We start from the raw sequence: 57,671 nt of genomic DNA, 5'->3' as shown, positions 1-57,671 counted from the left end.
TCGGTGACCAGGAAGTTGGAGCGGAAGAAGGCGGATTTATTGACCAAAAAGTCGATTTTGGCGTCCATGATGGCGCACTGCACATCGATGGCCCGGGGCAGGCGGTTCTGGAAGAAGTCCTCCTTGCCCTCGGAGTGGAAGGCGATGTTGTTGAGGAGCAGCCGGGCTAGGGTGTAGGAGCCGCCGCCCAGCAGCAGCCCGTTGTAGCAGCTGGCGATGCCGTACTCGTTTTCGCCCAGGTCGGCGGAGAACATCTTGTGATTGGCAAAGGAGGGCTTGGCGCAGTCCAGCGCCGCCTGCACACAGAGGCAGGCAAAGTCGTCCGGCGTCTTGTCGGGGTCGTAGAGGAGGGTGATGTTGGGGGTGGAGTCCTGCAGCTCCCGCTCCGCCTCCAGAATGAGCCGGCCGGCGGTGGTGGCCTCGGGGCCCAGGTCGCCGTGGCAGAAAGAGTCGGAGATGGTGCGGTCGATAAAGCGCATGAAGTCCTTGATCAGGACCTTGGCCTCCGCCTCATCCTCGATGAAGGGGTCCAGCAGGCGGTCCAGCTTGCCGATGAAGACGGGGAAGTGGGTGGTGGAGGGGACGTGGTGATAGAAGATCTCCAGGGTGTTGATGGCCTCCCGCAGGTTGGTGGGGGGATCGAGGCGGAGGAACTGGCAGCCCTCTCTCATCAGCTTGTCGTAGTCGGGGAGGATGTAGCGGGGGACGTAGGGGACAAAGCCCTCCCCCATGGCGCTCATCTCGTTCAGCTCGTCCTGCAGCTCCAAAAAGCCCTCCGGCATGGGGAAGCCCTCGGTGTAGCTCTCGGCCAGGCGGGAGAGCTGCATCATGGCCTGTTCATGAGTCAGGTGGGGGTCGCTGACCACCCGCAGAACGGCCTCTTGAAACTGTCTGTACTTGGCGTTTTCTTCCACGGCAATATCCTCCTTATGGCGGGGGCGGCCCGATTCGGCGGGAACGGCGCCCCTTCGCAGTTTGTCTATGGCCTTATTGTAGCGCCGGGTGTATACTAAAAACAATGACAGTTGTCACTGTTTGGGGGAGGTTTTGCAGAGATGGCCCTGGGGTACAGCGAAGGGGAGAAGAGGAAGGTCGCCGCCATTGTGGCGGGGGGGATGGCGCGCCAGCACACAGACGGGTCGGTCCGGCGGGAGCTGGCGCCGCTCTGCGAACATACCGCCTTTTTGAGGCGGGCCAAGAAGGGGGAGGTGCTGCTGCTGAATGGCGACCCGGCAGACCGGGTGGTGCTCTTTCTCTGCGGGCGGTGTGCAGTCAGCCGGTACAGCGCGGAGGGGGACAACCTCTCCTACGCAGTCCATGAAGAGGCCATCCTGCTGGGGTTGCTGGAGTACCTGGGAGGACAGCCGGCTGTGCTGGCCACCGTATCGGCATTGGACGAATGCTGGTATCTCACCTTTCCGGGGGAGTTGTTTTTGGAGGCGGTGCTGTCAGACCAGGAGCTGACGCTGAAGATCCTTCGCTTTTTGGCCTCCTTCGCCGGGGGCAGCATCGATCGGGTCAACGAACTGGCGCAGTACACCAACCGGGAGAATGTGCTGCTTTGCCTCTACCGGTACAGCCGGGGACAACCCCTCCCCTTTGTGTTTCAAAAGAGCAAACGGGCTTTGGCGGAGGAGCTGGCGATGAACCTGCGCACCCTCTACCGGCAGCTCGACGCGATAGAGGGGGAGGGACTCATCCAGCGGGTGGGGGGAAAGATATGGATCGGGGAGCGAGAGAGCAGGCGGCTGGAGGAGGCGGTCAAGCGATTACTGTAAAAGGGACTGTCATGTGACAGTCCCTTTTAGGGTTAAAAAGAATGGTAAATCGTACCATTTCATGCATTTGGTTTTTCTATATAACCTTATGTATTTCACCTAAAATTTCTATCTTATTATAAGCGGTATTGCGAAAAATGTAAATTATCTTTTAACTTTTTTAAAAAAACAGTCCGACCGAAATGGTACACAATTCTAGGAGGGCTGTTGTGAGCGCACAGACGGAAGTCGCCGTTGTCATACCGTCGCTGGATCCCGATGAAAAGATGACAACTTTAATTGAGAGATTGAAAGAAGCTGGATTTGAGAAAATCTTAGTGGTCAACGATGGAAGCAGTTCTCAGTACGACTGCTTTTATGAGGGGGCCCAAGAGTTGGGGTGCACGGTTTTAAAGCACGCCGTCAACTGGGGAAAGGGAAGAGCGCTAAAAACGGCATTCAACTATTTTCTAAATGAGCTTCCCCAGTATGTCGGCATGGTGGCTGTGGACTCAGACGGACAGCACAGCGTAGAGGATACCATCCGCTGTGCGCAAGTGCTTTTGGAACATCCAGATGCCCTAGTGCTTGGATGCCGGGACTTCAAAAAAGAGAACATTCCCTTTCGCAGCCGGTTTGGAAATGTGCTGACCTGTAAGGTGCTCAAGGCGCTCTGTGGTGTCGGTGTTTCCGACTCTCAAACAGGGCTGCGGGGATTTTCCCGCCAGATGATGAAGCAATTTATGGACACCAAGGGGGAGCGCTTCGAATTTGAGACCAACATGCTTATTGAGACAAAGGAAAAAGACATTCCCATCCTAGAGGTGCCGATCGAAACCATCTACATTGAAAACAATGCGACATCCCATTTTAATCCACTGAAAGACTCTCTGAAAATCTATGCGGTTTTTGGAAAATTTCTGTTCGCGTCTCTTTCGTCATTTATCATCGATATTCTCCTCTTCACTTTTTTTGTCTCACTCACCAAGTCCTATTTTTCCAACAGTTATATTTTGGTGAGCACCATTGGCGCCAGGATTATTTCATCGACCTTTAATTTTCTCATTAACAAAAATAAGGTGTTCCAAAATAAGTCGGGAGGTTTTTCTACCTATATCAAATATGCGGTGCTGTGCGTTGGACAGATGTTGTTGTCTGCCAGGGGTGTCTTCTTGTTCCACGCCTATTTGAGAATGGGGGAGTCGATTGCAAAAATTTTGGTCGACAGCATTTTGTTTATAATCAGTTTTCAGATTCAAAGGGAATGGGTATTTGGAAAGGATAAAAATTAATGGCATATTTTATTGGTAATGCAGTGGTTATAGTAATGTCGTTTTGCTTGGCCTCTTTATTAAATAGAAAAATTGAAGAGCTATTGTCTTTTTCTTGCGGAATTGTGATCTTGACTTTATACTGTTTTGGCCTTATGGGACAGTTAAAAGTGGGTCTATATGTTGTTTTTATTGAGGCAATATTGTTGGTTGTAATATTTTTGTTTATGAAAGTCCACACTAAAAAATTAATAGTTTGGAAGCTTGTTTTAACGCCTGGTTTTACCTTTTTTTTGCTTTTTTCGGGATTCTTTTTTGTGGCTTTAAAAGGCAGAATGCTATATGAATGGGACGAATTTACACATTGGGGATTAGTGGTAAAAAATATGGACTACTTTGATGTGCTTGGGAGCTCAAGTGTGACGACAACTTGGTTTCGGGGATATCCTCCTGCGACTGCGTTGTTTCAGTATTTTTTTGTCAAGTTGGGCAGACCATTTACAGAATCATACTTGTTTAGAGCTATTGATTTTTGGATTGTTGCGCTTCTAGCTTCAAGTTTTAAAAACACAAGTTGGGAACATAAGGCTCTAATCCCAATTCGATTTGTGGCATTGCTGTTTATCCCGACGATATTTAGCGATAGGGTGTATTCTAGTATTTACGTTGATGCGCTTTTAGGAATTGTTTTTGCTCATATGTTGTATTCTTACTATTTAGAGAAAAAAGTGGACAAGTTTACTTTTGTTAATATTGGTATGAGTGCAGGGCTTCTCTCCCTTATCAAAGCATCAGGAGTGGGGTTGGCTTTTATTGGACTACTTATTATAGGGATTGATATAGTTTTTTGTAGACGCACTCGTCTTAAAGATTTCTTGCAGATAAAAAGAAATGTGATTGTTACGCTTGTCCCGATATTTATGCTCGCTTTTTGTAAAATTTCTTGGTCTGTAAATTTAAAACAAAACATGACAGGAGAGGCATGGAATACTTCGAATGTGACATTGCAAAATATATTTAGCCTTTTTGGAAATAGTATACCTGCTTATAGAAGGAAGACAATTAATGTTTTTTGGGCAAATTTTTTTGGAGTAAAAGACTTTGGATCGTTTCGCATTTCGCCTTTTATGATTTCTCTGATTTTTTTATCACTTGGCTTTATATGTCTATGGGGATTCTCTGATCTGATATCAAAGAGACAAATGCTGGTATTACAGGGAGGCCTTTTTGGAGGGTATATAATATACACAGCTAGCTTGCTAATTCTCTATTTGTTTACGTATAGTGAATATGAAGCACAGCAAGTTGCATCTTTTGACCGGTATATCGGAACGTATTTATTAGGATTAGCGCTAACTATGACTACGATTTTTTTAGATTATAATCAGTCAAGAGTTGATGGAAAAAAAGAACTGGTTTCTGTAATCGTTCTATATGGTATTCTTCTATTTGCTCCAATTAAGGTATTTGTAAATTCCTCAGTTTTAAAAGCTAGTAATTTGGAGACGGTAGAATATCGGAGCCAATTTCAAACGTCGCAAAATTTAGGGGTGTATTTTTATAATAAAAACTCAAAGATTTATTTTATTTCTCAAAATTCAAATGGCAGGGACTACTGGGTTAATTATTATAACTTAACGCCCGCAAAAATATCATCTTCAGTCGGATGGAGCCTAGGAGAACCCTATTCTGAAAAGGATGTGTGGACAAAAGACATATCTTTTGCCGAGTGGGAAAGTGCTCTTCTAGAAGGGGGCTATACAACAGTCTATTTATATAAAGTTGATTCTAAGTTTAAAGAAAGATATGGTAGTATGTTTGTCTCGGAGGATCAAATTAAGAGTGATTCCTTCTATAAGGTGAAAAAGCTGACCAACGGAAACGTACAACTGGAACTGGATTTTTTAACATGAATTCTTCAAAAATAAATTGGCGTTTTTGCCATTGCTTTTTTTGAAAAAATTGCATACACTACAAGACAAAGGTTCTATTGCTTGTTTAAGGTGTATAAATGTTATTTTGACCATATTTTAGACTTATTACAAAAGGGGAAAAAGATGAGTGAGACCACCAAGACCGATATTGTCATCATTGGCGCCGGCGCTGCGGGGATGACCGCCGCCGTCTACGCCGCGCGGGGAGGCAACAGCGCCATTGTGCTGGAACAGAATGTCCACGGCGGGCAGATCGTCAACACCGGCGAGGTGGAGAACTACCCCGCCATCCTCAGCATCTCCGGGGTGGAGTTTGCCGGCAACCTCTACGAGCAGGCCACCTCCCACGGGGCGGACATCCGCTACGAAAAGGTCACCGGCTTTGATTTTTCCGGCCCGGTGAAGGTGGTGGAGACCGACGAGGGCCGCTACGAGTGCAAGGCGGTCATCCTGGCCAACGGGGTAGTCAAGCGCAAGCTCGGGGTGCCCGGGGAGGAGAAGTTCCAGGGCCGGGGCGTATCCTACTGCGCCACCTGTGACGGTGGCTTCTTCCGCGGCAAAAAGACGGCAGTGGTTGGCGGGGGGAACACCGCGCTGGAAGATGCCCTCTTCCTGGCCAACCTCTGCGAGGAGGTGACCCTCATCCACCGGCGGGATGAGTTCCGGGGCGACGCCCACAACGTCAAGGCGGTGCTGGCGCGGGAGAACATCCGCATCCTCTACGACACCGTCCCCCTGGAGGTGCTCGGCGACCAGCAGGTCACCGGCCTCAAGGTGCAGAACAAAAAGACGGGCGAAGAGAGCGAACTGGCGGTGGACGGGGTCTTTGTGGCGGTGGGCCAGATCCCGCAAAACGAGCTCTTTCGCGGGGCGGTCGAGATGGACGAGAGCGGCTTTGTCGCCGCCGGCGAGGACACCAAGACCAACATCCCCGGCGTCTTTGCCGCGGGGGACACCCGCCAGAAGCTGGTGCGGCAGCTGGTGACAGCGGCGGCCGACGGCGCGGTGGCGGCTGTCATGGCCGGCAGTTATATCTTCTCTCTCTAGCTCATAGAATCAATACTGGGACAAGCGGGCTGCCCGGTCCCCTGGGGACTGGGCGGCCCCTTTCTATTCCGCAGAGAGAAAGGGGTGGCAAGCGGTGGCGAGACCTCCTTATCGCCGGCCGTACCGGGATGGCCGGAGCAGAAAGGTGGGTGGTGGCGGCACCCGCTTTTTGGCGGTGTTGCTGGCCGCTGCCCTGATGACGGGCGCCTTTTGGCTGCTGCCTCGCCTCTCGGGCAGGGGGGAGGGGGGACCGTCCTCTGCCGCCCCCTCTGTCTCCGGTGGCAGCGGCGGCTTGAGCGCCCTGGAGAGCAGCGAGGCCCCGGACGGCGAGTACCGGGCCGTCTGGTTTTCCTACCTGGATCTGGCAGACATCCTCACCGGAAAGGGTGAAATGGAATTTACTAACAGTATAAATGACGAGTTTCAAAACTGTACGGAGATGGGGCTCAACACCGTCATCGTCCAGGTGCGGCCCTACAGCGACGCACTCTACCCCTCCAAGCTGTTCCCCTACTCCAAATACGCGGCGGGGAAGCAGGGGCAGGATCCGGGGTTTGACCCGCTCAAGATCATGGTGGAGGCGGCCCACCAGAAGGGGCTGAAGATCGAGGCCTGGATCAACCCCTACCGCATCAGTTCGGCGGCCGACTCGGCCCCCTGCGCCGAGAACCCCGGCGCCAAGTGGTTTGTCGACAGCGCCACCAAGGGCGACTGGGTGGTGCAGGTAGGCGAGGGGCTCTACTACAACCCGGCCATCCCCCAGGTGCAGGACCTGATCGTCTCCGGCGTGGAGGAGATCTTGCAGAACTACGCCGTTGACGGCATCCACTTTGACGACTACTTCTACCCCTCCGGCGCCGACGACAGCTTTGACGCGGCGGCCTACCGGCGCTACCGGGACGGGGGCGGCCAGCTCTCCCTGGGCGACTTTCGCCGCGCCAATGTGGACGCGCTGGTGCAGCGGGTCTACCAGGCGGTGAAGGCCAAAAACCCCGCCCTGGTCTTCGGCATCAGCCCCCAGGGAAACGTGGACAACTGCTACCGCTCCATGTATGCCGACGTGAAGAAGTGGGCCTCGCAGCCGGGGTATGTGGACTACATAGCCCCCCAGATCTACTGGGGGTACAGCCACCCCCAGGCATCGGCCCGCTATGATGTGAAAATCAGCGAGTGGAACAGCTACTGCAAAGAGCCGTCGGTCAAACTCTACATCGGGCTGGCGGCCTACCGAATGGGCGACGAGGCCACCGGCTTCTCCCAAAACGGTGACGACATGGCGCGGATGGTGGCCGACGCCCGCAAAAAATCGGCCTATCAGGGGTTCATCCTCTTTCGCTATCAAAACCTGACGGACGGCGGTGAGGTCGCGCAAAAAGAGGTGGGCAACCTGAAGGCCCTGTTGAAAAAATAGAGGGCGCTTTTGGCGGGGACGGGGTCCCCGCCCTTTTTATGGGGCGGAAAGGGGAAGCTTTTCCGCCGGGGGCGGTAGGCAACGGGGCCCGGCCGTGCTATACTGGAAAAAAACAGCCCGGCAGCAGGTGCTTTTGCCGGGCGAGTCTGCAAAAAAACGGGGGAATTTGTCGTGGCCAATCTACTGCTGAAAAACGCCCTGATCCTCACCATGGACCAGGCGCTGACGACGGTGCAGAGGGGATACCTGCAGATCCGCGGCGACCGCATCGCCGCCCTGGGCGAGGGGGAACCGCCCTTTTCCGAAGAGGGGTACCAGGTGCTGGACTGCAGCGGAAAGATCGTCATCCCGGGGATGATCAACACCCACAACCACCTGCCCATGATCCTCTTTCGCAGCCTGGGCGACGACGTGGCCGACCGGCTCAAGCGCTACCTCTTCCCGCTGGAAAACGAGTCGCTGGACGCCCCCATGGTCCGCGCCGGGGCCGACTACGCCTTTGCCGAGCTGCTCTTCGGCGGGGTGACCACCTGTTACGACGCCTACTACTTTGAGGACGAGGTGGCCCAGGCGGCCGAGGCCTGCGGCATCCGCGCGGTGCTGGCCGAGACCATTTTAGAGGGGCCCAGCCCCAGCGCCAAGGAGCCCTATGGCGAGTGGGCGTACACCAAGTGGTTTGTGGAGAAGTGGAAGGGCCACCCCCGCATCACCCCTTCGGTCAACTGCCACGCCCCCTATTCCAACGACACCGAGCACCTGGTGGCCGCCCACGACCTGGCCCGGCGGGAGGGGCTGCTGATGAGCATGCACGTGGCGGAGATGGCCTACGAGCACACCGGCTGTGTCGAGCGCTACGGCCTGAGCCCGGTGGCCTACCTGGATTCCATCGGCATCCTGGACGAGCACTTCCTGGCCGCCCACTCCATCCTGATGGACGAGGCCGACCTGGACATCTACCAGCGCCGGGGGGTCAAGGTCTCCTACAACGCCGGCTCCAACGCCAAGTCCGCCAAGGGGGTGGCCAAGATCCGGCAGATGCTGGACCGGGGCATCCCCGTCTCCCTGGGGACCGACGGGGCCATGAGCGGCAACACCATCGACATTGTGACCCAGCTCTCCCTGGTGGGGAAGATCCAAAAGCTCTTTAACGGCGACCGCACCCTCTTCCCCGCGCGGGAGATTTTGCAGCTGGCCACCATCGGCGGGGCCCGCGCCCTGGGGATGGAGGGGGAGATCGGCTCCCTCGAGGTGGGGAAGAAGGCGGACATCGCCATCTTCGAGACCGACAGCGTCAACATGAGCCCGCTCTACGACCCCTACTCGGTCATTGTTTACAGCGCCAACCCGGGCAACGTGGAGAGCACCATTGTCGACGGCGAGCTGGTGATGCACCGCCGCCAACTGCGCAGCATGGACTTTGGCGCCGTCAAGGCCCGGCTGCTGGCCTACCAGGAGCAGATCCGGCAGACGGCGGCGGAGCTGGACCGGGCGCTGGCAGAGGGATGACGGTATTGACGGGGAAAGAGGGGGGAGAGCGGATGAAGCGGGTCTTGGTCGTCGTCGGCGGGGGGCGGCCCAGCGGGAACACCGCCCAGCTGGTGGACGCCTTCGTGCGGGGGGCCCGGGAGGCCGGGTGTCAGGTGGAGCGGGTCTCCCTGCTGCAAACCGAGGTGAAGGGCTGCCTCGGCTGCAACGCCTGCCGCCGCGGCCGCCCCTGCGTGATGCGGGACGGGTTTGCCGACCTGGTCCCCAAAATAGAGGGGGCCGACCTGATCGTCTTTGCCTCGCCCCTCTATTTTTGGACCCTCTCCTCCCGCATCAAGGCCTTGATCGAGCGGTTTTACTCCCTTGCGCAGGCCGACGAAAACCCGCCCCTGGGCCGGTACGAGCGGTACCCGGACAAGGAGTGCGCCCTGCTGATGACGGCGGCGGACAACCTTTTCTGGACCTTTGAGCAGGCGGTGTCCTACTACCGCTTTGCCCTGGTCAACTACATCGGCTTTCGCGACCGGGGGATGGTGCTGGCGGGCGGGTGCGGCCCCACCGAAGGGGCGCCGCAGATCGCGCAGACCGGCCACCTGGAAGAGGCCTATGCCTTTGGCAGGTCGCTCTGACCGGGGAAGGCGAAGGGCGAAGGGAAAAGGCCGAAAAAATAGAAAGGGGAGCGCTTTATGCAGCGTCCCATAAGGAAGTAAAAAGAAATTTGGCAGGAACCGGTGTGTTAAATCACGCCGGTTCCGATTCGTTTAGGGACTCCCTTCCGATCTTTAAAGGGATGCGGATTTGCCCCACATAGGTAAAGTATAAATCTATCTGCACATGCTTCCTCCCGTTCTCCCTTACCGGGCTGTGCACCACGATCTTGCTCACAAGCTCATTGAGAATGGCAGCGTCAAGTTCTGGAATATCCAGGTACTTGTCCACCAGCTTCAGAAACTCGTTCACATTGGAAACCTGCCCGGCCTGTGTTTCAATTTCCCGTTCCAGTACAGCGGCAAGCTGCTCAATCTCCGCCTGCTCCTTCTCGTATTGGCGGGATAATTTTAAGTACCGGCTATCAGACAGCTTGCCCAGCACATTGTCCTCATAGATGTGCTGGATAATCCGGTCCAAATCCTCCATCCGTTTTTTCGCCCCGGAGAGGGCTTTCTGCTTTTCCGCCAGTTCTGCCTTGCGGCTTTCCTCGTCCTGCGCCAGCATTTCCAGTTTGAAATCCTTCCGGAACATACGGACATAACTCAATGTCTGCCGTATGGTTTCCAGCACGATCCGGTAAAGCACCTGTTCCCGGATATAATGGATTTTGCAGGAGCCGGTGTTGCTCTTGTAATTGGAGCAGACGAAATGGTTCTGGCTGTCGTCCCTGTAAGTGTTGCAGGTGCAGAAGTACAGCTTGGCCCCGCAGTCGGCGCAGTAGAGCAGGCCGGAGAACATGCTGGTTCTTCCTGTTTTTGTCGGCCTGCGTTTGTTTTTCCGCAGTTCCTGTACCCGTTCCCACTGTCCCTTCTCAATGATGGCGGGCTGGGTATCCTCAAAAATGCGCTGGTTCTCAACCGGGTTTTCCATCCGCTTTTTGAATTTCAGGGACTTGGTATAGGTCTTGAAGTTCACGGTACAGCCCGTGTACTCCCGCCGCTCCAATATCCCGGCGACAGATTTGGAGCACCACTGATAGAGATTCTCCGGCATGGCCCAGCCTTTTTGCCTGGCGTGATAGGCGGTAACGGTCAGCACCCTGTCGGCTGTGAGGATTTTTGCAATCTGCATAGGGCCTTTCCCCGCAATGCAGAGGTTGAAGATGCGCCGCACCACCTTTGCCGCTTCTTCGTCCACGATCCATTTCTTTTTATCCTGCGGGTCTTTTATGTACCCATAGGGAGGGTTGCTGGCGATATGTTCTCCGGCTTCACCCCTCATCTTTACCACTGCCCGGATTTTCTTGCTGGTATCCTTGGCGTAGTAGTCGTTGAATACATTTTTGAACACCGCAAAATCATTTTCCCCTTTGGCGCTGTCCACATCGTCGTTGATAGCGATAAAGCGGACGTCATAGGCAGGAAAGATGAAATCCTGCAGCCGCCCCATGTAGGAATACTCCCTGCCCAGCCGGGACAGGTCTTTGACAATCACAGCGGATACGCTGTAATCCTCCACATATCGCATCATCTCCTGAAACCCCGGCCTTTGAAAGCTGGTCCCTGAGAATCCATCGTCCACGAAGAACCGGGTGTTCCGGAATCCATGGTCGGCGGCGTATTTGCTCAGCAGGGCTTTCTGGAAAGAGATTTGTCAAGGGTGTTTTACCATTCAGCAACGAATTAAGGCATAAACAATATCACATTTTTATAATGCTTTTTGACCACAATCAGTCCGGCACTGATTGTGGTCTTTATTTTGGAAATGACATTTTCCCCTTAAATAAAGGAATCAATCGTCGTTGCGTTTTTCGTCAATATCTGCCATAATAAAAAGAAGTGTAAATAAAAGAAAAAGGGGGGAATTGCCATGCCGCAAACACCGTTTCATGCCTATTACAAGGCCCGACTTTTGGAACAACTGCCGGAAGCAGAACAGTTCCTTCCGGTCTTTGCATCATCGGATATTGAAATCTATCCGTTTCAGATTGCAGCGGCCAGCTTTGCCCTGCGTTCCCCCTATCAGAAAGGTGCCGTTCTGTGCGATGAAGCAGGTATGGGCAAGAGCCACGAGGCCATGCTGGTCATCAATCAAAAGTGGCTGGAGGGATACAGCCGGATTCTGTTGGTCATTCCCAATGCCGACCTGCTGCACCAGTGGACGGAAATGCTGGAGCGATTCTATACCGTCCCATATGTGGTGCTGACCAATCGGGACCAATGGCGGCAGAACACCAGTGAGGACAACTCCAACGCTTTTATCCAAGATGCCATTGTTATTACTACCTACGACTTCGCCGCCGACAATGAGGAGGCCGCAAAGGTAGTTAACTGGGATCTGACGGTATTCGAGGAAGCCAATGCCCTCTCTCCAGTCTACCGGGAGGACAACAAGCAGGCCAAGGCCCTCAAGCGGATCGCCGGAGACTCCTTCAAGCTGCTGCTGACCGGCACTCCCATTGAAAAGAACATCATGGACTTATACGGTCTGATCTGGTTCATCGACGAAACGCTGCTGCCGGGAGAAAAAGAGTTTCTGGCCCGGTATCTGCGCCGACCAGAGAACTACCCGGAACTCAGCGAACAGGTCAGCCGCTATTGTTTCCGTACCCTCCGTTCCCAGGCCAAGCACTACGCCAAGGTGACGGAACGTGTGCTGCTGACCGTGGAGTACACCCCCGGCAAGGCAGAGCGGCAGCTCTATGAGCTGCTGTACGCCTACATCAACCAGCCGGAAAAGCGAGCCTTTCCCGAAATGAACCAATATGACCTGGCTCTGCGGCTGCTGGGCCTGTTGGGTTCCTCTACGGCGGCAATTTTGCAAACCATCAAAGGTATCGTCAAGCGGCTCCAGGGGCTGGAAAACGCAGCGGACGAACTAAGCCAATGGCAAGAGATTCAAACCGCAGCCGAAAGCATTCCCCAGGATGCCAAGGCCGGTGAGCTGCTGACCGTTCTCAAACAGGGATTTTCCCTGATGAAGAAAACGGGAGCCAAACAGAAAGCGGTTATCTTCACCGAGAGCGTGGAAACCCAGAAGATGCTCCAGAATCTTCTTTCTGACCGGTACCGCACTCTGGCCTACAACGGCAGCGCCGATTACTCCGTGATCCGCCAGTTCAAGGAGGATGGCGAGGTGCTGATTTCCACCGATAACGGTGCCAAGGGCTTCAATCTGGAGGAGGCTGCTTTCATCATCCACTACGACCTGCCGTACAACACCTTAAAGCTGGAGCAGCGTATCGACCGCTGCCACCGGCTGGGTCAGGAAAACGATGTGCTGTCAGTGGCCTTCATCGACAAGAACAACTTTGCCGATGTTCGCAAGCTGGAGCTGGTCAACAAGCGGATGTTGGTGACAGACGGTGTCTTTGGTATTACCGATGACGTGCTGGGCGGTTTTACAGATGATGTAAAAGCAGCCTTTCCGGTCATTGCCCAGCGGTTGCGGCCCAGGGCACAGATTGAGCAGGCATACCGCCAGACCCTGAGTACCCACGAGGAAGATAACCGGCAGACCGTCTCCGCAGCGGAGGATATTCTGTTTACCACCTTCACCAAGGAACTGGCCGACAAGGTGAAGATCAATCCCAAGTATGTGAATCGCCGTGGACAGGAGCTGAACAACGACCTCTGGGAAATTACCAAATGGTTTTTTACTCGTTATAATGAAAAGAACGATGATTGCCGTTTTGTGATTGACGAATTCAACCGTACGATCACGGCCACGGAGTACCGGGAACTGCCGGTGCTGTTCTACTACTGGACGGGGAGCCGGAACCGGCCCTATCGCAGCCAGAAGATGTACGGCATGGCAAAAGACTTCAAACCCAAGGCCGGACAGATTACCCTGTCCAGTATCATAGGCCGTGGGATTCTCCACGAGCTGGAGTGTGCCAACGAGGGAGTGCTGACCATCCCGACGGTGCAGGCGCCGTGCCAGATAGCCCTTTATACTGTCACCCTGGTTTCAGGCTCCAGCCGCACAGAACACGCCGTACTGTGCGGTTTGACGGATAGCGGCAAGGCCCTGGACGATGCAGCTTGCCGCAGCATCTTTGACTTGCCGGTGGAGAGCAGCACGGAGGATGAGCGGAGATCCCCCCACTGGTTAAAAGGAACCAGCCGCCCCCACCCGCTGGATCGGCTGGTGCCGAGTGATAAGATGATGGCGGAGCAACTGGAGCGCCTTTCGCCTGCCCAGGCCGAGGAAATGGAGCGGATGAAGCAGCAAGTGTCCGCTGATAAGGCGGCATTGAGCCGAGAACTGAACACCCTGGACAGCCAGGTACAGCAGGCGCAAGCGGAGCTGGAGGCCGTCACCGGCGACCGGCTGAAACGTCTGGCTGCACAGAAGAAAATCAACCAGCTTCGGCAGGAATATATGAAGCACCAGGAGAGCCAGTTCTTTGACGCCATGCGGCTGGATATGGAGCTGGAAGAAAAAATGAAAAGATAATCGAAACATTACCGGTGTTTCAATAGACCACGAGTATGTAGTGTGTTATACAAAGCAATTCGGACACCGGGTATTCCGTGGAACCGACAGAAAAACAGAACAATATAAGAATCCTGACAATGACCCCCGTGGCCCTTGGACAAGTGCTAACATGGTATCATACTCCGGATAGGCATAATGAAGCCTTTCCGCCACCTCACCGGATACCGCCCTGAACAATTGATGGCATAGAAATAATGCTTCCCATATGTTTTCATAGGAATCCATCCGGTAGGTGGACAAAAGTTTCTCCCACAAATCCTCGGATATATACCTTTCAATAAACTTATAGTTCTTGCCTACACTTAATTTAAAGCCTGTTTCGATGCCGACCTTCCATGATATCATTCTCAGCAGCTCATGGCGAACAATCTGATTAAAATGATCAATAGCAAATAAAATTTCCTTACGGCACAATCCTTTAATAACATAAGGTGTTACATTCCAAAATTCATTGCAGCAATCATCATACTCCCTTGCGCTTGGCTTTCTTACATGATAATCTATATCAGTCGGAACTATGTCCCTTTTAATTCTACAATCTTTATCAATTAGAACCTTTATTAATTTATCGCCCTTTAGGTAATTATCTAACTCTTCCAAGGGCAATAAGGTATCTTTATCTTCCTCTCTAAGATACTTAACTAGCCCCGGATAATTGCTTATCCTTACAGTTCGGATCAATTAGAATTAGCCGAAAACGGCGGCGAAGAAACGAACCACCGAGAAGCACCGCCGCATTGCCGAGCTTGATACCCTCATTGAACGACTGTATGCGGACCGGAAAAGGCGCGGTTGACCGCCTTGCCCTCAAAGGCTTAGGGGCATATCAACTATATATTGGGGCCGAGTGCCGTTACTTTAACACCGCCGCTAGCCATGAGCTTATGCTTCCTTTAGGACACTGTCCCAACAGACACTTTTTAAAGTATGCTGCACTAATCCTTATTTTTCACAGCATAGCGCAATGACAGACAGCCATGTTCTGCATTCTCTGTTCCCTGCAATTCCAAATTAACTTTTTCAGATAACAGAAGGTTATCAAATAGTTAGATGTCTAAAAAGCTTGTAGTTAAAGCTTTTTAGACATCTAAATCTAGGTACTAAAACAATTCATCCAGTAAAATATAATATTTTATTTTCTCCCAATCAGGCTTGATCCCCAGTAAGTCAAAAAATAGCTCGACATACTGTTCTTCCCCGATATCCTCCCTGATCGACCGGACGCAGAAGGCAATGTCATACCACTTGTCCGCCCTGCCGCTTCTCCCAAGATCAATAAAGCCACTTACTTTGCCATCTTTCACAAAGATGTTGCTGTCTCCCAGGTCGCCGTGGGAAAAGACAAGTTCCTCTTCGGGCTTTTCCGTCTTTAAAAAATCATACAGCTCGCGCGGATCTTTAAATGGAGTGTCTTCTTCCCAGTTTTCGCAATCCACATCGGCCAGATCGTTATTCAGTAAGTAATCCAATTCGGCTAAGCGGCTGTCTAAGCTATTCGTATAGGGACAATCCGATATGTCGATGGAGTGAAAGAGCCTGATGCACTCCGCATACAGCTCGATAATCTTTTCAGGGCTTTGTTCATCTTCATACTCTTCCGAGCAAAGGACGCCATCGGCCTCACTCATGAGCAGATTGCTCCAGCCATCATGCCGTTCAAAGTGCAGGACCTTTGGAACAGGCAGCTTTCCTTCCAGCCATAGCATCATGTCCTTTTCCCGTTCCACATCATAGGTGGTCCCTTTATACCGGCTGTCCGTCATTTTTAAATATAGGTTTTCATTTTCTCCCACCAGCTTATATACCTTAGCAGGAGACATTCCTTCCGTATCTTTTACGCAGCGGTATTTTTCGATCAGTTTTTTCAATTCCGGTGATATTCTCATTTTAGCCATTTATTATTTCCTTCCTCTTTTCTACAGTATTTAAAGATACCCCAAGAAGCTAATTATAACAAGACGAACTCCAATTCACTGTTCCTTGCATTCTAAAACCTTAAATACCAGAAAACAGCTTTTTCAAAGTTGTTTTCAAAGTTGGCGTATAACATAGTATCGACGGAGCCGATTTTGAAACCACAATTATGATAGAATTTACAAGCTATAAGGTTATTGTCCTGGGTTTCAAGCATTAGTCCATGCAAGTTTTTATGCTTTGCCCATTCTATAGATATATTGATAAGCGCGCTGCCTATGCCTTGCCCCCTGAAATCCTTACATACGGCGATATCTTCTATATAAGCGTACCGGTTCCAATTTTTTCGCAGTTTAACTTTTCCGACGCATTTATCGTCTTGGTAGTAAAGATATATTATCTTATCAGTATTGTCAATATATTCAAGGCAATCTGCCTCCTCATCCTCTTCATCCTCTTCGTCTTGGTAGGACTTGCTACTGCCGATGCTCGTCCAAATTTGCACTATGATTTAATCAATCCGGCAGATGGAAGAAACTACGGATGCCCCGAAAAAGGCTGGCGATATGATCGAAATACCATGAATCGGCTCATTCAAGAGGGCAGGATTATTTGGCCCGACAACCCAGATGGGCGGCCGCGCAAAAAATCATTTTTGAACGAGCTGTCAGACAATCTTCCTGGTTTTTCATCTGTTTTCAGCACTGGCGTTTATACAAATACTGCAACCAAGGAAATTGGAGGATTGTTTAATAAGTATTTATTTGATTTTCCAAAGCCAGTCGAGGTTATTAAGCAATTAGTTTCCCAAGTGTCTAACACGGATGACATCATCCTTGACTTCTTCTCCGGTTCTGCTACTACCGCCCATGCAGTGATGCAGCTCAACGCTGAGGACGGTGGAAATCGGCGCTTTATTCTGGTACAGCTTCCCGAACTGTGCGACGAAAAGAGCGAGGCATACAAGACCGGGTACAAGAATATCTGCGAGATCGGTAAGGAGCGAATCCGGCGGGCTGGTAAAATGCTAAAAGATGCGCTTGAAAGTTCCGGTTTGTTTGTTCGTGCAATGAAACGCCATCAAGATCAGCATGATTCACTTGAAGGATTTGCTTATGCGGAGTGGGAAGAAAGTCCAGAGGTAATCAATGCAAAAAAAGAAATGGCAGCAAAACTGGATGTGGGCTTCCGTGTTTTCAAGCTGGACACCTCCAATCTGGAAACCTGGGACGCCACCCCCATTGAGGACGAGCAGCTCGACCTGCTGTATCGGCGGATGAACAGCATGATTCATCGGGTGAAGCCGGAGCGCACCGACCTGGATATGATTTATGAAATCATGCTCAAACTGGGTGTGCCGCTGACCTACTCCGTGACACCGTTCTCCATCAATAACAAGACTGTCTATGGCGTGGGCGATGACTGCCTGCTGCTGGTCTGTCTGGCCGAGGATGTGCAGCCCGAGGACGTGGAGCAGATGACCGAATATGCCCCGGCAAAAATCATCATCTCCCGTGACAGCTTTGCTGACGATACCGCTATGGCTAATGCCTACTATATCCTGCGGGATCATGGGATTGAGCTGAAACTGGTGTGAGAAAGATATGAATAACACTCTAAAATGGTTTCATGTAATCACAAAAACCATTGTACATTGCTTACTTGGAACAATCGAATACATTGGTATTCCATTTTTACTTGCTTGTCTTTCTACATTCATTTCCCCTATCTCCAGCGGTAATACTTTGTGGCTTTGGATTGAGCGGATTGCTTTTTGCTTTACGATATACGAAGTAATTATTGTTGGTGTGCGAAAAATGCAGATTGACATACGCAAAGATGCACTATTAGCACTAAAAACCGCCTACGAACGAGCAGCCCTGTATTGTGAAACAGGAAATCAAGACATATATCGGAACTTAACTTCAAAAATAGATCAGGTGCTTGACAATGGGATACTAAATCAACTTGATGTTGTGCAGAGCTATAAAAATCTCAAGCTCTACATGGACAGCAAAAATATTGTTGGAATCAAATATGAGATTATCAATATTCAGCACTCCATTGAAGCAGATAATCTCTTATGGAACTATACCCTGTTCCTGCGGTTATTTAAGAGGTGAACAGGCATGAAACTGAAATTCAAGAATCAAGCCTTCCAAATGGATGCAGTCAACGCTGTGGTGGATTTGTTTGCCGGCCAGGAGAAAACACGGAGCACCTTCTCCGTCATGGAGGAAGCCCAGACCAATTTCTTAAATGAGCTGGGCCAGGGCAATGCTCTCTACATTGACCAGGAAACATTGACCGCCAATATGCACACCGTCCAGAAGCGGAATAACCTGCCCCTGACCCCCACAGCGGAAGGCTGCCAGTTCTGTATTGAGATGGAAACTGGCACCGGCAAGACCTACGTCTACACCAAGACCATCTTTGAGCTGAACCGCAAGTACGGATTCACCAAGTTTGTTATCGTGGTGCCGTCGGTGGCCATCCGGGAGGGCGTCTACAAATCCTTTCAGGTCACGCAGGAGCATTTCGGCCTGCAATACGACAACGTGCCATGCCGGTACTTCATCTACAACTCTGCCAAGCTGTCCGACGTGCGGCAATTTGCCACCAGTTCCAATATCGAAGTGATGATTATTAACATCGACGCTTTCAAGAAAGCGGAGAACATCATCAATCAAGCGCAGGATCGGCTCAACGGTGAAACGGCTATGGGCTTTATTCAGAACACACACCCTATCGTTATCATCGATGAACCCCAGAGCGTGGACAACACCCCCAAGGCCAAGGAAGCCATTGCCACGCTCAATCCCCTGTGTGTGCTGCGGTACTCCGCCACCCACCGAGAAAAAATCAATCTGCTTTACCGCCTGACTCCGGTAGACGCCTACCAGATGGGGCTGGTCAAGCAGATCGCCGTATCCTCCAATCAGGTTGCCGGTGGCTTCAATCAAGCCTATGTGCGGCTGCTTTCCGTCAGCAACGACAAGGGCTTTAAGGCCAGAGTGGAACTGGATGTGAAGGGCAAGACCGGAGCCGTGACCCGCAAGGCCATGACTGTCAAGCCGGGCGACGATTTATTCCTGCTGTCCGGCGGGCGGGAACTGTACGAAGGCTACACCGTTACCGGAATTGACTGCACTCCCGATTTTGAACATATCGAGTTTGGCAATACCCAGGAGGTCAAGCTGGGCAAGGCCATTGGAGACGTGGACGAGAACATCGTCAAGAAGGCGCAAATCCGGCGCACCATCGAAACCCACCTTGACAAAGAGCTGCGGTATCTGGACAAGGGGATCAAGGTACTGTCCCTGTTCTTCATCGATAAGGTGGACAAGTACCGCCACGAGGACGGCACACCCGGCATCTACGCCACTATGTTTGAGGAGTGCTATCAGGAGCTGATCGCAAAGCCCAAGTATGCGCTCCTCCGAGAGCGATTCACCACAGATGTGAGCAAGGTACATAACGGCTACTTCTCTCAGGACAAGAAAGGACGCCTGAAGGACACCAAGGGCGACACCCAGGCCGACGATGACACCTACAACACCATCATGCGGGACAAGGAGTGGCTTCTCAGCTTTGAGTGTCCGCTGCGGTTTATTTTCTCCCACTCGGCGCTGCGGGAAGGCTGGGACAACCCCAACGTGTTTCAGGTCTGCACCCTGATCGAGCAGAAGTCCACCTTTACCTGCCGCCAGAAGGTGGGCCGTGGCCTGCGCCTGTGCGTGAACCAGGACGGTGAACGCATCGAGGACAAGAATATCAATGTCCTTCACGTCATGGCCAACGAGAGCTTTTCCGAGTTTGCTTCCACCCTCCAGAAAGAGATCGAGGACGAAACTGGCGTCAAGTTTGGTGTACTCCAGCTCAGTTTGTTTGCTGGGATGACCTATCAGGAAGAAGTTACCCGTGAGCATACGATTGACAGAGAAGAGGCCCACGAGCTGGTAAAAACCTGGATGGACGACGGCTCCATTGACAAATGGATGGCCGACCCCGAAATGACGGCAGCGGAAGAAAAAATTACAGCGGAATTGGAATCAGGGAAAATCACCGAACCGCCCAGCCCCGTAACGGAAGTCATGCGCCAAATTAAAAACGGTGCGACCGCTGAACAGGCAGCAGAGGCAATTATTGGAATCACCAGTACAATCACTACCGTAGAGGAACATACCGTCACCCACGAGGAAGCTACGGAGCTGCTGGAGCATTTTGAGCAGAAGGGGTATATCACCAGCACCGGTAAGGTCAAGGATACCATGAAGAACGCTTTGAAGAACGGAACCCTTGACCTGCCGAAAAAATATGAAGCTGCCAGAGAGCGTTTTGAGCAGATTATCGCCAATGCCGACCGGAAGCCCCCGGTGCGGGATGCCTCCCGTGATGTGGTGGTACGGCTCAACAAACAGGTCATGCTCTCCCCGGAGTTCCTGGAGCTGTGGAGCAAGATCAAGCAGAAAACCGCCTACCGGGTGAGCATTGACACAGAGCAGCTGGTGAAGAACTGCGTCAAAGCCTTTCAGGAAATGCCCCATATCCCCAAAACCCGTCTGGTGTCCCAGACTGCCGATATTCACATCCAGCAGTCCGGGATCAGCCACATGGAACGGGAAATGCGGACGATGGAGATTGCCAACGATTATCAGGCCCTGCCGGACATCATCACCGCCATCAGCGATGAAACGCTGTTGACCCCGGCTACCGTCAATCGGATTCTGGTAGAGAGCGGACGGTGTGGCGATTTCCTCAACAATCCGGAGGCATTTCTGGAGCAAGCCGTAGAGCTAATCCGCAGCCACCGCCACGCCTTGGCTATCGACGGTATCCGTTATGTGAAGCTGGATGGCCAGGAATATTATGTGCAGGAAATCTTCGACACCACGGAGTTGCTTGCTAACCTGGATCGAAACGCCGTAAAGGTGGAACACAGCGTCTATGACTATGTGGTTTACGACAGCTCCACGGTAGAGAAGCCGGTGGCGGTGGCCCTGGACAACGACCCGGATGTGAAGATGTTCTTCAAGATTCCCAGCCGCTTCAAAATTGAAACCCCCATTGGCACGTACAACCCCGACTGGGCTGTGTATCTGAATAAGAACGGTGAGGAAAAGCTGTACTTCGTCCTGGAAACCAAGGGTGACACCAGCTTTATGCACCTGAAAACCAGTGAGCAGCTAAAAATCCACTGCGGCAAGGAGCATTTCAAAGCACTGGACGCAGGTGTGGAGCTGGAGACTGCAACCAGTTGGACGGAGCTGCGCAAGCGCATTTGACAGAGATAGAAAGAGCTTTTTATCTCACATCTCGTCCTTGATTCTTGCGCTTTCCCTTGTTGGAAATCTGCTGCTCCTTCTGCGTCTGGCGCACCATTCTCCGCACGGCCAGCCGCTCTGCATCCTCGTCCAGCATCCGGGACACCGCCTTTTTACTGTCAAACATCAGAAGTGGGCTGTACTTCTCAACGTAAACCTGCTGTGCCTGGTTCTCCGCTTCCTGTTCTTTGCCGGGGCGGATGGCCTGTCTTGCTTCATACAGCTGCACTGGGTCGAAGCCCTGGGCCTGCTCCCGAAGCCCGGCATACTCGTTCAGGGCAGCGTCCAACTCGGCGGAATATTTCTGTTCCTGTTCTTCCAGCCGTTTCAGGCTCTGCTCCATGGCGGCGATGTCTTTGGGAAATTTATCGGCGGCATCTTCCTCGGAATATGCCAGCGACGCCAGAAGCAGATTTTTCTCCGAACGCAGTTCCTCCAAATCCTCTGTCAGTGCCGCAATCTTAGCCGCCAGTTCCCGGTGCCAGAATACATGAACCGCAGAGAGCGCCTTTTTCTCGGAAAGCAGACTGCGGCGCTCCTTCGTCTTATCCCGAATGTCCTTTGCAAGCTGATTGTACTGTGTGAGGGCAGGGCGCAGCGTATTCAGCGAAGCATTCAGGCGTTCCTTGCCCTTGCGGAGATACCCCAGCTGATAGCAGAACAGAAGCAAATTTTTTCGCAGATTCTCCATGGTCTCGGCGAGCGCCGGGATGGTATTTTTAACTGCCTGCGCCAGCTTTTTGACCTGTCCTCTCAGCTCCCGGAGCAGGGCATTGTCCGCCTTGATCTGCCGGTTTAGTTCGCACCGGTCAGAGATAATGCCCTTTTTCTCCATGGCTCTGGCAACCACACCCTCATGGACCGTGGGCCGCTCCAGCAGAGCACGCTCGGCATGGCTGCGGTGGTCGATGCGTTCTTCGTGCCCGGTGCGCTCCAGATGGCGGTTTGCCACATCCGCCCATGCAGCCCGCCACAAAACAAGCTGCTCGTCGCTGTTCCAGTGTTCCGTGATGGGATTTTGCCTGCCATATTTGGTGCTTTTAGGATATTTGGATACCCGTTCATAGCCCTGCGCCTGCGCTGCGGACGGGGCCATATACACCTTCTTTTTGCCCACTTTGTACTGGTACTGTTTCTCCCAGCCGTCGGCCTGTGCCTGTTTGAACTCAGCGGCGGTAAAGCCCTGTTCTTCGCCGTCTTTGACGCAGAGATATTCTTTCTCGGTCTTGTACTGCCATTTTCCCTTTTCATCCAGCGGGCGCACTGTCAGCAGGATATGGGCATGGGGATTGTGTCCGGGGGGATACGGGTCATGGATAGCAGCATCAGCGCACATTCCGTCTGCCACAAACTGCTCCTTGATGAAATCTTGCAGGAGCTGAATCTGTTCCTCCCGGCTTAACTCTATGGGCAGCGCCGCCACAAATTCACGGGCAAGGCGACTGTCCTTTGCGGTTTCGGTTTCCTCCACAGCGTTCCACAGGATTTCTCGATCCTGCCACTCTGCGGGGGCGGTGGCTGGCAGAAAAACCTGCCGCCACCCAAGGCCCTGTTTGCGGGTGTAGTCGTGCTGCACCCCGTCATACTCGTTGAGCATCCGGGAACAGCTCAGATAGGCCGCAGCAGCTACGGCGGAGCGTCCAGCTCCACGGCTGACTATTTTGGCCTCCAAATGATAAATCGCCATTGTCTATCGTCCTTTCCGAAGGGCTACTGTGAAACGCAGCAGCCCTTCTTCCGTACTCGATTACAACAGGTACGTCGTGAAATGCGACGTACCACCAGCAGGGGTGGAGCGAATCGTTCCACCCCTGTATCTGTGTCAAGCTGCCGGTGGCAGGTTGACGCAGGCAGGCGGCGGGATGGGGTGGCAATATACCACCCCATGAACAGGGGATTCCAAAACGAAAACCCCTGCGCCGACTGCATGGGCAAGGCTGGCAGTTTGGCAGAAATGCAGCCTTGTCCAGCGGCTCCCGCAGGAGTCGCAATCCCTCTCGGAGAGCGCACGTGCCCGACCAACGGGAGGGCTACCACCGCCTGCTTTAGCAGGTGGTGAGTAAGTGCGCCCTTCGGGATGAAAAAGAGGAAGGCCCCCGGTTTCCCGGAGACCTCCCAGCCATTTTCAATCGTGCGCTGCCAGCTTTCGCCGCAGGTATTCTTCCAGATTATCAAGCCCTACCGCCTGTACTTCCGGCAGCACTTTTTCCAGCACAGCGCCCTCCTGAATGAGCCGCCTTGTCCGGGCTTTTCGTGCCTTCACCCGGTCCCGTGCCTGGGCTTCCTCCAAGCGGTGCTTTGCCTGTAACAGTTTCTTTTCTTCACTTGTCATAGGTTTACCTCCGTTTCTGCCAGATCAGGTCATAGCCCAGCACATCGGCCAGCTCCACGACCTCTTTATAGCGAATAGATTCTCGCTGGAGCTTGGCGGACAGGTTGGAAACACTGTCCGACCAGCCGTATTCCTCATGAAGCCGGTCAACCAGCTCCTGCATGGTGTATCCCGCCCGGACGATCTGTGCCTTAATTTCGTTGCGTACCGTCATCATCAAAAATCCTCCTAAATTTACTTGATAAAAAAGCGAAGCCGGTACGCCCTCTGGCATAGCCGCTTCGCTGTGTCGTGAAAAATTCTCTTATCAATAAATCCGTTCAGAATTGCCGGTGTGATGTCCCGTCCATAGGTCGCACCTTCCGACTTTCCCGTTCCGTGTGACTTGGTTTGAAACCGTGCATTTTCCCATGGTTCCATGCACTCGGTTCACCGGGGTGAGAAGCACGGTTTCGCAAAATGATTTCTTCCAACCGTCAAATACTTTTCGATTCCCACTTGCCTTGATTTACCCCTCCGATTTTGCCAGCGATTTTTGATATACAACCGCTGAATTGCTATAAAAGGGAGAACAACTGTCAATCAAAGCGTACGTACGTACACGATTCAGCGCCGCCATTCCTCCGGCACATCTTCCGGTACGTACGTACGCATCGAATCGCCGGAAAACACTGATATATGATTTCTCACCAATACTTCAACCCCCAGAAAACCACGCACCCGCCGTCCGGCTGCGTTGGTCACATTGTTGCAGTATTCCAGATTGTAGCGGCTCTGGCAGGCGATCAGAGCTTCGCTGAAGCTGCGTGGTTTCAGGGCAGGCAGGTTGTTCTCGGTGCAGTAAATCTGGTATGCTTCGTACAGTTCTTTGGAGCTGGCAGATAGATCGGCTTTCAGGCGAACATACCCGTCAGAATCCAGAAAATCATAGACATTGTTGTTGTCCCGTTTGACTGCCTCCCGGTTTTCTCTGGTGCGGTCACTTTCGGTGAACTTGAAGTTGTTGGCGGCCAGCCGCTGCAATCCCTCAAAAGCCCACAGCAGAATACCCTCCACCTCGGCTTTCATCTTCTCGGCCAGGTCGGGATCATCCACACGGCCAGCCGGTTTTTCTTTTGTGGTCAGCACCAGCTGACGGCGGTAAAATCCGTCGCTCCGGTCAAACAGCGCCTGCAAATCTCCGTTGGAGAAAGCCAGCAGCCGGGCGCACATCCATCCCTGATAGCTCTGCTTGCCCTTGCGCTCCAAATCCATTTTGCCCTGGGCGGTGACGATGGATTTTACATAGTTGGTCTGGCGCAGAGCCTCCATCCGCATATCGTCATCCACGCACAGGAGGATATGCTCCAGATCAGCACGGGCAAACCGGTTCTCGGATATTTTCCCGATGCTGCCGTCCTTCATGTTGGAACCGAACAAAGTTCCCAGCACAGCGCCGATCTGCGACTTTCCTTCGCCGCCGCTGCCCTTAATCACCATCATCCGCTGTCCCTTATTGCTGGGGATCAGGCAGTAGCCGATATATTCCTGCAAGGTGGGAATATCCTCCGGGTAGAGCAGACCATCCAGAAATTGCAGCCAGAGAACAGGCTTTGGGGCGTTGGGGTTGTAGGCCACGGGGAAACGGTTGCGGACGTTTTCCGGCTTTCCCTCCGCAAAGGTTCCATCCAGAAAAAGCGTCCCGTTGGAAAGGTGAATCCGGTCCGGCTCCGGGGGAAAATCCTCCACCAGCGCCGCCAGCTTCATCAGCTCCACAATGTTGCTGATTTTGCGGGGAATGTTGCTGACCGCACAGCATTTCAGCTCCTCAAAAATCTCTCCCCGCAGGGGCAGTTCGTCTGTCACACGGCCTTCGGGCGTGAAAAAAGCCCCGTTTGTGAAGATGATCTTGTGCGTCTGCAAGAACTCCTCACAAAACAGGGCTTCGTTGATGCTTTTTCCATCAAACCAGACGGGCATCCCGTCAAGCTGCGCTTTGTTTTTCATGGGCATCGTCCTCCTTTTTCAGCCTGTCCAGCCGTTCCTCCAAACCGGCGATCAGACCATCCTTGTTCAGCATTTCTACGATTTTTACCCGTTGTTCCAGCTCGGCGGCAATGAGCAAATCTGCCAGATACTCCACATAGTCCAGCATCTGGCAGGCTTCCACAAACCGGTCATCCAGAACATCTTCCGGTGTCTTGGGTGTGTGCTGCACCTTCCAGCGTTCCAGAAGATGCAGATAATCGCACAATACCCGCAGGCAGCGCACTTGCTCCTGCCGGTATGCTTTCAGCAGGGGACGCTCCGGTTTGGGCAGGGCAGCTGCCGCAGGCGGCTTGTCCGGGCCAATCCCAAAATCCTGGGCCAGCTTCTGTGCTGCCTCGTAGCTGCTCAGGTCAAACAGCTTCGCCACAAGGTCGATCACATCGCCGGTGGCTCCGCAGCCGAAACAGTAAAAATAACGCTCGTTCAGCTTCATGCTGGGGTGCCGGTCCTCATGGAACGGACAGCTGCACATCCCGTTTCGGCTGACTTGCAGCCCATAGTGTTCAGCCGCATCGGGCACACAAATATTCTGTTTTACCAGTTCAAAGAGTGTCATAAAAAATCCCTCCGTTTCAGGGCATAAAAAATGCGGCCTGCCCGGTTTATTTGGGCAGGCCGCAATCCTTATGCAGTTTGTGATGCTTCCGTTTCTTTGGCTTTCCGCTTTTCCTGCCGGTAGAACTTCTCCCGGCAGGCGGGTTTGCAGAATTTAGCGTTGGGGCGGATAGACTGGAACGACTCTCCGCAGCACTGGCACACCAGCTGGTACGGTTCACCCGGAACGATCAGCCCTTCGGCAATCTTCTGTTTGCGCTCCTTCTGGCGCAGATATTTTTCATGGTCACGGATGCGCTTCTGGCGGCGCTTTTCCTCCGCAGCCAGTTCTTCCTCGGTGGGTTCGGGCATGGGCACTTCAAATTTCCCGATAAAGTTCAGGTAAATCTCGATTTCCTGAACCCGTTCCCCGGTGCTTCTGTCCGGGGCATGGACCAGAATCTTCTCCACAAATTCATGGATCATAGGGGCGGTCAGCTCGGTGAAATCTGTATATTTCTGTGCCAGCGCCAGAAAGTGACTGGCACGGTCCGTGTCCTCATGGAACTGGTTCAGCTGCGCCTGCTCGGAGGCAAGCAGCTGTTCCAGCTCGGCCTGTTCCTTCTCATATTCGGCACACAGCAGCTCGAACCGTTTTTCCTCCAACTTGCCCATGGCATAGGTTTCATACAGCTTTTTAATCAGCACGTCCAGCTCGGCGCTGCGCCTGCGCTCCTTGGCGACCTTGCGTTTCAGCTCCTTGGCTGCTTCCTGCTGGCGAACCTGTGAAATGCTGCGAACCTTCTGAATAAATTCCTCCCTGTTCTGGATGGCATAGCTGGCGGTAGTGCGGATGGTTTCCAGAATCAGGGCGTTCAGAGCCTTGGTGCTGACGCTGTGGGAAAAACACATCTGGGTTTCTCGTTCGATGGTCAAGCAGTAGGTGGAACAGTTATAGGTGTCGTTTCTGTACTCCTTGCCATCTGCCCGTGTGTGTTTGCCCCGGTGGTTATACATCTTTGCTCCGCAGTCGGCACAGAACACAAGGCCGGTCAGGGGATTGGCGACGCCAGTGGTATCTGTCCGGCGCACCGTCCGCTTCACCTGCTGGGCCAGCTGCCAGGTTTCCGGGTCAACAATGGCCTCGTGGGTATTCTCAAAAATCAGCCAGTCGGACGGGTCATTTTTTACCCGCTTATCCCGGTAGGACTTTTTGGAGGAACGGAAATTCACGGTATGCCCCATATATTCCGGTTTCTCCAACATGGAGCTGACCGTAAAGCCGTACCAGTCATAGGGGCGGCTGGTGTCCACGGTATTCTTCCGGCTGCCCCTGCCGTTGCGGGCCAGATAATAGGCGGGGCACTCCACCTTCTCGGCTGTGAGCATTTTGGAAATCTCATAGGGGCCGTGTCCCTCCACCGCAAGCCGGAAAATTCGCCGCACCACAGTGGCAGCTTCCTCGTCCACCAGCCAGTGGTCCTTGTCCTCCGGGTCTTTTTTGTAGCCATAGATGGCGTTGTTGGTGGTGGGCTTGCCCGCCTTGCCCTTGACACGGTATGCTGCCGAAACCTTTTTGGACTGGTCACGCAGATACCATTCGTTCATGATATTGAGAAAGGGTGCAAACTCGCCGCTGTCCTGTTCCTCGCTGTCAATGTTATTGGCGACAGCAACAAAATGAACCCCATTCTGCCGGAACATTACCTCGGTGTAAAAGCCGGTTTGCAGGTAGTTTCTGCCGATCCGACTTAGGTCCTTACACAGCAGATGGGCCACCTTGCCCGCCTCAATGTCCGCCACAAGGCGCTTCCATGCGGGACGGTCAAAGTTGCCGCCGGACCACCCATCGTCTGTGTAGTGGACGATATTGGTGTAGCCCCGCTGTGCTGCATAGCTTTCGAGATAACGTTTCTGGTTCAGAATGGAGTTCGAGTCGCCCGTGAGGTCATCGTCACGGGACAGGCGCTCATAGAGCGCAGTGATTTTTTCTTCCGTCTGTCTGTTTGCCATATCAGGCGCTCCTTTCAGACGGACGGCTCATTTGTGGCAGTTCCATTATACCACATTCCGGCTGATTTGCCAGCCCGTCGTTGCGGATCAGCCGCAGAATTTTATCTTCCATCGTTTCCTCGGCGGTTTCGCTGAGGTAGACACGAACTTTATAGGTGGTCTTGCCAATGTGCCGGGTCAGAAACACGGCGTTTTTATCTGCCATAGAACCTCTCTTTCTTGCGCTTTCGGCGCATCCGGTGTATACTGTTGTTATAGTTCCGATGTTTGTAACCTGCGATTATGTTACTTTTTTGTGTCAAGCCTGAACATGGCGAAAGCCCCCTTTCTCCTGTGTGAATGAGCGAATGTAACCCAAGTAACTTGTTTTTAGATTACTCTTTCACTAATAGGAGAAATCCGGGGTGCAAAACGGAACCATTTTTGAAAAATCGCAAAATATTTTTTTGAAAAGAGGTGGGGTCATGGCGTATCTGTCTGATGACGAGCTTCTGGATACCGAGGGTGGCTTCACCGGATGGGACGATGAGACAGGCGCTGGTGCAACGGAGGAAACGCTGGAACAGGCGCTTGCGGAAGAACGTCTGGCCGAGCTGGAAAGTGAGCTGGAGCAGGACGAGCATCCCATCGACTATGAAGCGGAGCTGGAGGACGAGGAAGAAGAAGCCGCCCCGGTCAACGAAAAGCGGCTGAAACGGGAGATTCGAGCGGAAGCTGTGCGGCGGCTGGAGGAAGCAGCACGCACGGAGAAGGATTTCCGGGCCGTGGTGGAGGAATGGAACAAGCTGGACCGGAACCGGGAGCGCCGGGAACGAGACCACGAAAACCTTCGTGGGGATGTGCCGCTGGAATATCAGGCGGTGCCGGAACCCAAGCTCATTCCCCGCTGGATGAACAATCCCGCATACCGGCAGCTGATGGCCGGGAACTTTCTGGACATCCTGTTTGACTGCCCCTATGAGATGCACAACCTGACCGCTGACGCCTTTATATCCCGCATGGTGGAGGAATTAAGCGAGGAACATAAGGAAGTCCTGTATTTCCTCTCTTTGCGGCTGTACAGCACCACCCGGCTTGCCGCTGTTCGTGGGCAGTCTGACCGCAACATTCGCAAACTGCGGAAAACCATCCACAAGAAATTGCAGCGCCAGATGTATGACCATCTGTGCGGCAAGCAGGAGCATGGCGGCAGCCTGACCTTGCGGGAACGCCAATTTTTGGAGGAATACTCGAAAATCGCAAGAAAACAGGGCAAGGACGCCGTGATCCGGCGGGAAAACAAGACCAAGCGCAGAAAAAAGAAAAACCGCCCCTGATAATTGGGACGATTAAGGAGAAAGGGCGTGTATGATGAAAAATTTGTTTGAACAGTCCCGTTCCCATTGGGTGCGGTACGATCACTACGAGCTGAAAACAGCGGAAGATGGCAAGCGGTACATCACCCCCGGCAAGAGTGCAAAGCCGGATGTCTACAATCCGCTGAAAGAGGTCCCCAACATTGTGCTGGATGCCCTGAATGTAGGGATGTTGATGATGGGACGCAAGCCGGAAGCAGAAGTGGAAAAGGCAGTGATGGAGTTTGTCACCCGGTACGGCCTGCTGGGGCTGATGACCGCCCTGCCCACCACGCCGTCTTTTATGGACTATGAGGCGGTGTACCTACCGAAAAACCACTTTATTAAGGAAGAATCCATGGCGACGGACAAATATCTGTCCCTGTTTTATCCCTTTGATCAGCTGGATTTGGTGAAGAAAGGCATTGAATCCACATGGAATGTGTCCGGTGACCGGACGATGGTTGCCCTGACCATGACCTTCATGGACGAGCCGATGGCGAAGAACATGAGCTTCCAGCGGGAATATGCGGAACCCTACGACTGGGTTGCCCAGCAGTTCAAAGATTGGGCCTTTACACTGACCACCGCCATTTTGTACTACAATGACTATGATTCCATTGACGAGGACGCACGGGGGCTGTATCGCAAGGCCATGGCTGCGTTCGGCGGGATTGCCCCCAGCTACCACATTGAGCTGTTGGATAAGCCCACCATCTATTGGGATTTCCATTCGCTGCTGCTGGGCATCCAGATGATGTTCAGCTTCATGCTGGTAGACGGTGACCAGCCCCTGCGCCTGTGCAAGCACTGCCAGAAGGTGTTCCTGGGCAGCCGGTCCAATGCCGCCTTTTGCAGCCCACGGTGCAAGAACCAGTATAATGTCTACAAGAGCCGGGGAAAGAACCGGACGGATGGAGGTGACGAGGAATGAGCGAGGAACAGGGACTGACCCCGTATGAAACCAGAGAAATCCTCTTTTACAAGACCGAAAACGGAGAAGTGCGGGTGGAAATCCTGCTCTTTCAGGAAAACCTCTGGCTGACACAGGCAAAAATGGCAGAACTGTTCGAGGTGCAGAAAGCGGCTATTTCCAAGCATCTGAAAAACATTTTTGAATCTGGAGAACTGAACGAGGATTCAGTTGTTTCCAAAATGGAAACAACTGCGGCGGACGGGAAACGGTATCAGACCAACTATTACAATTTGGACGCCATTATCGCTGTGGGGTATCGTGTGAACTCCAAAAAGGCGACCATGTTCCGCATTTGGGCGAACCGGGTGTTGAAAGAGTTCATCATCAAAGGTTATGTGATGGATGACGCACGGCTGCGGGAGCCGGAGAACTTTTTCGGCAAGGATTATTTTGAGGAACAGCTGGAGCGTATCCGGGACATCCGGGCCAGCGAGAGAAGATTTTACCAGAAAATCACGGACATCTATTCTCAGTGCAGCGCCGACTACGATGTGGAAAGCCCCATCACAAAGGAGTTTTTTGCCACGGTGCAGAACAAGCTCCACTATGCGGTCACCCATCATACCGCCGCCGAGATCGTATACGACCGTGCCGACAGCACCAAGCCCAACATGGGGCTGACCACATGGAAAAACGCCCCCAAAGGCCGCATCCGTAAATCGGATGTCACCGTCGCCAAAAACTATCTGAACGAAACGGAAATGCGAAACCTGAACGAGATCGTCACCATGTATCTGGACTATGCGGAACGGCAGGCCCGCCGGGGAAATGTCATGTATATGGCCGATTGGGTCAAGCGGCTTGACGCATTTTTACAGTTCAACGAGGAAGATATTCTGCATGATAAGGGCAAGGTGACCGCCGCTATTGCCAAAGCCTTTGCCGAGAAAGAGTTTGAAAAGTTCCGGGTATTGCAGGACAGAAGCTATCAGAGCGACTTTGACAGGCTGGTTGCGGAAACTTCGGATGATCTGACAGAATAACCATATACACAGAAAACCCACGCTTCCGGTTCTCTTTCCGGCTGCGTGGGCTTTTTCGGCCATCGCTTATTTCTTGTTTTGCAGCTGTTCATAGGCTTCCTGATGGACGATCAGCCCTGCCGAAAAGCCATACTTGAAATGGCTCTCACTTTCCTCGCATTGGGCGATAGCGTTCTGCGCCCGGAGTTCCTCCACCAGCGCATAGTCCTCTTTGCTGAGCCGCTGGGATAACTGCTCCATCAACGCTGCACAGGTTTGGATCGCCTTGTGGTATTCCGGGGACGTGGGTACGACTGTTTCACAGGGATAAAACTCTCCATTATACATGGCTTCTAAAATCATGGTGTTCCCTCCCTCAACAGTAGACCAGCTCAGCCAGGACAATTTCCTCGGCTCTGTTGTGGATGGAGTTCATGGAGCGCACCCATGCCATCTGGTCGGCAGCTTTCAGGGCTTCTGTGACGCCCTCTTGCTGCATCATGGATTTTTCAATGATTTCCAGCCGCTCCCGGCAGGCGATGTCGATTTCCTCCAAGTGGGGAAGCAGCTTTTCAGTGACAATGAGATCGGTATACAGAATGGGCCGATGTTCTTTTAAGTAGGCACGGCGCATCCGGCCATATTTCCCGATATGGTACTCTTTGGTGTCTGCTAACACAAGGTTGGGAATGAGATAGTCGCCGCATTGGGTGTAAGTCAGTTCCATACAAGGCTCCTTTCGTGAGAATGTGGTTGACAGTTACGGTAGGTTTGAGGGCATCCCTCCTTTATCATAACTGTCTTTTCATTCGCCACAAATGAGCCGCCAGTCATGATGTAATGTTTTTTGGTGTAATCCACCCTCTATACATTACATCATGGTTGGTAATGGAATTGCTTTCCCCGTCCAGGGCGTCGTCCTGACTCAAGCGGCAGTATAAAGCGGTGATCTTGTCTGGCTGCTGGTTCATTTGCTTCTCCTTTCTGTTCAGGCAGCCAAGTAAACGGTTGCCCTTATTATAACGCTCCGGTTTCGATTTTTCAGCTATGTCTCTGATTCTTTTTCCCGTAAATCCTTTTCCATCAGCCGCTTGAGTTTCTTCACGATCCCTTCCGAGCCTTTTTCCGCAAAGTGGGGAATGACCGTGTAGACGGTATTCCCCTCAAAGAAGGGATAGCTGCTGCCGCCAAGGTCAAAGTAAAACGCCCCGTCCCTGAAATGCTGCTCCATCCGTTCCCCAACAGCGGGGTCAAAATCTTTTAGCAGCTCATACAGCTTTTGTTCATCAATCATTGGCGCCCCTCCTTTTATCAGCCGGCATATTCAGGGTAATCACAGCCGGCCGTCCAAGACCCTGTTTCCGGCGGAAGATTAGGCCGCAGGATTCCAGTTCATGAAACGCCCGCATTGCCACCTGCCTGCTCCGTCGGAGTTTCGATTTAGCGTCCTCCACAGTGAAGTACAGGCGGATGGTTCCATCCGTTTCGATGTAGCCTTTCTTTTTGGAAATCCCCGCCCGGTCTAAAAGCAGGGCGTACAACACCTTGGCGTCATTGGATAAATCCATGGGGATAAGGAACCGTGGAAAAATGATGTAAGACGAAATATCGGTATCTGTCTTGTATGGAATCATAAATTCTCCTTTCTATCCATCCATCGCTGTGATAGATAGATTGATATTGACTGTTTTGTATTTAACTCTTTTTTATTAACTACCGTCTAAATCCGGGCGGTCAGAGAGGCAGGAAAACCACGGACTGAAAAACAGGATATAGACGTTCCAGAGCGTCAGCTTTGCCGTGTCCTGGAATCCCGAATACGGAAAATCCCAATACGGACGGTTAGAAGCTCGTTCTGGGCGGGTATAAGGGATTTATCCCTCTATCCCGTTGAACGGCGCTGACAAAGCCCGCAGAATCAAGGCTTTTTCGTCTCTAATTGTCCGCAGGCAGCCCGCCTTTTCCGGTCACTGGCTGTTTTTTGCCTGCGGTGAATGATAGCGGCGCAGGGCTTGCAGTATTTCGCCCGGTTGGAACCGGGAAGAAAGGTTTGTCCGCAGACAGCGCACCGTTTGTGTTCCTTCCGATAAAGCAAAGCAGTCGCCAGAGGTTCATCCAAAGGCAGGACAGCGGCACGGAACCAGTTGCATAGCAGAGAGTAGGAAATGCTTTGTATGCACACGCATTCTTCTCCATCGTCAAGAGCAAGGCAATTCCCGCTCTCATAATTGCAGCACTGATGGACCAGTTTTCTTGCCCTGCGGTACTGGGAATAGGTCATTATAGGGATTTTTTCTTTGATTTCTATCATCTCCTTTCAGACGGTCAAAGAATATCCCTCTAATATTCATTTCATTTTTGAGGGGTTTTTACGGGGGTTCAGCAGAAAAATTTAAAAATGCCTCTCTATTAGTCGTGACATTTTTAAGGGTATTTTTGTAGGTGTTTCCGCAAAAAAATACCATCATGGCTTTCATAAGCCATGATGGTATTTCTCAGATTTCAAATTTATAGCCGATACCGTAGACGCTTTTCACATAGTCCGGCACATCCGGCGCTACCTTTATTTTCCTTCGCAGGTTGCTGATATGATTGTTGACCGCCTTGCGGGAATAGTAGTTGTAATCCTCCTGCCAGACCAAGTCCAGAATCACTTCATAGGAGTACACGCGCCCAGGGTGCTGGATAAGTAGAGAAAAGATGTCAAATTCCTTGACTGTCAGCGAAATCACCTGGCTTTGCACTGTCACTAAGCGCTTCTCCAGGCAGAAGTACAAATCACCTTCCTGAATTTCCGTCAATGGCTGATCTGCCTGCGGAGAAATAAAATACTGGCCTCGAAAGAGTGTTGAGTATGGGACATCAGCCGGAAGATTGCCAGCCTCATAGTCACGAACAAACTGAGCCAGCTCCTTCTTTTGGCTGACAGAAAGCAGGGCAAACAGTTTTTCCCCAATTTGCCTGCCAGTTTCAGCTAAATCAAATACAGCTAATTTCCCATATCACCACCACCTAACCGTCATCAAATACCTTCTTTAACTTTTGAAAAGACTCTGCGCTGATTACATGTTCAATTCCGCAGGCATCTTGCTCCGCAGTTTTTGGATCTACCCCTGCCGCGATAAGCTGTTCTGTAAAAAAACGATGCTTTTCATAAATCTGTTCGGCAAACTGCAATCCCAATTCTGTCAGGGAGAGTGTGCCGTCAGCATTTTTTACAAGATGCCCGGATTTGGACAATTCCTTGACAGCCCGGCTTACAGAGGGCTTTTTTACTCCTAAATGCTCTGCCACATCCACACAGCGGACATAACCATGTCTTTTCTGCATCATCAAGACTGCCTCCAGATAGTCCTCCATTGCTGATGTCAAAGCCATTGGCACACCTCCCATCCAGAGTATTTTGGGTATTAGCTACCGTTATTTTGCCTTTACATTGGCAATCTCAATGAAAAGCTGGTCACTGCCGAAGCTGAAAGATTCAATCTTGTCGCTGTTAAATGCCGCATACTGATGAGCCGAAGTAAACGGAACCAGTACGGCCTGATCTGCTGTAAAGGTCAGCACCTCGTTATAGATTTCCTGCACACGATCCAGATCGGCGGTGCTGTCCAATTCCTTTATGATGTTTGTGCCATTTTCCATCGTCAAAGCAACCTGCCACAAAATCGGGTCGGACATCATCTCAGGGTTCATATTTGTCATGGTGAGGAACGGGTCATAGTAGCCACCGTAGGTTGTGTGGAGCGAGAAATCAAAATCGGTGGAAACCTGTGTAAACCAAGTCATATTGTCTGCACCGCGTGGCGTTACTTCAAAGCCTACTTCGCCCAATTCCTGCGCAATGACAAGGGCAGCATCATCCAGCGTTCCTTGATTGGTGATATAGTCCAACGTGACGCTCAATTTTGTACCATCTTTTTCTCGAATCCCATCTCCATCGCTGTCTACCCAACCGGCACTTTCCAGAAGTTCTGCGGCCTTTTCAGGATCATAGCTATAGGTAGTAGTTTCTACATCGCAATACGGCAGGGATGTATCAAGCAGATAGGTCGATGCTGTTTCCAGTCCAGAGAAAACATTGGAACTGATAGTTTCTTTATCAATCGCATAGGCAACTGCCTGACGAACAGCCGCATCGTTAAATGGGGCTTTCTGTGTGTTGAAACCAATAAAACGGCTATTTGAAACACTGTCGTCCACTGTCGTCCCAATTCCATCCGCAGAGGAAAGCTCGGTATAACCGGCAAAACTCAAACGGGATGTACCGGCAAGCAAATCTACTTCGCCGCTTTGAAGCGCAAGAACAGCAGATTCCGGATCAGCGATTACCTTTACGGTAAACTCGTCCACATCAGGCTCTTCTCCCCAATAGTTCGGATTACGGACAAAGGTATAAGAGGTTCCGTCACTGTCCCCGGCGTACATGTAGGGGCCGGTTCCCATTGTCTGGGTCATCAGTTCTTCTTTGGTGGTCAAATCCTCATTGAACGCATTGGGCGATACGATTCCCATTGGATTGCACATGGCAAGGTCACTTAAAACGCCGTAATACGGTGTTGTCAGGTGCAATGCGACAGTATACTCGTCGATTACTTCGATGGATTCCGTAAGAACACCGATCTTGCCAAACTGGGCAATACTCTGTCCCATATTGGAAAAAGCTGCTTCAATACTGGTCTTTACCGCCTCCGCATTGAAGTCGGCACCATCCGAAAACTTTACGCCTTCTTTGAGATGGAAAGTGTAGGTCAGGCCATCGTCGCTGATATCCCATGTTTCGGCAAGCCCGCCCTTAAATTCACTGCCTTCACGAACAACAAGCGTATCATAGCAGTTACGGGCATAATAGGTAAATCCCATCGTTCCGTTGGAACTGCCCGCAGATAGCGCGGGATAAAAACCTGTGGAAAAATCCCAGCTTTCTGTTGTTGTAATGCTTACCGGTTCTGCATTTGCTGCCTCCGAAGTGTCAGAAGTCGAGGAATCATCCGGCGTTCCGCTGTTTGTGCAAGCACAAAGGCCGAGAGCCATAACACCGGCCATCATCAGTGCTGCAAGTGACTTTAGTTTCATAACATTACCGTCCTTTCTTTGTTTTTGCCGTGTTTGTCACGGCATGAAGGTATCCCCGAAGGGGCTTCATAGATTTTTGTATATATCACGCCCTTTAGGAGCGCATATACCTGTTTTAAATCAAGTGGGAAGCCTGCAAAAGCTGTTTGGTATATGGATTTTTGAATACATCCAGATTTCCGCACCACCTGCGGCTTTCAATCAGTTTCCCATTTTGCATAACATGAATCTCGTCCGCAAGGTAAAGCGCGGCGTCAATTTCATGGGTAATGAAAAGATAACTGCATTGTTCTTCCTCCTGAATTCTTTTTAGCAATTCTAAAATGTTTTTTCGCAAGATGACATCTAAACCGCTGATGGATTCGTCAAAGACGATATAGCGCGGGGAAACAGCCAGAGCACGGGCAATCCCTACGCGTTTTTGCTGCCCGCCGGATAATTCCCCTGTTTTCTTTGCTGCCGATTCTTTGGGCAGTTCCATGCGGTCAAGCAATTCATAAACTCTTGACCGTTCCTTATCCTTCGGCAAGGCCAGCAGATTACGCAATGGTTCGGCAATCACCTGATAAACCGTAAAATGCGGATCAAGGGCGCTTTTTCCATCCTGTAAAACAAGCTGAATTGCTTTCGCTGTTTCTTTCCGGTTGTTTTTTCTTTTACGGGAAATCGGTTTACCATCCAGTAGGATTTGCCCGGATGAAGGGGATTCCAATCCCAAAATCAGTCGTGACAAAGTGCTTTTCCCACAGCCGCTTTCACCTACCAAAGCATAGATCCTGTGATCCGCCATAGACAGGCTCACATCGGAAACTGCGTCAAACAGCAGTTTATCCTCACCTTTGTATTGCTTACTTACATTTTTCACCTCCAGCACACACTCACCTCCACCCTAAATGGATTGCCTCGATCAGTTCTCTCGTATAGGCAGCCTGCGGATTTTGCAAAACCTCTTTAGCTCGGCCTTGTTCCACCATACGGCCTTCCTTCATAATCAGGACATGGCCACCGATATGCCGGGCAACGTCAAAATCATGGGTCACAATCAAAAGGGCGCAGCCTTGCTCCTGTAGATGCAAAAATTGCTCAACTGCTTTGTCCCTGTGAATCGCGTCTAAAGCGGTAGTCGGTTCATCTGCGATTACCAGTTTTGCTTTACCGGCAATCGCAAGAGCAATGAGACAGCGCTGGAGCATACCTCCCGAAAGCTGATACGGTCTGCTGCCTAAAATCCTTTTGGTGTCTGTAAGACCTGCCCGTGATAATGCCTGTTCATAAAGAGAAAGCGCGTCTTTTCCCTTCAGATCTTGATGAAGTTTGAGAAATCCAGCCATTTGAACGCCGATTTTTCTGGAAGGATCAAGGGATGTCATTGGGTTTTGCGGCATAAAAGCAATTTTGCTGCCATAGTAAAGTGTCCGTTCTTTTTCCTTTAACTGTAAAAGCGATACTCCATCAAACTGGATGTTACCGTCCACTTGAAAAGTGTTGCGGTTAAGCAGCCCCAGAATTGCCCGGCAGGTCATGGTTTTCCCACTTCCTGACTGGCCCAAAAGGACAGTTGCGCCTGCTTCCTCCAGCGAAATGTTAATATCTCTGACTAATTGCTGATGTGGATTTTTAAGCGCAATGCTAAGTTGTTCTACCTGCAACAGTTTTTTACTCATAACACATCCCCCTGTGGCTGGAGAATGTCTCGAAGTGCCTCTCCAAACAAATTGAAACCTGCGGCGGCGATGAAAATGCAGATACCAGGGTAAATAAGCAGTTCCGGGTGGGAATATAGTGCCGCCTGTGCTTCTTCCAGCATTGCGCCCCATTCAGCTGTTCCGCTTGGTAGCCCAAGGCCAAGGAACGAAAAGCTGGAAACAGTGAGGATAGCAGAAGCTACGCCTGTTGAAAAATACACCAAAAATTGAGGAAGTATATTGGGAATTAAATGGTGGATGATAAGCTGCCACATCCCGCAGCCAGACACTCTTGCGGCTACAATGTAATCCCGTCCGAGTTCCGTTTTAGCGTAGGTGCGAATAAGCTGCATAAACCTCGCCCACATGGAAATGACAACCGCCCATATAATATTTTGCAGGCCATTTCCCAAAACGCCGATAATCGCTACGGCGATAATGAGCGTGGGGAAAGCGATGAACACCTGACTGATTCCCGTCATAATGCGGTCAAATACCCCACCGATACACGCTGTCATCATCCCAAGAACTAAACCAATTCCTCCCAGCAAAATCAAAATAGGGAGCGCCAGCCCAAGGGATGCTCTTGCACCGTAAAGCAAGCGGGATAATTCACACCGCCCAAGCTGATCGGTTCCGAGGGGATAATTCGCACTCGGCGCTTGATATTTCATCAAAGGATTTACCTCGTCTGGCGAATGTGGAGCCAGAATTGGTGCGAGGATTGCGATGGCGCAAATCAATACAATCAAAACAAGCCCAATGACCGCTTGCGGATTTTTCAATATTTTACGCAACATCGCTCTCCTCCTTTCTCCACGGACACAGTAAATGGTTGAGTATTTCTCCAAATAATTCAGCCAAAAGATACAGCGTTGCAATAATCAGCATACAAGCGCCTATCGCATTGGCATCAGCGGCCATAATACAATTCATTAAATAATTGCCTACACCTTTGATGGAAAAGACTTTTTCAACTACGGCGCTTCCCGCAATTAAATAGCTTACATATTGACAGAACAAAGTGATAACGGGCGGCAATGCATTGCGTAATGCTTTTGTCCAAAGTATTCTGTTCACCGTCATTCCATTGGCACGGGCAAAGCTCACATAATCACGGTGCATTTCCTCCAGCAACGAAGCCCGAAATACGCGGACAGTAGAGCAAATTACAGGAAAGGATAGTGTGATGGATGGTAATATCAACCCTACGATTCCCGGTGCAGGTGTTACACTGAAAATAGGGATTTCCACAGCAAAACCAAGCAATAGTAAAAAACCAAGCCAAAAAGGTGGAACACAAATCCCAAACAGCGAAATAATCCGCATAATATGGTCAGTTAGCTTATTCTTTTTTGCTGCGCATAAAACCCCAAGCAATATGGAAAACACAATAATTTCAGCCAGTGAAAGGACAACTAATTGCAGTGTTTGCGGGAAATATCTTGCCAAATCTTCCGCCACTTCGTTTGTTGAAAAAACAGATTCTCCGAAGTCACCGTGAAAGATCCCGCCAATCCAGTTAAAATATCGAACAGGGAGAGGCTGATCCAAGCCAAGCTCTGTGCGTACCTGCGCTATCATTTCCGGTGTAGGAGAGAGATTGCCACGGCGTATAATATAAACGGCTGGATCTGTGCTGGATAGCGCAGTCAGAACAAAACACAGAACACTTACGCCCAAAAGCAAAATCAGTAACCGTACAATCCGTTTTATCCAATAAGATTTCATCTTTTCCCTCCTTTCCCGGTTAATCCAAGCTAACTATGCTGTAAAGATTACTGCGGCAGGCGGCATATTGCCCGCCGCAGTCCACAAATCACTGTGCAAGTTTCCAGTTCCGTACTTTCTGCCGGATATTCCAGAAGTTTTGATAGATTCCTTTTTGCTGAATCAAATCGGCATGAACACCTTTTTGTGCGATTTTTCCGTTATCCACCACTAAAATCTGATCGGCATCCCGGATGGTAGACAGCCGGTGGGCAATAACAATCAGCGTTTTGTTTTTTACTAAGGCGCTGATGGCCTGCTGCAAATGCACTTCATTTTCGGGATCAACACTGGCAGTAGCTTCATCAAGTAAGATAATCGGTGCATCTTTTAGCATGGCACGCGCGATAGAGATTCGTTGCTTTTCACCGCCGGATAAAGTAGAGCCGCCTTCTCCGATGACCGTATTGTATCCGTCTGGAAGCGCTGTGATAAAATCATGGCAACAGGCTTTTTTCGCGGCCTCCACAACTTGTTCATGTGTTGCTTCCGGGAATCCGAACTTGATATTATTCTCGATGGTATCGCGGAATAGATAGACATTCTGAAACACCATGCTCATATTCTTTAATAGGCTGTCGCAGGTAAACTCTTTGACATCGTGGCCACCAACGGTAATACTGCCGTCCTGTATATCCCAAAACCTGGCAATCAGTCGCGTAATCGTAGTTTTTCCGCTACCAGAAGGGCCGACAATCGCAGTCATACTTCCCTGCGGAATGGAAAAACTCACGTCGTTCAAAATTGGATTGCCATTCTCATAAGCAAAGGAAACATGGTCAAAGGCAATATCAAAGGAATCCAAAGAGATGTCTTTGCCATTTTCATCAATTCTCTTTGCCTGCTTGATACGTTCTACCCGGTCAAGCGTGGAATCCAGCATACGAATTAACGTAGTCATCTGTCCCATGACCTCAAGGGGATTGAAGATGGTAAACGAGGCAAGCAGAATAACGGAAAGTCTTGCAAAGGTGAGTTCACCGCCAATAGCCAAGAGTCCTGCACAGAACATCATAATGCAGGCGCAAATGCGAAACACCAAAGAGTAGCTCATGTTCAGCGGTGTAAACACGCTTTCTACTTCATAGGCAGAATCCGCATTTTTTTCGTAAGCGTTTTCAATCTCGCTGACATTCTTTTCACACATATTAAAGGATTTAATCACCGAAATCCCCTGCACATATTCCAGAGTGGCCGCAATCGCGTCCGCCTGAATTGTTTGCCGTTTTTCGGACAGATCCTTTCCTTTTTTCTGCATATAATTGTAGACCGGGAAAGAGAGAAAAATCCCCAGCAGGAATACAATTCCAATGCGCCAGTCGAAGGTCAGAACGCAAATCGCCATAACAATCATGGTCAAAACGCCAGATGTCACTTTGTCCAGAATATGCATGGAGTAGTTCTCCAGATAATTCAGGTCAGAGGTCATGGTGGCGGTCAGCTCGCCCATGCTGTGGTCGTGAAAAAAGCCCATCGGTACATTGCGGAGCCGGTCGCCCAAGGAGATTCGTTCCCGTGCCACAAATTCAAATCCTGCGGTGCTTTGCAGGCGATACACGAGATATTTGAAAATGCTGCGCAGCACAAGTCCTCCTATAATCAGGGTAAGAACGATACCCCAAGTTTGGCCGGTAATTTCAAGGCCACTTTGTAATTGGTTTAATACGAAAAATACGGCAACAATTGGCAGCAGGCCAAACATGGATTCCAAAAAGCCGCAGAAAAAGCTACCCCAAATCCTTTTTGACAGGTTGCCGCTCAAACGCAATACGCGACGGATGATTTTCAGCATGATTCACTCACCTCCTGATTCATACTCCAGTCCATTGTGCTGATATGGGCTTTCCACATATCCAAGTAGGTTTCCGAACTGGTAAGAAGCTGCTCATGTGTGCCTCGTGAAGTAATCTGACCATCTTCAAGAACCAAAATCTGATCTGCATACATGATAGTAGAAAGCCTATGGGCGATAACGATCAGCGTTTTACCTTTTGTCAGCTTATCAATGGAATGCTGCAATTTATCTTCATTTTCCGGATCTGTGAAGGCAGTCGCCTCGTCCAGAATCACGATAGGTGCATTTTTCAAGATCGCCCTTGCTATGGCAAGACGCTGGCGCTCACCACCGGAAAGCCTTGCCCCGGCGTCACCGGCATTCGTATCGTAACTTTTGGGGAAACGTGCAATAAATTCGTCACATCCGGCCTGTGCAGCCGCCCACTCCACTTCCTTGTCAGTAGCCTCCGGTTTTCCAATACGAATGTTGTCACGCAAGCTCATATTAAATAAGAAATTGTCCTGAGATACAAAACTGATTTTCTCTGTCAAATCGGAAAGGGAAAGTTCCCGGACATCCGTGCCGCCTACCAAAACCGCACCTGCATCGACATCCCAGAAACGGGCGATCAGCTTGGCAAGCGTAGATTTGCCTGAACCGGATGGCCCCACCAAAGCTGTGACCGTTCCCGCCTTTGCTGCAAAGGAAACGCCATGAATGACCTCACTGTCTCCATATCCGAAATGAACATCTTTCAGCTCCACATTCGCTCCGGTACTATGTTTTGGCTGTGTCGGCTCTGGCAGTTCCTCCATATCAAGAAGCGCTTGGATACGGGGTTGTACCTCTGCAACAACAGCAGTACTTTCCCAGAAATCCAAAAAGGTCTGTAAGGAACCTACAATAGCCATAGAAAGCAAAATGCACAAAATGAGTTCGGATAGGCTAACTGCACCGCCAGAAAAAAGCGCCATGCCAACCGGCAGGACAAAAGCGATAGAGGATGGTAAAACGGCCTGACTGATACTCATAAAAGGCCAGCAGTGTCTGTACCATTTTGTTGTTACATCCCGTACTTTCAAAACAGAGGATTGAAACCGATCCATGGATGAGGCCGTTTGGTTAAATGCTTTGATGACCTCCATACCGTTCACATATTCCACTATCGTGGCGTTCATATTGGCATTGGAAGCCATGTACTCCTTCATCATTTCGCCCCGGCCAATCAGCATACAGTAATAAATCACATTGCCAATAACGCCGGTGGCAAGAGCCGCCAGAGCCATGCGCCAATCAATCAAAAGCAGATATAAAATGACAAGGACAGGCACCAGTGTACTTGCGATCATCTCAGGAATCGCATGGGCAATAGGTACTTCCAAACGATCTGCATCGTCCATGATAAGCTGCTTAAATTCACCGGAAGATTTACTCTGTACCGTACCCATAGATACTTTGGACATCTTTCGCATAACAGTAACACGGATATTTTTAATAATTTCATAGGCCACTTTGTGGGAGCACAAGGTAGATTTGGCATAGAGCCAATGTTTTAAGAAAAATCCGCACAGGGCAATTACAGGAAGCAGCACCGCCCATTCCATCGTCAATCTGCCTTCCAGTGCAGATTGAAGTAGCACTGCTACCGCAATATACGGAACAATTCCGAATATAGAAGATAAAACAGACAGAATAACGGAAAATGTTAGTTGTTGCTTTTTTTCACTGGCAAAGCGGAAAATCCCTTTGTAGGGAGACTCATGCTTCGCTTTTTCTTTCTTCATATCGTTTCACCTGGCTTTCTTTTGAGGAATATATTCTTTCAAATACATAATTAGTGTATCAGAATGCTTCCCGCTTTTGTAACCGAATCCGACAATTCCATACCCCTATCCGGCGGATCATCCTCACACCTTGATTTTTTCCATGCACTATGGTAAAATTACGATTGGTTAGTTATTGCTAACTTGCTAAGATGAAAGGGGGCGCACATGGTATGCCTTCAACTATACATACACCGATTTGCATACAACACGATCTTCCAATTTCAGAGAGTGTCCTGGAAAAAGCGTTTACTTCAAATGATAAGTATCCGGGACACTGCAACAAAGTTGCAAACCAACGGGTTGATATGCAGGAACTGTCGCCGGGGCTGTTTCTTCTCCACTCGGAGATGACATTTGACCGAGGGACAGAGCTGCGCGAAGAATACCCTGAAAGTGGAGTTTTTCAACTCTCCTTTTGCCTGAATGGTTGTATGGAATGGGATTTTGATGTAAGGAAAAATGGACATTATGAGATTTCACCCACAGAGTGTAGCCTTCAGTGTGGGCGTTTTTCCAGGTGCTCCAGCTACTATAAGCCGGGAGAAACATATCGCACCCTTGGCATTGTCATGGAAAGGAATCGGTTTGCAGAATTGACAAAACAGTTGGAAACTGTCCATTTGATTTGCCCGGAACAGAAAATCTGTTCCCATGTGTTTCCTACTACATCCGAGATTCGATTGGTGCTGCAACATCTTGTCGATTGCCCTCCGGAACGGAAATTGAGGAAAATATACTTGGAAGGGAAAGTTTTGGAACTTTTGTCCCTGTTCTGCGATGAAGTCGTTGGAAAACAGAGTGGGGATAAAGAAATCTCAAGAGAAGATTATCGTTGCCTACAGAAAGCAAGGGAAATGATCGACCATCATTTTCTCCATCCCCTTACCATCCAGCAGATCGCCCAGGAGTGTTTTTTAAGCGAAACGAAGTTAAAGCAGGGCTTCAAAACCTGTTTCAACTGCACCGTCTATGAATATATCGTGGAGAAACGTATGGAGATGGCTTACAGGCTTTTGCAGAAAGAGAAGTATAAGGTGAAAGACGTTGTATGGATGGTAGGATATACCAACGCAAGCCATTTTATCGACGCTTTTAAAAAAAGATATGGCGTTACGCCCGGAGAAATTTAAGTTCCTACTCTGCGGGAAAACTTCGGAGAATCGGCACTTGCCAATCTTTCGCATCATGTTAAATTAGGAGAAAAAATATGTCTTTCTTTCAAAACACCTGCAAACCAAAAGGATTCGCCGGGAAGATCATGGTCAATATGATGAACACCGGCCATGCCGCACTTGCAGAATGGGGCTTGACGCACATAAAAATCCGCGACGATGATTTCTGTCTGGATATTGGCTGCGGTGGAGGGGCTAACCTCAAACGCCTTTTGGGAAAAAGTTCAAATGGACACATAACTGGCGTTGACTACTCCGAAGTTAGTGTTCAGAAGTCGAAAAAACTTAATCGGGCAGCAATTCAGGAAGGCCGATGCGAAGTTTTGCAAGGCAATGTTATGAATCTGCCGTTTTCAGAAAACACTTTTCACTTGGTAACTGCCTTTGAAACAATCTACTTTTGGCCCGGTATTCAAGTTGCTTTTCAGCAAGTATATCGTGTGCTTAAAAATGGAGGAACTTTCCTGATATGCAATGAATCCAATGGGAAAAATACAAAGGACGAAAAATGGACAGATATAATCCACGGCATGACAATTTATACTTCCGAGCAGATTGAGAAAGAATTGGAAAATGCTGGGTTTTCAAAAATTCAAGTAGAGCAAAATGAGAAAGGTTGGCTCTGTGCGATTTGCAAAAGAGATAATTGAAAATATGATCATACAAAAAAGGTACGTCAGCATACTACGCTAACGTACCTTTTCATTTTTCCTCAACTTTATTATTTTCACAGATTGGCAAGCAATGCAAACATGTACATGTTTGCGATTTTGGCGGGTTTTCTACCCGCCAAAACGCTTGTTGAGGGATAACCCCCAAGCCCCAAGATCGTCCCATTCGGTGACGGCTACGCGTCCTGCGGACGCTGAAAATTTGAAATAAGCAAAAGAAAAACTCTATGCAAATAGTTTATCCATTCACATAGAGTTTTCTTATTTCCCGTTCACTTGGCATAGGTCAATATTTTTGCAATACTTCTTTATGATCCCCTGCCTTTGGAAGCGCTCCCTTTTTTGACGGATCTGACCGGCGGCTATTTTCTCTTTCGGTAGAAGAGAAAGGAGATCACACTCAACAGGGCGATGAGAACAGCCGCCAGGCCGATAAAGCCCAGGACCGACAGGGCGGAGACAGAGCGGGCGGCAAGTACCATAAAAATCCCTCCTCTACGGCGCTGGCCCAAACATGGGCGAAGTCTTCTGTTCACCCCTATCATACCCGGGCCGGGGGCGGCCGACAAGGGGGGAAGGGCAATCGTTAGAGGGGCGCAAAACAAACTTCATCACTTCGTCATTTTCGGAGAAAAAACAGCCGGTTTCCGGCAGACAGAAAAGCCCCCGCTCTCTCGCGAGCGGGGGCCGATTGCCTGTTTGCAGAGGGCGCTCAGACGGGTTCGGGCTCGTCCTCCCCGTCCAGGTCCAGTTTGACGTAGTGGCGGTACAGGTCGCGGTAGCTGTCGTTTTCCCGGTCGTTGATCAGGCCGATGGCGACAGCCGCCAGGGCGATGACGATGAGCAGTTTCAGCAGGCCTTTCACAGGTATGTCCTCCCTTTTGGCCCGGGGCGGCAGAGCGCCCGGGGCGGTTGAGTCGCGCCGTTTGGTCCAGTATACACCCTAGAGGCGCAAAAATTCAATGTCGCAGAAGCCGTCGGTGCGGTAGACCGAGGCGTTTTCCCGCTCCTCCACCGGGGAGACGGTGCCGAAATGGGCCATCTTGGGGTTTTGGCAGCAGATGTACAGGTTCCCCTTCATCACCGTGGTCTCGTCCAGCTGGTGGGCGCCGTAGAGCCGCTCGAAGAGCCGCTCGGAGAGGAGGAAGGTACACCCCCAATAGACCCCGATCTCGTTGTAGCCGCCCTGGGTGAGGGGGGTGAAGTCGGCGCAGATCTCCCGGGTCAGGTCGTCGACGATCTCGGCCCCGTCGCAGAGGGTGGCGAGGAACCCGCCGTAGATGTCGCAGGTGACGTTGATGTAGTAGCGGCTGGCCTGGGGGAAGGGATCGAGGGAGAAGGAGGCGCAGCAGTTTTGGAAGATGTCCCCTTCGTCCCGCTGGATGGGGATCAGGTCGGGATTTTCAAAGACGGCGTGGTTGACGTAGAGGCCGGCCCCTGCAACCGCGGCCAGACGGGTGTGCATAAAGGGCTTGAAAGAGCCCTTTTCTTGGGGAAAGTCGGTGGGATAAACGGCGGGCAGCATGTCGAAAGCCGGCATGGAGTCCTGCAAAACGGCGGTGATTTTCACAGGGCAAAGTCCCCCTTTGAACGATTTTGGAGCGGCGGGGCGCCTTCCCCGCGCCGCAAATACCCTTACAGTATAGCACAATTCCCGCCGAAAAGGGGGAGAATGCCGCGGCGGATACAAAAAAGCCGGTTGTCTTTTGGGACCCCAGCGTGGTATGATGGGGGCGGACAGAGGGCGTTGCCCCCTGCCCCATCACAAAAAAGAGGAGAGCTGTTTTTTGAAGCGTTCCAACCAGTCGGAGATTGCGCCAAACCGGGAGGTTTGCGCAAACTGATCTCCGCGATCCTCCCGACAGAGCGACCCCGCTTTTAGGAGGAGTTTCCATGAATCGCGAAAACAAGAGAAGACAAAAAGACCCAGGGTATTACCGGACCCACCGCTGCGAAGAGGTCTTTACCTGCAAGGTGTGCGGCCGCCAAGTGGTGCCCGAGGGGGCCGGCAGCGGACACCGCAACCACTGTCCCAACTGCCTGCACAGCCTGCACGTCGACGACCGGCCCGGCGATCGGGCCGCCTGCTGCGGCGGGATCATGGAGCCGGTGGGCGTCTGGGTGCGGAAGGGCGGCGAGTGGGCGGTCATCCACCGCTGCCGGCGCTGCGGACATCTCTCGTCCAACCGGGTGGCGGCCGACGACAACCCCATGAAGCTGATGTCCATCGCCCTCAAGCCCCTGGCGCTGCCCCCCTTCCCCCTCGAGCGGGTGGAGGAGCTCACCGCCCTGATGGGCGGCGAGGGCAGTTTGAAAGAGTAGGAACTGCAAAAAAAGCGGCGAGCATGCGCTCGCCGCTTTTTGGCGTCTCTTGGCAAATCAGCCCACCAGGACCTTGCCCTCGGGCATGACCTGGTTTTTTTTGCGCCCGCCCCGGCCGGAGGCCAGGGAGATGGCGAGGGAGGCGGGGCCGACCCGGCCGATGAACATGGTGAGCATGGTGATGATGTGGGTGAGGGCGTTCCCCTCGCCGGTGAGCCCGTCGGAGAGGCCCACGGTGCCAAAGGCCGAGCAGGCCTCAAAGATGGCGTTGATGGGGGTGTTGAATGTGCTGCGGGGGATGGAGTAGAACATCACCGAGGAGGTGATGAAGGCCACCACTAGGGCCAGCGCGGAGATGGTGAGGGCTTTGTAGACGGTCTTGTGGTCGATGCGCCGCTTGAGGATGACGGTGTTCTCTCGCCCGGAGGAGAAGCTGAGGATGGTCATGACGATGACGGCGAAGGTGGTGACCTTGATGCCGCCGCCGGTGGAGGCGGGGCCCGCGCCGATAAACATCAGGATGCTGGCGACCAGTTTGGTAAAGCCCGACATGGCGTTGAGGTCGATGGAGTTAAAGCCCGCCGTCCGGCAGGAGATGGACTGAAAGAGCCCGGCCCCCAGCTTTTCGGGGACGGAGAGGGGCCCCATGGTGGAGGGGTTGTTCCACTCCAGCACGCAGAAGAGGAGGGTCCCCAGCAGGATGAGGAGGGCGGTGATGAAGAGGACGATCTTGGTGTGCAGCCGCAGTTTTTTGGTGTGCCGGAGACCGTAGAGGTCGGCCCAGACCAAAAAGCCCAGGCCGCCGATGACGATCAGGGCGCTGATGGTGCCGATGACGATGGGGTCGCCGGTGTAGTGGATCAGGCTGCTGTAAGCCCCCTCGTGGCCCAAAATGTCAAAGCCCGCGTTGCAGAAGGCCGACACCGCCAGGAAAAAGGCGGTCCACAACCCCTGCAAAAAGCCGTAGCGGGGGATAAAGCTGAGGCAGAGCAGCAGGGTGCCGCAGCCCTCGATGAGCAGCGAGGCCTTGACCACCATCCGCACCAGGTGGGGCAGCCCGCTGACCGAGGGGGCGCTGATGGACTCCTGCGCCAGGGACATGTTTTTGAAGCGCATCTTCTTGCCCACCGCCACGCTGAAAAAGGTGACGAAGGTGATGAGACCCAGCCCACCGATCTGAATCAGGCAGAGGATGACCAGCTGCCCGAAAAAGCTGAAGTGCAGGTAGGTGTCCACCACGATCAGCCCGGTGACGCAGGTGGCCGAGGTGGCGGTGAACAGGGCGTCCAAGAAGGGGGTGAACTCCCCGCTGCGCGAGGAGAGGGGCAGACAGAGAAGCAGCCCCCCCACGGTGATGACCAGCAGGAAGCTGGCGACGATGATCTGGGTGGGGGAGAGTGGTTTCTTGACCTTTTTTTCTACCGTTTGTTCCGACATGACAGCAATCTCTCTTCTCTTTCAAATTTTTGCCTATCGAACCACTGAAACGGCGCCCGAGGCGGGGGCGAAATGGGCCGCCCCCGCCGGAGCGAACTACCTATTAGTATAGCAAATCCCCATTTTCTTTACAACAAGTTTAGGCTTCTTTTTCTTCTCTTAACGCTTTCTTAACGCCCCATTCGAGGCGGGGCGGGCATTGCTTTTGGGCGGCGGGTCTGCTATAATAATGTGCAGCCGACCGACTCGCAGTACAGGCCGGACGGCCGTTCACACCGGCGCTTGTAACTCAGCTGGATAGAGTGCATCCCTCCTAAGGATGAAGCCGGGGGTTCGAATCCCTTCAAGCGCGCCAGCGGCAGGCTGCCGCACCCAAGTTGCACACCTCACTTGGTGGGGTGTGTTTTCTTTTGCGCATGCGCCGAAGCGGGCATCTTTTTGCGGGCACTTCCCCCCAGGCGGGGCCTGGAGCCAATTCACGCTCTGGACTTTTTTGAAGCAGGCGCCCGCGCGGAACGCGTTTTTTTGCGGCGCAAACCCCATCGTTCTGGGGTTGGGGGCAACTCGCCTTCTGGGCCCAGCTTTTTATTTTGCCTGTTTTCCCGCGTTTGTGGCTGGGGGGCTTTTGGGCGGCGCAAGCCCAGCGGTCAGTCGCCGTTTTCAAGCCCTACACCGCCCGCCGTGGGGGGCTTTTTTGGCCCCTGCCGAACGGTTTTTAAAGGCCCGGGGCAAACCCAGCGCCCGGGGCCTTTTTTTCGTAGGCGCGGGCCCGACCACCGCCCCTGAAAACGGCCTTGCGCCGCCCTGCGCCGGACGGCGGCGCTTTGCTTTTTGGCAGGGGGTATGCTATAATGATGGCAATTTATTGGCAGGACCCGCCGCCCCAGCGCCCGCTTGCCGGGGAAGGCGGGGGCGGGTCCACCCCATTCCAACACCGCTCTCTTTTAAAAGGAGGAGTTTTCGTGCAGCGCATTCCCGACCGCGTGGTCATCAAGGTGGGGACTTCCACCCTTACATACAGCACCGGCCACCTGAACATCCGCCGCATCGAGGCCCTGGTAGAGGCCATTTCCGACATCAAAAATTCGGGCAAGCAGGTGATCTTGGTCTCCTCCGGCGCCATCGGCGTGGGGATGAGCAAGCTGCAGATGCGCGACCGACCCACCGACATCCCCTCCAAGCAGGCGGCGGCCGCGGTGGGGCAGTGTGAGCTGATGTACATGTACGACAAGCGCTTTTCCGTCTACAACCACGTGGTTTCCCAGGTGCTTTTGACCCGGGACATCATCGACCAGGACGAGCGCCGGCACAACGCCCGCAACACCTTGAACCGGCTGTTGGAACTGGACGTCATCCCCATCATCAACGAAAACGACACCATCTCCACCGACGAGATCAAGTTTGGCGACAACGACGCCCTCTCGGCCATGGTGGGGGAGCTGGTGGGCGCCGACAAGCTGATCATCATGTCCGACATCGACGGCCTGTTTGACAAGGACCCCCGCCAGGACCCCACCGCCAGGATCATCCGCCGGGTCGAGAAAATCGACGAGCAGGTGCGGGCCATGGCCGGCGGGGCCGGCAGCCGCCGGGGCACCGGCGGCATGATCACCAAGATCCACGCCGCCGAGATCTTCACCGCCACCGGCGGCGACATGGTCATCATCAACGGCGACAACCCCCGGCTCCTCTACGACGTCTTTGACGGCAAGCCGGTGGGCACCACCTTTGTGGGACAGGAGGGAGAGAAATGACCGATTTGACAGTGCTCGGCGGCCGCGCCAAGGCGGCTGCCCGCGAATTGGCCCTGCTGGACAGCGGGGAGAAAAACCGGCTGTTGGCCGCCGTGGCCCAGCAGGTGCGCGACGACTGCGCCGCCATCCTGCAGGCAAACGGGGAAGACGTGGCCGCCGCCCGGGAGGCGGGGATCAGCGAATCCCTCATCGACCGGCTGCTCCTCAACGAGCAGCGGGTACTGGCCATGGCCGACGCGGCCGAACAGGTCGCGGCGCTGCCCGACCCGGTGGGCCGGGTGCTGGGGGGCCAGCGGCTGCCCAGCGGGTTGGAGATGACCAAGGTCTCCACCCCCCTAGGGGTCTGCGGCATCATCTACGAGGCCCGCCCCAACGTCACCCTGGACGCGGCGGCCCTCTGCCTCAAGTCCTCCAACGCGGTCATCCTCAAGGGCGGCAAAGAGGCCCTTCGCTCCAACCGGGCCGTCGTCGCCTCGGTGCGGACGGCCCTGGCCGCCGCGGGGCAAAACCCCGACTTCGTCCAGCTCATCGAGGACAGCGCCCGCGAGACCACCAGCGCCTTTATGAAGCTAAACGGCTACCTGGACGTGCTGATCCCCCGCGGCGGCGCGGGGCTGATCCGGGCGGTGGTGGAAAACGCCACCGTCCCGGTCATCGAGACCGGCACCGGCAACTGCCACATCTACGTGGAGGGCACGGCCGACCTGGAGATGGCCGCCGACATTGCCTACAACGCCAAGGTCTCCCGCCCCTCGGTCTGCAATGCGGCCGAGACCTTTTTGGTGGACCGGTCGGTGGCCGCCCAGTGGCTGCCCGTGATCGCCGGGCGGATGGACGCCTCTCCCCGGGTGGAGATCCGCGGCTGCCCCGAGACCTGCGCCATCCTGGGCGGGCGGGCCGTTCCCGCCGTCGAGAGCGACTGGGAGAGCGAATTTTTGGACTACGTCGTCGCAATCAAGGTGGTGGACGGCTTTGAAGAGGCTGTCTCCCACATTCAGCGATACACCACCGGCCACAGCGAGTGCATCGTCACCCGGGACTACGAGAAGAGCCGGGCTTTCTGCCGCCGGATCGACGCGGCGGCCGTCTATGTCAACGCCTCGACCCGCTTTACCGACGGCGGGGAGTTCGGCATGGGGGCGGAGATCGGCATCTCCACCCAGAAGCTGCACGCCCGTGGGCCCATGGGGCTGGAACAACTGACCACCCACAAGTACATCCTGCAGGGTGACGGCCAAATTCGATAGGAGCTGATCTTTTGTCTGCACGCAAACACAAGCTTTCCAAGAAGGGAAAAGCCCGCCTGGCGGGGTACACCATCCTCGGCCTGGCGGTCTTGGGGGTTGCCTTTTTGGTGTTTTTGGGCACCAAAGGGGTGCAGTTCCTCTTAGACGACAGCGACAAGCGGCTGGAGTACCAGAAGTTCATCGAGCCGGTGGTCATGCTCGACCCGGTGCCTTTTGACTCCCCCGACCAAGCAAACCCCGACTTTTTGCTGCAGTCGGCGGTCTGGGCGGTGCTGAAAAACGAGGACACCAGCCGCTACGCCACCGACCAGACCGGCGCTGTGCTGCTGCCGGCGGCCGACGTCGACCTCTACGGCGCCAGGCTCTACGGCAGCGACATCAAGCTGGAGCACAAGAGCTTTGGCGACGACACCATGAAATTCCAGTACGACACCGCCACCCAGTGCTACCGGCTGCCCGCCACCGGCCTGATGGGCTACTACACCCCCCTGGTCTCCAAGATGGAGAAGCGAGGGAAGATCATCCGCTTGACGGTGGGCTATGTGGCCGCGGGCAGCAGTTGGACCGGCGACGCCGACGGCAACATCTACCAGCCCGAGGTCGACAAGACCATGATCTACACCCTCTCCAAGACCAGCGACGGCAACTATGTCATCCACTCCATTGCCGAGGCGGCCGAGGATGAGGCGGTCAAGAATGAGCAGAAGAAGGGGAGCAGCAGCGCCTCTTCCAGCGCCCCCGCCGCAGGGGATGGCACCACCCCCGCCCCCGGCACCGAGAACAGCCCCCAGGAGGACACCACCAGCGGGGAGGCGGCAGCCCCTGCCGCTGCCTGACAGAGGAATAGAAGAGCAGGACCCCGATCCGGCGGGCCCTGCTCTTTTTGACAATCAAATATTACAAAATGTATTAAAACATATAATTTATACTTTTAATCGGGAATGGCGAAGAGGCGGCGGGCGTTTTCGTTGGTGACCCGCAGGATCTCCTCCACCTCCACCCCCTTGATTTCGGCCAGCCGGGCGGCGGTGTGGGGGATCATCCGGGAGTCGCAGCGCTTGCCACGCAGGGGCACCGGGGCCATGTAGGGGCAGTCGGTCTCGATGAGGAGCCGCTCCAGGGGCACCTGGGCCGCCGCCTCCACCGGCTTTTTGGCGTTTTTGAAGGTCACCGAGCCGGTGAAGCCGATGTGGTAGCCCAACTTCAGGTACTCGCGGGCGGTCTCGGCCGAGCCGGAGAAGCAGTGGACCACCCCATGGCAGCGGTGGCGGCGGACGATTTCCAGGGTGTCGGCCGACGCCTCCCGGCTGTGGATGATCACCGGCAGGTCCAGCGCCTCGGCCAGGGCCATCTGCTCCTCAAAGACGGCCTTCTGCACCGCCCGGGGGGAGAAGTCGTAGTGGTAGTCCAGCCCGATCTCCCCGATGGCCACCGCCTTTTCGTTTTCCCGGGCGGCGCGTTCCAGGTAGCGCAGGTAGTCGCTCCCCGCCACCTCCTGCGCGGCGTGGGGGTGCACCCCCACACTGCAGTAGAAAAAGGGCCAGCGGCGGGTCAGGGCGAGGGAGCTCTCGCAGGAGGGCAGGTCGCAGGCGGCGTTGAGGACCAGTTCCACCCCGCTGCCGGGCAGGGAGGCAATGAGCTCCTCCCGATCGGGGTCAAAGCGCTCGTCGTCGTAGTGGGCGTGTGAGTCAAAAATCGGTTGCACAGTCGATCCTCCAGACAGTTGTTGCAAGAGAAGGGGGCGGGCCTGTTCGCCCGCCCCCTTTTCGGGTGTGTTTGTTGCTAGCAGACGCTGCTGCCGGGGGCGATGTTGTCGCCCAGCAGGAGCACCTGGATCGAGTCGCCCTTCTCCGCCGAGAGGATCATCCCCTCGCTAATCTCGCCCCGCAGCTTGACCGGTTTGAGGTTGGCAACCACCAGCACCGTCTTGCCGACGAGCTCCTCGGGCCGGTACCACTTGGCGATCCCGGAGACTACCTGGCGGCCCTTGCCGCCGTCGTCCAGCTGGAATTTCAGCAGCTTGTCGCTCCCCTTCACCGGCTGGCAGTCCAGCACCTTGCAGGGCAGCAGCTGTACCTTGCCGAAGTCGTCGATGGTGATGACGCCGGGGACCTTCTCCCCCTTTTCCGCGGCGGGCTTCTCCGCCGGGGCGGCGGCCTGTTTGGCCTTCTGCTCGGCCTCGAGGGCGGCCAGCTCCTTTTTGGCGTCGATGCGGGGGAAGAGGGTCTCGCCCTTGTGCACCTGCACCTCGGCGGGCAGGGCCCCAAAGACGCCGGCCTTGTCGTAGCTGGTCTCGGCCTCGCCCGCGCCGATCTGGGCGAAGATCTTCTCCACCGTCTGGGGCATGAAGGGGGTCAGCAGCTGGGCACAGATGCGGATGCACTCCAGGAGGTTGTACATGACGGTGGCCAGCCGGTCCCGGTTGGCCTCGTCCTTGCAGAGAACCCAGGGGGCGGTTTCGTCGATGTATTTGTTGGTGCGGCTGACCACCTTGAAGACCTCGATCAGGGCCGACTGAAAGGCGTACTGCTCCATCTGCTCCTCGTAGACGGCCTTCAGGCCGGTGGCCAGGGAGATGAGTTCGTCGTCCAGCGGGTCGGCCTGCCGCCCGGCGGGCAGCTTGCCGCCGAAGTACTTCTCGACCATGGCCACGGTGCGGCTGACCAGGTTGCCCAGGTCGTTGGCCAGGTCGGCGTTGATGCGGCTGATGAGCAGCTCGTTGGTGAAGTTGCCGTCCGAGCCGAAGGGGAATTCCCGCATCAAGAAGTAGCGCAGGGCGTCGACCCCGTAGCGGTTGCAGAGGATCTCTGGGTCCACCACGTTGCCGAAGGACTTGCTCATCTTTCCGCCGTCGATGAGCAGCCAGCCGTGGCCGTACACCTTTTTGGGCAGGGGCAGGTCCAGCGCCATCAGCATGGCCGGCCAGATGATGGTGTGAAAGCGGGTGATCTCCTTGCCCACAAACTGCACGTCGGCGGGCCAGTACTTGTCAAAGTCGTGGTATCTGTCGTTGCCGTAGCCCAGGGCGGTGATGTAGTTGGAGAGGGCGTCGATCCAGACGTAGACCACGTGTTTGGGGTCAAAGTCCACCGGGACGCCCCAGCTGAAGGTGGTGCGGGAGACACAGGTGTCCTCCAGCCCGGGTTTTATAAAGTTGTTGACCATCTCGTTGAGGCGGGACTCGGGGGAGATGAAGTCGGGGTGTTCCTCGTAGTATTTCACCAGCCGGTCGGCGTATTTGGACAGCTTGAAGAAGTAGGCCTCCTCCTCGGCGTCCACCACCTCCCGGCCGCAGTCGGGGCACTTGCCGTCCACCAGCTGGCTCTCGGTCCAGAAGGACTCGCAGGGGGTGCAGTACTTGCCTTTGTAGACCGACTTGTAGATGTCGCCCTGCTCGTAGAGCTTGCGGAAGATCTTCTGCACCGACTCCACGTGGTAGTCGTCGGTGGTGCGGATGAAGCGGTCGTTGGAGATGTTCATCAGCTTCCACAGGTCCTGGATCCCGGCGACGATCTCGTCCACATACTGCTGAGGGGTGACCCCGGCGGCCTTGGCCTTCTGCTCGATTTTCAGGCCGTGCTCGTCGGTGCCGGTCAAAAACATCACATCAAACCCCTGCATTCGCTTGTACCGCGCCATGACATCGGTGGCGACGGTGCAGTAGCTGTGTCCGATATGCAGTTTGTCGGACGGGTAGTAGATGGGCGTTGTAATATAAAATGTGTTCTTCTGACTCATTTTATATCCTCCTTTAGATGTGTGATGGATTTGATGTGTGTCTAATTTGTTATTATAGCAGAATTTGGGCGGGCAAGAAAGGTGTATTGGGCAGAAAAAGCGCGGCAATTTGCAAATGGAGGCAGATTGCAGGATCTCCCCGGGGGTGATATGATGGAAAAAACGAGCGAGGAGGGGAATGCCGTGCGGCACATCCTCATTGACACCGACACCGGCTCCGACGACGCGGTGGCCATCGTCATGGCCCTGCACTGCCCGGGGGTCCGGGTCGAGGCGATCACCGCCGTGGCGGGCAACGTCCCGCTGGAACAGGCCGGGCGCAACGCCCGCATCGCCGTGGAGTGGGCGGGTCCGGCCCGGCCGCCGGTCCACCTGGGCTGCGGCGGGCCGATGCTGCGGGAGCTGACCTACGCCTACGAGACCCACGGCCGCGACGGGATGGGGGACATCGGCATCCCCGACCCGCAGATGCCCCTGGCCGCCGGTCACGGGGCCAACGTCATCATCGAACTGGCCCGGCGCTTTGCCGGGGAATTGGAGATCGTGGCCCTGGGGCCGCTGACCAACCTGGCCCTGGCCCTGCTGCGGGAGCCGCGGGTGGCCGGCTGGGTCAAACAGCTGACGGTGATGGGCTCGGCCGGCTTCGGCCCGGGCAACGTCACCCCCACGGCCGAGTTCAACATCTGGGCCGATCCCGAGGCCTGTGCCGTGGTGCTGCGCGCGGGCATCCCCCAGCTCTACGCCGGGTGGGACCTCTGCTGCGGCGAGGCCGTCCTCACCGAGGAGGAGATCGAGAAGGTGCTGGCGGAGGGCAGCCCCTGCGCCCAGCTGTGCCTCCGCTGCAACCGCTGCCTGATGGAGCTCAACACCCGCCGCTTCGGCTCCCCCTGTTTGGACATGGCCGACCCGGTGGCCATGGCGGTGGCCCTCTGGCCGGAACTCGTCAAGGAGAGTCTGCCCTGTTTTTCCTATGTCAACACCGGCGAGGGGCTGGACAGGGGCCAATTGGTGTTCGACTGGACCGGCGCTGCCGGGCGCTCCGCCAACGCCGCGGTGGTGCGCGTCATCCACATCCCCGCCATGAAGCGGCAACTGTTGGAGGCCATCGGGTGAAAGGGGACAGGCGGGACTGTCGGGGGCGGCCGGAACGGCTGGTCTCGGCCCTGTGAAGGGTGGCCTGCGATAGGCGGGGGTGCCGGGAAAATGGCCGCTCCATTTTTTCCTATGTCAACACTGGCGAGGGGTTGGACAGGGGCTGGCCGGTGTTCGACTGGCCCGCCAACGCCGCGGTGGTGCGCGCCATCCACATCTCCGCCGTGAAGCGGCGGCTGTTGGAGGCCATCGGGTGAAAGGGGTCAGGCGGGACTGTCAGGGACAGCCGGAACGGCCGTTCTCGGGCCTGTGAAGGGTGGCCGGGCGGCGGGCGGCGGGGGGCTGGCCCTCCCCTGGCGGTTGGAAGAGGGCCATAGGCTTTGGGAGGACGGCAGACGGAGGCAGCGGGCTTGCCCGATTGCTTGGAGTAAAGTGGGGAAGAACGGCTGTCAAAGGGCGCTTTTTGCCCCCTTTCGTTACAAGCTGGCCCTGCCATAGGGGGCAAATGGCAAAATCGCCGTGCGCCGAAAAGGGCACCGGCTGGGCGGGGCGCACCCCGCTCCGCTGCAGATGAACTGGGCCCGGCTGCGGCCGGGTGCCGCGACAAATGGATAGAGGGAGGAAATTGGCC

Annotated in this window: 52 protein-coding genes, 1 tRNA gene and 3 pseudogenes (1 of these 56 running past the window's edge); 23 read left to right on the top strand and 33 right to left on the bottom strand. The window is 53.3% G+C overall.

All coding sequences use genetic code 11. The annotated features are described in order from the left end of the window. A protein-coding gene (locus tag GT748_RS04945) for a YjjI family glycine radical enzyme (protein WP_143161598.1) crosses the window boundary here: on the bottom strand, positions 1-914 show its 5' portion. The gene continues 619 nt to the left of window position 1, outside the view; the window shows 914 of its 1,533 coding nt (coding positions 1-914); it begins with the start codon at positions 912-914; its stop codon lies off the left edge, out of view. Positions 915-1,055: 141 nt separating this feature from the next. Here GT748_RS04945 and GT748_RS04940 point away from each other — a divergent pair, with 141 nt between their 5' ends. The 7 genes from GT748_RS04940 to GT748_RS04910 all read left to right on the top strand — a co-directional run bounded on the left by GT748_RS04940 (position 1,056) and on the right by GT748_RS04910 (position 9,534). Then, a complete protein-coding gene (locus GT748_RS04940; RefSeq protein ID WP_021657921.1) occupies positions 1,056-1,778 on the top strand; it encodes a Crp/Fnr family transcriptional regulator in 723 nt (240 codons plus the stop codon). Positions 1,779-1,987: 209 nt separating this feature from the next. Next, the gene (locus GT748_RS04935) at positions 1,988-3,049 is read left to right on the top strand and encodes a bifunctional glycosyltransferase family 2/GtrA family protein (protein WP_205301321.1); all 1,062 of its coding nucleotides are present in this window, start codon (positions 1,988-1,990) and stop codon (positions 3,047-3,049) included. Further along, complete coding sequence (locus GT748_RS04930; RefSeq protein ID WP_021657923.1) at positions 3,049-4,941, top strand: hypothetical protein; 1,893 nt, start codon at positions 3,049-3,051, stop codon at positions 4,939-4,941. Before GT748_RS04935 ends, GT748_RS04930 begins: the two co-directional genes overlap by 1 nt. Before the next feature lie 144 nt (positions 4,942-5,085). After that, entirely contained in the window at positions 5,086-6,009 is a 924-nt protein-coding gene (gene trxB / locus GT748_RS04925; RefSeq protein WP_021657924.1) for a thioredoxin-disulfide reductase, read from the top strand. 94 nt (positions 6,010-6,103) lie between these two features. Beyond that, positions 6,104-7,420, top strand: a complete 1,317-nt coding sequence (locus GT748_RS04920) for a glycoside hydrolase family 10 protein (protein WP_143161599.1) — start codon at positions 6,104-6,106, stop codon at positions 7,418-7,420. Between the two features lie 171 nt (positions 7,421-7,591). Then, positions 7,592-8,926 carry an amidohydrolase gene (locus GT748_RS04915; protein ID WP_021657926.1) on the top strand — a complete coding sequence of 445 codons (1,335 nt, stop codon included), beginning with the start codon at positions 7,592-7,594 and terminating at the stop codon, positions 8,924-8,926. Between the two features lie 32 nt (positions 8,927-8,958). Next, complete coding sequence (locus GT748_RS04910) at positions 8,959-9,534, top strand: flavodoxin family protein (RefSeq protein ID WP_044991702.1); 576 nt, start codon at positions 8,959-8,961, stop codon at positions 9,532-9,534. 112 nt (positions 9,535-9,646) lie between these two features. Here GT748_RS04910 and GT748_RS04905 read toward each other — a convergent pair whose 3' ends face one another. Continuing rightward, the gene (locus GT748_RS04905; protein WP_243148972.1) at positions 9,647-11,185 is read right to left on the bottom strand and encodes a recombinase family protein; all 1,539 of its coding nucleotides are present in this window, start codon (positions 11,183-11,185) and stop codon (positions 9,647-9,649) included. A 240-nt stretch (positions 11,186-11,425) separates the two neighbouring features. Here GT748_RS04905 and GT748_RS04900 point away from each other — a divergent pair, with 240 nt between their 5' ends. Continuing rightward, positions 11,426-14,014, top strand: coding sequence for an SNF2-related protein (locus GT748_RS04900; RefSeq protein ID WP_007888782.1), 2,589 nt, complete (start codon positions 11,426-11,428; stop codon positions 14,012-14,014). Between the two features lie 45 nt (positions 14,015-14,059). On the opposite strand, the pseudogene GT748_RS04895 reads toward GT748_RS04900, so the two are convergent. The 3 genes and pseudogenes from GT748_RS04895 to GT748_RS04875 all read right to left on the bottom strand — a co-directional run. Beyond that, positions 14,060-14,668, bottom strand: a pseudogene (locus tag GT748_RS04895) (aminoglycoside 6-adenylyltransferase); the annotation flags it as partial. A 488-nt stretch (positions 14,669-15,156) separates the two neighbouring features. After that, on the bottom strand, positions 15,157-15,951 hold the full coding sequence (gene aph(3')-IIIa, locus GT748_RS04880) for an aminoglycoside O-phosphotransferase APH(3')-IIIa (RefSeq protein ID WP_001096887.1): 795 nt from the start codon (positions 15,949-15,951) through the stop codon (positions 15,157-15,159). 92 nt (positions 15,952-16,043) lie between these two features. Continuing rightward, a pseudogene (locus GT748_RS04875) lies at positions 16,044-16,445 on the bottom strand (GNAT family N-acetyltransferase); the annotation flags it as partial. A 105-nt stretch (positions 16,446-16,550) separates the two neighbouring features. Here GT748_RS04875 and GT748_RS15435 point away from each other — a divergent pair. Genes GT748_RS15435 through GT748_RS04860 form a run of 3 tightly spaced genes read left to right on the top strand, consistent with a single transcriptional unit; the run spans position 16,551 to position 21,255 of the window. After that, positions 16,551-17,567, top strand: coding sequence for a DNA methyltransferase (locus GT748_RS15435; protein WP_072850737.1), 1,017 nt, complete (start codon positions 16,551-16,553; stop codon positions 17,565-17,567). Positions 17,568-17,574: 7 nt separating this feature from the next. Continuing rightward, positions 17,575-18,093, top strand: a complete 519-nt coding sequence (locus GT748_RS04865; protein WP_009860794.1) for a hypothetical protein — start codon at positions 17,575-17,577, stop codon at positions 18,091-18,093. 6 nt (positions 18,094-18,099) lie between these two features. Further along, positions 18,100-21,255 carry a type III restriction-modification system endonuclease gene (locus GT748_RS04860; protein WP_009860795.1) on the top strand — a complete coding sequence of 1,052 codons (3,156 nt, stop codon included), beginning with the start codon at positions 18,100-18,102 and terminating at the stop codon, positions 21,253-21,255. A gap of 19 nt (positions 21,256-21,274) precedes the next feature. Here GT748_RS04860 and mobQ read toward each other — a convergent pair whose 3' ends face one another. The 7 genes from mobQ to GT748_RS04820 form a co-directional block, all read right to left on the bottom strand. Then, positions 21,275-22,981, bottom strand: coding sequence for a MobQ family relaxase (gene mobQ, locus GT748_RS04855; RefSeq protein WP_009860797.1), 1,707 nt, complete (start codon positions 22,979-22,981; stop codon positions 21,275-21,277). A gap of 438 nt (positions 22,982-23,419) precedes the next feature. After that, a complete protein-coding gene (locus GT748_RS04850; protein WP_009860798.1) occupies positions 23,420-23,626 on the bottom strand; it encodes a hypothetical protein in 207 nt (68 codons plus the stop codon). Between the two features lie 4 nt (positions 23,627-23,630). After that, on the bottom strand, positions 23,631-23,840 hold the full coding sequence (locus GT748_RS04845) for a DUF6471 domain-containing protein (RefSeq protein WP_425293011.1): 210 nt from the start codon (positions 23,838-23,840) through the stop codon (positions 23,631-23,633). Positions 23,841-24,232: 392 nt separating this feature from the next. After that, entirely contained in the window at positions 24,233-25,612 is a 1,380-nt protein-coding gene (locus GT748_RS04835) for a DNA primase family protein (RefSeq protein ID WP_009860801.1), read from the bottom strand. Continuing rightward, positions 25,590-26,210 carry a CHC2 zinc finger domain-containing protein gene (locus tag GT748_RS04830; protein WP_009860802.1) on the bottom strand — a complete coding sequence of 207 codons (621 nt, stop codon included), beginning with the start codon at positions 26,208-26,210 and terminating at the stop codon, positions 25,590-25,592. The genes GT748_RS04835 and GT748_RS04830 overlap by 23 nt, the downstream gene beginning before the upstream one ends. Before the next feature lie 68 nt (positions 26,211-26,278). Then, complete coding sequence (locus GT748_RS04825; RefSeq protein ID WP_014078520.1) at positions 26,279-28,201, bottom strand: recombinase family protein; 1,923 nt, start codon at positions 28,199-28,201, stop codon at positions 26,279-26,281. A 1-nt stretch (position 28,202) separates the two neighbouring features. After that, positions 28,203-28,406: a transposon-encoded TnpW family protein gene (locus tag GT748_RS04820; protein WP_002595096.1), complete on the bottom strand. Its 204-nt coding sequence runs from the start codon at positions 28,404-28,406 to the stop codon at positions 28,203-28,205. Positions 28,407-28,605: 199 nt separating this feature from the next. On the opposite strand from GT748_RS04820, the gene GT748_RS04815 reads away from it, so the two are divergent. From GT748_RS04815 to GT748_RS04805, 3 genes are read left to right on the top strand one after another with little or no spacing between them, the layout of a single operon-like run. After that, a complete protein-coding gene (locus GT748_RS04815; protein WP_007885060.1) occupies positions 28,606-29,517 on the top strand; it encodes a hypothetical protein in 912 nt (303 codons plus the stop codon). A 31-nt stretch (positions 29,518-29,548) separates the two neighbouring features. After that, the gene (locus GT748_RS04810; protein ID WP_007885059.1) at positions 29,549-30,469 is read left to right on the top strand and encodes a hypothetical protein; all 921 of its coding nucleotides are present in this window, start codon (positions 29,549-29,551) and stop codon (positions 30,467-30,469) included. Beyond that, on the top strand, positions 30,466-31,494 hold the full coding sequence (locus GT748_RS04805) for a virulence RhuM family protein (protein WP_007885054.1): 1,029 nt from the start codon (positions 30,466-30,468) through the stop codon (positions 31,492-31,494). The genes GT748_RS04810 and GT748_RS04805 overlap by 4 nt, the downstream gene beginning before the upstream one ends. A 66-nt stretch (positions 31,495-31,560) precedes the next feature. On the opposite strand, the gene GT748_RS04800 is transcribed toward GT748_RS04805, so the two are convergent. From GT748_RS04800 to GT748_RS04735, 16 genes and pseudogenes are all read right to left on the bottom strand, one after another. Beyond that, positions 31,561-31,836 carry a DUF6809 family protein gene (locus GT748_RS04800; protein ID WP_007885051.1) on the bottom strand — a complete coding sequence of 92 codons (276 nt, stop codon included), beginning with the start codon at positions 31,834-31,836 and terminating at the stop codon, positions 31,561-31,563. Between the two features lie 13 nt (positions 31,837-31,849). Continuing rightward, entirely contained in the window at positions 31,850-32,200 is a 351-nt protein-coding gene (locus GT748_RS04795) for a TnpV protein (RefSeq protein ID WP_007885050.1), read from the bottom strand. A gap of 154 nt (positions 32,201-32,354) precedes the next feature. Then, positions 32,355-32,444 (bottom strand): annotated as a pseudogene (locus GT748_RS16085) (recombinase family protein); the annotation flags it as partial. 74 nt (positions 32,445-32,518) lie between these two features. Next, positions 32,519-32,767: a hypothetical protein gene (locus GT748_RS04790; protein WP_161213333.1), complete on the bottom strand. Its 249-nt coding sequence runs from the start codon at positions 32,765-32,767 to the stop codon at positions 32,519-32,521. Then, on the bottom strand, positions 32,760-33,107 hold the full coding sequence (locus tag GT748_RS04785; RefSeq protein ID WP_161213334.1) for a replication initiator protein A: 348 nt from the start codon (positions 33,105-33,107) through the stop codon (positions 32,760-32,762). Before GT748_RS04785 ends, GT748_RS04790 begins: the two co-directional genes overlap by 8 nt. Positions 33,108-33,391: 284 nt before the next feature. Next, on the bottom strand, positions 33,392-33,754 hold the full coding sequence (locus GT748_RS04780) for a cysteine-rich VLP domain-containing protein (RefSeq protein ID WP_438819366.1): 363 nt from the start codon (positions 33,752-33,754) through the stop codon (positions 33,392-33,394). Positions 33,755-33,968: 214 nt separating this feature from the next. Next, positions 33,969-34,274 carry a helix-turn-helix domain-containing protein gene (locus tag GT748_RS04775; RefSeq protein WP_368034008.1) on the bottom strand — a complete coding sequence of 102 codons (306 nt, stop codon included), beginning with the start codon at positions 34,272-34,274 and terminating at the stop codon, positions 33,969-33,971. A 211-nt stretch (positions 34,275-34,485) separates the two neighbouring features. Next, entirely contained in the window at positions 34,486-34,851 is a 366-nt protein-coding gene (locus tag GT748_RS04770) for a metal-dependent transcriptional regulator (RefSeq protein ID WP_161213336.1), read from the bottom strand. A gap of 42 nt (positions 34,852-34,893) precedes the next feature. Further along, on the bottom strand, positions 34,894-36,549 hold the full coding sequence (locus GT748_RS04765; protein WP_161213337.1) for an ABC transporter substrate-binding protein: 1,656 nt from the start codon (positions 36,547-36,549) through the stop codon (positions 34,894-34,896). 4 nt (positions 36,550-36,553) lie between these two features. After that, positions 36,554-36,631: a hypothetical protein gene (locus tag GT748_RS15940; RefSeq protein ID WP_368034023.1), complete on the bottom strand. Its 78-nt coding sequence runs from the start codon at positions 36,629-36,631 to the stop codon at positions 36,554-36,556. 33 nt (positions 36,632-36,664) lie between these two features. Then, positions 36,665-37,423: an ABC transporter ATP-binding protein gene (locus tag GT748_RS04760; RefSeq protein WP_161213338.1), complete on the bottom strand. Its 759-nt coding sequence runs from the start codon at positions 37,421-37,423 to the stop codon at positions 36,665-36,667. A gap of 4 nt (positions 37,424-37,427) precedes the next feature. Next, positions 37,428-38,213 carry an ATP-binding cassette domain-containing protein gene (locus GT748_RS04755; protein ID WP_161213339.1) on the bottom strand — a complete coding sequence of 262 codons (786 nt, stop codon included), beginning with the start codon at positions 38,211-38,213 and terminating at the stop codon, positions 37,428-37,430. Next, positions 38,210-39,034, bottom strand: a complete 825-nt coding sequence (locus GT748_RS04750; RefSeq protein ID WP_161213340.1) for an ABC transporter permease — start codon at positions 39,032-39,034, stop codon at positions 38,210-38,212. Before GT748_RS04750 ends, GT748_RS04755 begins: the two co-directional genes overlap by 4 nt. Next, on the bottom strand, positions 39,024-39,965 hold the full coding sequence (locus tag GT748_RS04745; RefSeq protein WP_161213341.1) for an ABC transporter permease: 942 nt from the start codon (positions 39,963-39,965) through the stop codon (positions 39,024-39,026). The genes GT748_RS04750 and GT748_RS04745 overlap by 11 nt, the downstream gene beginning before the upstream one ends. Positions 39,966-40,053: 88 nt before the next feature. Then, positions 40,054-41,796 carry an ABC transporter ATP-binding protein gene (locus tag GT748_RS04740; protein ID WP_161213342.1) on the bottom strand — a complete coding sequence of 581 codons (1,743 nt, stop codon included), beginning with the start codon at positions 41,794-41,796 and terminating at the stop codon, positions 40,054-40,056. Beyond that, a complete protein-coding gene (locus GT748_RS04735) occupies positions 41,790-43,565 on the bottom strand; it encodes an ABC transporter ATP-binding protein (RefSeq protein WP_161213343.1) in 1,776 nt (591 codons plus the stop codon). Before GT748_RS04735 ends, GT748_RS04740 begins: the two co-directional genes overlap by 7 nt. 212 nt (positions 43,566-43,777) lie before the next feature. On the opposite strand from GT748_RS04735, the gene GT748_RS04730 reads away from it, so the two are divergent. Beyond that, entirely contained in the window at positions 43,778-44,737 is a 960-nt protein-coding gene (locus GT748_RS04730; protein WP_161213344.1) for a helix-turn-helix domain-containing protein, read from the top strand. A gap of 77 nt (positions 44,738-44,814) precedes the next feature. Continuing rightward, the gene (locus GT748_RS04725; protein ID WP_161213345.1) at positions 44,815-45,429 is read left to right on the top strand and encodes a class I SAM-dependent methyltransferase; all 615 of its coding nucleotides are present in this window, start codon (positions 44,815-44,817) and stop codon (positions 45,427-45,429) included. A gap of 733 nt (positions 45,430-46,162) precedes the next feature. On the opposite strand, the gene GT748_RS04720 is transcribed toward GT748_RS04725, so the two are convergent. Both GT748_RS04720 and GT748_RS04715 read right to left on the bottom strand, forming a co-directional pair. Continuing rightward, complete coding sequence (locus GT748_RS04720) at positions 46,163-46,315, bottom strand: hypothetical protein (protein WP_021657930.1); 153 nt, start codon at positions 46,313-46,315, stop codon at positions 46,163-46,165. Between the two features lie 78 nt (positions 46,316-46,393). Beyond that, complete coding sequence (locus tag GT748_RS04715; RefSeq protein ID WP_021657931.1) at positions 46,394-47,020, bottom strand: hypothetical protein; 627 nt, start codon at positions 47,018-47,020, stop codon at positions 46,394-46,396. A 323-nt stretch (positions 47,021-47,343) separates the two neighbouring features. On the opposite strand from GT748_RS04715, the gene GT748_RS04710 reads away from it, so the two are divergent. Continuing rightward, positions 47,344-47,772 (top strand): RNHCP domain-containing protein, encoded by a 429-nt coding sequence (locus GT748_RS04710; protein ID WP_021657933.1) that lies wholly within the window; start codon positions 47,344-47,346, stop codon positions 47,770-47,772. A 57-nt stretch (positions 47,773-47,829) separates the two neighbouring features. On the opposite strand, the gene GT748_RS04705 is transcribed toward GT748_RS04710, so the two are convergent. Beyond that, positions 47,830-49,209, bottom strand: a complete 1,380-nt coding sequence (locus GT748_RS04705) for a TrkH family potassium uptake protein (RefSeq protein WP_161213346.1) — start codon at positions 49,207-49,209, stop codon at positions 47,830-47,832. 278 nt (positions 49,210-49,487) lie between these two features. Here GT748_RS04705 and GT748_RS04700 point away from each other — a divergent pair. From GT748_RS04700 to GT748_RS04685, 4 genes are all read left to right on the top strand, one after another. Continuing rightward, a tRNA-Arg gene (locus tag GT748_RS04700) sits at positions 49,488-49,564 on the top strand. A 607-nt stretch (positions 49,565-50,171) separates the two neighbouring features. Then, positions 50,172-50,963, top strand: coding sequence for a glutamate 5-kinase (gene proB, locus GT748_RS04695; protein WP_044991703.1), 792 nt, complete (start codon positions 50,172-50,174; stop codon positions 50,961-50,963). After that, on the top strand, positions 50,960-52,210 hold the full coding sequence (locus tag GT748_RS04690; RefSeq protein ID WP_021657938.1) for a glutamate-5-semialdehyde dehydrogenase: 1,251 nt from the start codon (positions 50,960-50,962) through the stop codon (positions 52,208-52,210). Before proB ends, GT748_RS04690 begins: the two co-directional genes overlap by 4 nt. Before the next feature lie 11 nt (positions 52,211-52,221). Beyond that, positions 52,222-53,046 (top strand): hypothetical protein, encoded by an 825-nt coding sequence (locus tag GT748_RS04685; protein ID WP_021657939.1) that lies wholly within the window; start codon positions 52,222-52,224, stop codon positions 53,044-53,046. Positions 53,047-53,141: 95 nt separating this feature from the next. Here the strand turns inward: GT748_RS04685 and GT748_RS04680 are convergent, their stop codons facing one another. Continuing rightward, positions 53,142-53,915: a TatD family hydrolase gene (locus GT748_RS04680; protein WP_021657940.1), complete on the bottom strand. Its 774-nt coding sequence runs from the start codon at positions 53,913-53,915 to the stop codon at positions 53,142-53,144. A 77-nt stretch (positions 53,916-53,992) separates the two neighbouring features. After that, a complete protein-coding gene (gene metG / locus GT748_RS04675) occupies positions 53,993-55,948 on the bottom strand; it encodes a methionine--tRNA ligase (RefSeq protein WP_161213347.1) in 1,956 nt (651 codons plus the stop codon). 153 nt (positions 55,949-56,101) lie between these two features. Here metG and GT748_RS04670 point away from each other — a divergent pair, with 153 nt between their 5' ends. Beyond that, the gene (locus tag GT748_RS04670; protein WP_161213348.1) at positions 56,102-57,061 is read left to right on the top strand and encodes a nucleoside hydrolase; all 960 of its coding nucleotides are present in this window, start codon (positions 56,102-56,104) and stop codon (positions 57,059-57,061) included. Positions 57,062-57,120: 59 nt separating this feature from the next. Then, positions 57,121-57,297 (top strand): hypothetical protein, encoded by a 177-nt coding sequence (locus GT748_RS04665; protein WP_161213349.1) that lies wholly within the window; start codon positions 57,121-57,123, stop codon positions 57,295-57,297. Positions 57,298-57,671 lie beyond the last annotated feature (374 nt).

The organism is Bittarella massiliensis (ex Durand et al. 2017), from assembly GCF_009876955.1.
Taxonomy (GTDB): domain Bacteria; phylum Bacillota; class Clostridia; order Oscillospirales; family Ruminococcaceae; genus Bittarella; species Bittarella massiliensis.
Note: the sequence above shows the minus strand (reverse complement) of the source record. Positions and strands in the feature narration are given on the sequence as shown.

Bases quoted from the DNA above. Each gene is read 5' to 3' on its own strand.
- GT748_RS04940 (WP_021657921.1), top strand. From the start codon at position 1,056: ATGGCCCTGGGGTACAGCGAAGGGGAGAAGAGGAAGGTCGCCGCCATT.
- GT748_RS04930 (WP_021657923.1), top strand. From the start codon at position 3,049: ATGGCATATTTTATTGGTAATGCAGTGGTTATAGTAATGTCGTTTTGC.
- trxB (WP_021657924.1), top strand. From the start codon at position 5,086: ATGAGTGAGACCACCAAGACCGATATTGTCATCATTGGCGCCGGCGCT.
- GT748_RS04910 (WP_044991702.1), top strand. From the start codon at position 8,959: ATGAAGCGGGTCTTGGTCGTCGTCGGCGGGGGGCGGCCCAGCGGGAAC.
- GT748_RS04900 (WP_007888782.1), top strand. From the start codon at position 11,426: ATGCCGCAAACACCGTTTCATGCCTATTACAAGGCCCGACTTTTGGAA.
- GT748_RS15435 (WP_072850737.1), top strand. From the start codon at position 16,551: ATGAATCGGCTCATTCAAGAGGGCAGGATTATTTGGCCCGACAACCCA.
- GT748_RS04865 (WP_009860794.1), top strand. From the start codon at position 17,575: ATGAATAACACTCTAAAATGGTTTCATGTAATCACAAAAACCATTGTA.
- GT748_RS04860 (WP_009860795.1), top strand. From the start codon at position 18,100: ATGAAACTGAAATTCAAGAATCAAGCCTTCCAAATGGATGCAGTCAAC.
- mobQ (WP_009860797.1), bottom strand. From the start codon at position 22,981: ATGGCGATTTATCATTTGGAGGCCAAAATAGTCAGCCGTGGAGCTGGA.
- GT748_RS04850 (WP_009860798.1), bottom strand. From the start codon at position 23,626: ATGACAAGTGAAGAAAAGAAACTGTTACAGGCAAAGCACCGCTTGGAG.
- GT748_RS04845 (WP_425293011.1), bottom strand. From the start codon at position 23,840: ATGACGGTACGCAACGAAATTAAGGCACAGATCGTCCGGGCGGGATAC.
- GT748_RS04835 (WP_009860801.1), bottom strand. From the start codon at position 25,612: ATGAAAAACAAAGCGCAGCTTGACGGGATGCCCGTCTGGTTTGATGGA.
- GT748_RS04830 (WP_009860802.1), bottom strand. From the start codon at position 26,210: ATGACACTCTTTGAACTGGTAAAACAGAATATTTGTGTGCCCGATGCG.
- GT748_RS04825 (WP_014078520.1), bottom strand. From the start codon at position 28,201: ATGGCAAACAGACAGACGGAAGAAAAAATCACTGCGCTCTATGAGCGC.
- GT748_RS04820 (WP_002595096.1), bottom strand. From the start codon at position 28,406: ATGGCAGATAAAAACGCCGTGTTTCTGACCCGGCACATTGGCAAGACC.
- GT748_RS04810 (WP_007885059.1), top strand. From the start codon at position 29,549: ATGATGAAAAATTTGTTTGAACAGTCCCGTTCCCATTGGGTGCGGTAC.
- GT748_RS04805 (WP_007885054.1), top strand. From the start codon at position 30,466: ATGAGCGAGGAACAGGGACTGACCCCGTATGAAACCAGAGAAATCCTC.
- GT748_RS04800 (WP_007885051.1), bottom strand. From the start codon at position 31,836: ATGATTTTAGAAGCCATGTATAATGGAGAGTTTTATCCCTGTGAAACA.
- GT748_RS04795 (WP_007885050.1), bottom strand. From the start codon at position 32,200: ATGGAACTGACTTACACCCAATGCGGCGACTATCTCATTCCCAACCTT.
- GT748_RS04790 (WP_161213333.1), bottom strand. From the start codon at position 32,767: ATGATTGATGAACAAAAGCTGTATGAGCTGCTAAAAGATTTTGACCCC.
- GT748_RS04785 (WP_161213334.1), bottom strand. From the start codon at position 33,107: ATGATTCCATACAAGACAGATACCGATATTTCGTCTTACATCATTTTT.
- GT748_RS04780 (WP_438819366.1), bottom strand. From the start codon at position 33,754: ATGACCTATTCCCAGTACCGCAGGGCAAGAAAACTGGTCCATCAGTGC.
- GT748_RS04770 (WP_161213336.1), bottom strand. From the start codon at position 34,851: ATGGCTTTGACATCAGCAATGGAGGACTATCTGGAGGCAGTCTTGATG.
- GT748_RS04765 (WP_161213337.1), bottom strand. From the start codon at position 36,549: ATGAAACTAAAGTCACTTGCAGCACTGATGATGGCCGGTGTTATGGCT.
- GT748_RS04755 (WP_161213339.1), bottom strand. From the start codon at position 38,213: ATGAGTAAAAAACTGTTGCAGGTAGAACAACTTAGCATTGCGCTTAAA.
- GT748_RS04750 (WP_161213340.1), bottom strand. From the start codon at position 39,034: ATGTTGCGTAAAATATTGAAAAATCCGCAAGCGGTCATTGGGCTTGTT.
- GT748_RS04745 (WP_161213341.1), bottom strand. From the start codon at position 39,965: ATGAAATCTTATTGGATAAAACGGATTGTACGGTTACTGATTTTGCTT.
- GT748_RS04740 (WP_161213342.1), bottom strand. From the start codon at position 41,796: ATGCTGAAAATCATCCGTCGCGTATTGCGTTTGAGCGGCAACCTGTCA.
- GT748_RS04735 (WP_161213343.1), bottom strand. From the start codon at position 43,565: ATGAAGAAAGAAAAAGCGAAGCATGAGTCTCCCTACAAAGGGATTTTC.
- GT748_RS04730 (WP_161213344.1), top strand. From the start codon at position 43,778: ATGCCTTCAACTATACATACACCGATTTGCATACAACACGATCTTCCA.
- GT748_RS04725 (WP_161213345.1), top strand. From the start codon at position 44,815: ATGTCTTTCTTTCAAAACACCTGCAAACCAAAAGGATTCGCCGGGAAG.
- GT748_RS04710 (WP_021657933.1), top strand. From the start codon at position 47,344: ATGAATCGCGAAAACAAGAGAAGACAAAAAGACCCAGGGTATTACCGG.
- GT748_RS04705 (WP_161213346.1), bottom strand. From the start codon at position 49,209: ATGTCGGAACAAACGGTAGAAAAAAAGGTCAAGAAACCACTCTCCCCC.
- GT748_RS04690 (WP_021657938.1), top strand. From the start codon at position 50,960: ATGACCGATTTGACAGTGCTCGGCGGCCGCGCCAAGGCGGCTGCCCGC.
- metG (WP_161213347.1), bottom strand. From the start codon at position 55,948: ATGAGTCAGAAGAACACATTTTATATTACAACGCCCATCTACTACCCG.
- GT748_RS04670 (WP_161213348.1), top strand. From the start codon at position 56,102: ATGGAAAAAACGAGCGAGGAGGGGAATGCCGTGCGGCACATCCTCATT.